Raw genomic sequence first — 57,671 nt, 5'->3', positions numbered from 1 at the left:
ATCGACGACAGCAGCAAGTCTTTCACGGCGGACGAAATCGTGCAGCAGGTCGGGATCATGCGCAGCCGCGGCAATGCGAATGGCCACATCCATTTCAGCATCGCCGCCCTGATGCAAAACCGCAAAGGCGTGAGCGACCAGCTGAAAGCTGCCAGCTACCAGGGACCGGCGCTGGTGCCGCCATCCCCCTGGCTGGGCAGCGAAGCGCCGCCGGCGCCGACGGTGGCAGTCAAGCGCCATGCCAGCGGGCTGTCGGTTACCCTTGGCAACGCCGCGCGCGCCAGCCATCTGGCGATCTGGGCGCGCTATGGCGAGGAGTGGCGCTTCAATGTGGTGCCGGCTGGCCGCAGCGAGGTGGTACTGACCGACGACAACGGCGTGCCCGCCCGCAGCGTGGTGGTGTCGGCCGTGGACCGCTTAGGCAACGAAAGCCCCCGGGTTTCCGCTGCCTTATAACTTTTTGGAATGAGTGCGGAACACGCTTTCATGTCAAGATGACAGCGTTTCAACGTACACTCGACAGATCATGGGCAAACCTGACACCGATCGTACCTTAGGGCTGGGAATCGATGCCGGCGGCACCGAAACACGCTGGGCGTTGTCCGACCCGGCAGGCGAGATCGTGGCCGAAGGCACAGTGGCCGGACTGTCTGCCCTGATGATGGCCAGGCCGGCCGGCCGCGCGCTGGTCCACACTACCTTCAGCCAGCTGGCGAAAGAAGTGCTGGAAGCCGGCGAGCCGCTGCGCATTTGCGCCGGTCTGACCGGTTTCGGCGGCGATGGCAACGTGCTGCTGGACTGGCTCTCGACCCTGTTCGGCATACGCCTGGACGCCATCACCCTGTGCAACGATATCGAAGTCGCCTATCTCGACGCTTTCGAGCCCGGCCAGGGATACCTGGTCTATGCCGGCACCGGCTCGATTGCCGCCTTCATCGATGAACAGGGCGAATTCCACCGCGCCGGCGGCCGCGGCGTCACGCTGGACGATGCCGGCGGCGGATTCTGGATCGCGCGCGAAGCGATGCGCCGCATCTGGCGCGGCGAGGACGAGCAGCCCGGCATCTGGGAGGATTCACCGATGGCACATGCGGTGTTCGACCATGTTGGCGGCAGCGACTGGAGCTTCTCGCGCAACTTCATGTACTCCCGGGAGCGCGGCGAGATTGGCAAGCTGGCGCTGGCCGTCGCCATGAGTGCCGGCGCCGATCCTGCCGCCCGCCATATCCTGCTGCAAGCCGGACGTGAACTGGCGCGCCTGGCGCTGGCGCTGGTGACGCGCTTCGGCGAGCGGCCGATTGTCTTGTCCGGCCGCGCCGCCGAACTGCATCCCCTGATTTTCGAAGCCATGCGCGCCGACCTGCCGCCCCAGTTCAATTTGCAAAAACGCAGCGCCAGGCCGCATCATGCGGCCGCCAGGATGGCCGCCCGGCCCCGCAACTAAAAGACGAGATCGATGAAAAAACTGCTGCTTGCTTCCCTGATCGCCCTGCTGACCGGCTGCGCCACGCAACTGCCGAATATCGACCATTCGCTGACGTCCAAAGGGCAGAGCAGCCGCGTGCGTTTCGTGGTGCTGCACTACACCGTATCGGACCTGCCGCTGTCGATCAAGCTGCTGACCGAGAAAGAGGTAAGCGCCCACTATCTTGTAACCGACGAGAATGAGCCGCGCGTCTACGCCCTGGTCGACGAAAACCGCGCCGCATGGCACGCTGGCCTGAGCAGCTGGAAGACCTATACTGCGCTGAACTACAACTCGATCGGCATCGAAATCGTCAATCCCGGCTTCAAGGACATGCCCGATGGCCGCCACTGGTACGCCTTCAGCGACCGCCAGATCGACCAGCTGGTCGCCCTGCTCAAGCAGATCAAGGAGCGCCACCAGGTCGCGCCGGAGAACTTCCTCGGCCACGCCGACGTCGCACCGCAGCGCAAGCAGGACCCGGGCCCGATGTTCCCCTGGAAGCGCCTGGCCGACGAAGGCCTGATCGCCTGGCCGGATGCCAATGCGGTCGCCGCAGCACGCCCGCAATACGAAGCCCAACTGCCGGATATCGCCTGGTTCCAGCAAAAATTGGCGCAGCACGGCTACGCCACCCCGCAAACCGGGGTGCTGGACCCGGAAACCCACAACGTGCTGGTGACCTTCCAGGCCAAGTACCGCAACAGCAAATGGGACGGCGTGCCCGACGCCGAATCCGCCGCCATCCTCGACGTGCTGACCGCGCCCAAGCCAAAACCGTAAGGCGGTTTGCACGAGCGCCGGCTTTCCCCTATCCTGCCAAAATGCCGCGGGGAGGACTTGCGGCGCTGAGGAAGAGGAACCAGGACCATGCGGCTGCGCCACATCGAAGTTTTCCACGCCATCATGCAGGTCGGCACCATCAGTGGCGCCGCCCAGGTGCTGCATATTTCGCAGCCGGCCGTGACCAAGGTCCTGCAGCACGCCGAACTGCAACTGGGCATGCCGCTGTTCGAACGCGTGCGCGGCAAGCTGTATCCGAAGCCGGAAGCGCACCGCCTGTTCGCCGAAACCGAAAAGCTGCACCGCGACCTGCAAGGCATCCGGCGCCTGGCCGCCAGCCTGAAAGGGCGCGCCGTTGAAACCGTGCGGCTGGTCTCGACCCCGACCATCGCCATCAGCGTGCTGCCGCAAGCGATGAGCGAATGGCGCAAGGAATTCCCGGATACGCGATGCGAACTGGCTACCCACCACACGTCCGAGATCGTCAACACCTTGCGGCTGGGCGAAGCCGACATGGCGCTGTCGCTGCAGGACCCGCGCCACCCCGGCATCATCGCCGAGCCGATTGCGCAGGGGGCGATGACGGTGATCGCACCGGCCGGCACCTGGCGCAGCGACGAAGCGGGCCTGCCGCTGACGGCGCAAGGCCTGACCGGTGAACTGATCGGCCACGCCGACAACGATCCGCTGGGCGAAATGATTGTTGCTTCCTGCGAAGCGCAGGGCATCCATCCCAACTTCCGCACCACGGTGCAGACTTACCAGATTGCCCGCTCGCTGGTGGAAGCCGGCGCCGGGCTGGCTGTGGTCGATCCGTTCACGGCGGCATCGGCCGACTCGGCCAGGGTACAGAAGCGCCAGTGGGCGCCGGCCATTCCGATCCAGCTCTTCCTGCTGACGAACAGCCACGCCCCCCTGTCGCACGGCGCGCGCCAACTGGCCGATTCCATCGCCAGCATGGCGCGCGCCTGTCTCGAACAAGGACAGTAATGGGCAACACCATGCGCAGCGAAGACGTTGCCGGCAGCCCCGACTTCCGCCACCTGGCCACCATCGGCGGAATCGCGGTGGACCTGCGTTATGCCGGGGCGGATAACTTTGTCGGTCGCGACCTGTATTCGCCGCTGGACTGCGCCTGGCTGCATCGCGATGCAGCCGCGGCCATCGAGAGCGCGGTGGGCTACCTGGCACAGCGCGCGCCCGGCTTCAAAGTGCTGTTGCTGGACGCCCTGCGCCCGCACCGCGTGCAGGAACAGTTGTGGGATGCGCTGGCCGGCACCAGCCTGCAGATGTACCTTGCGCCGCCGGAGCGCGGTTCCATTCACTCGTTTGGGATGGCGGTCGACGTCACCATCCTCGATCCCAGCGGGCAGGAGCTCGACATGGGTACGGGCTTCGACGACATGACAGAATTGTCCCACCCTGCACTCGAGGCGCGGCACCTCGCCAGCGGCGAGTTGACTGCCGCGCAAATCGCCAACCGCCAGCTGCTGCGCGACGCCATGTTCCAGGCAGGCTTTGCGGGGATCAACAGCGAATGGTGGCATTTCGACTGCGGCGACCGCGTACTGGTGCGCCGCGATTACACGAAAGTCCTTTAAGGAGACGGCAGCCATGCATCAGCCCTGGTCTACCCCACGAGCAATCCTGACCGGCGGCGCGCTGGGCGGTTTGCTGGACATCCTGTTCGCCATCAGCTTCGCCGGCTATAACGGCCTGCCGCCGGAGCGCCTGTTGCAAGTTGTCGCCAGCGGCGCGCTGGGTAAAGCGGCCTTCAGCGGTGGTGCGGCTGCCGCGGTGTTCGGCCTGGCCTGCCATTTCGCCCTGAGTTTCGTGTGGATGGCGCTCTTCTTCTTCGCCGCGCGCCGCATTCCCGCGCTGGCACGCAAGCCGCTGCTGGCAGCAGTCGGCTACGGTTTGCTGGTGTTCTTCACCATGCGGCTGGTGGTGCTGCCCTTGTCGGCGTTCCCGCGCCCGGTGACGTTTAACGCCTTCTCATGGGGCATGGACATCCTGTCGCATATTTTCCTGTTCAGCCTTCCGATCGTGTGGGCGACGCGCAAGGTGCTGCGCGCTTCATAGAAGGAACCCGGACAGCTTCCAGTCCGCAAAGCCATGGCGGACGAAGACCAGCGCGATCCTGTCATTGCGGACGATGTAGCGATTGACGCCATCGCGCTCGGTCACCCATTTCGGCCTGTCTTCGCCGGAGGGCGGCGCCTCGTCGTGTTCGCGTTCGCCACGGTCCTCATGCCGGCCACCACGCTTCTTCGCAAATTCGCCATGCTCCAGCACGAACATCACCGCCTCCGGCCGCACCAGCGCATCCACTACGACGCCGCCCAGCAGGCGCCCGAAGCCGGTAAGGGCGTCGTCGCCCGGCTTGCCGGCCATGTCGTCCTTCATGTTCTCCCGCAGCGCCGGAAAATCGACGTGGCTGTTGAACGCCTCCACGTCATGAACCCGCACCGCTTCCTTCATCTGGTGCACAACGAGCAGCGGCGACCAATACCAATAAGCGGCTACCGCGACAACGACCGCCAATGCCGCTGTCGATATGCTTTTACTTTGCCTTGCCATCATCCCCCCAGCGCCAGCGCGGCGGCTCACCCGTGAGGTAGCAAACCAGGATGAAGATCGAGGTGGCCACGGTGGTCAGCGCCAGGAAGCCCAAAGGCGAGTGCGCAGGATTCAACAACAGGGCGCCGCCCACCATCGCCAGCAGGTAGGCAACCAGTACCAGCCAACCTTGCCAGGTGACAGGCACACCCCATCCCCAGCCATAGCGTTTGGCGGGGAACCAATACTGTTTTACTTCACCCATCTTCAACTCCTCAATGTGTGCTTGGCATTGCAGGTACCGCTTCCGGAGCGGAATTGCGCGAAACCCAATCGATCATGCCGTCCGCCAGTGCGCGGCCGTTGCCGTTGCCGGCGCGCTCGTGGTTGACCATAACGACCACGACGCATTGCTGGCCGTTGGCGTCGGGGACGTAGCCCGCGACAGCCACCACGTTCTTGATCGAACCCGTTTTGACGCGTGCGTGCATAGCAGCCGGGCTTTCCTTCAGGCGGCGCCTCATGGTGCCGTCGATTGCCGCAATCGGAAGGCTGGTGAGGAACTCCGGCGCCCACAGCGATTTCTGCGCCGCCTTCAGCAAGCCGGCCATCTGTTCCGGGCTGGCGCGCTCGATGCGCGAAAGGCCGGAACCGTTTTCGAACACCATGCCGGCATCGTCGACGCCGTGGGCGCGCAGCCAGTTGCGAATCACCATTTCCGAGCGGGCATTGGTGCTCATCGGTACTGGCGCTGCTTCCGCGCCGCCCGGGATTTCCATCGGCGCCGTATCAGGCAGGGGACGGCTGCCCAGCACCGGGTCGGCCTGCAGGCTGCCCAGGCTCAGGAAGATGGTGCGGGCCAGGCCGTTGTCGGAGAGCTTGTTGGTATCGCGCACCATCTCGGGCAGGGAGCGGCTCACATGCTCGGCCAGCAGCGTCGAGGCAGCGCTATTGAGGGCGCGCGCCTGCTCGGCGGAGGCTTCGAACGCCTGGCCGCTGAATTGGCCGCCCAGGCGCTCCCAGATCGCGCGGAACAGGCGCTCTGCGTAATCGGTGCGGTCCATCACGTTGATCACGTTGGCCTTGCTGCAGTTGCGCGGGAACGTCCCTTTCAGCACCATGCTCAGCTGCGAGCCATTGCGCACATACTCGGGAATCTTCCAGCCGTCTTCCCATTTTGCGCAGTCGCGGTCGACCAGCATCAGCTCCGAACGCACGCGCACATTGTCCAGTTCCGGCAGCACGCTCACCTTGATCGATTTCGCATCAGAGGTGATGTCAAGCGTCTGCAGGTTCATGTTCAGCAGCAGCGCATCGGGAATCAGGTTGTAGTAAGCCTCGGGCGATTCGTCGAACGGCGGCGCGCCGGCATCGGCACGCGCGGGCTGCCACAGCTGGCGGTCCAGTACCAGGTTGCCCTCGATCCTGCGGATGCCCCTGGTGCGCAATTTTTCCAGCATGTGCGTGAAAGCGTCGGCAGTGAAATCGCCATCGGCGCCGCCGCGCAGCACCAGGTCGCCGTGCAGCACGCCGCCTGCCACTTCGCCGGTGGTGCGCAATTCGGTGCGGCCGCGGAATTGCGGGCCCAGCACGTCCAGTCCCACCATGGTGGTGAACAGCTTCATGGTCGAAGCGGGATTGAAGGTGCGCGTTGCTTCATTCGAGACCAGCACCTGGTCGCCGCGCAGCACCACCGCCCCGATCGCGCTTTCCGGGATGCCCTTCTCTGCCGCCAGGCGAGCGATCGGCTCCGGCAGGGCCGCATGGGCGGCAGTGCCGATGGCGGCAAACAGTGAGGCGAGAAGCAGGCGGCGCATCGTTGGATCCTTAACCGAAAAACACGTAGGCTACAGCAATCGCGGTCAATACCCCCGCGAGATCCGCGATCAGGCCGGCGGAAATCGCATAGCGCGTCTTGCGGATGCCGACCGAGCCGAAATACAGCGCCACGATATAGAAGGTAGTATCCGCTGAACCCTGGAAGATGCAAGCCAGGCGGCCGACGAAGGAATCCGGGCCGTAAGTTTTCATCGCGTCGATCATCATGGCGCGTGAGCCGGAACCGCTGAAAGGCTTCATCAGTGCCGTCGGCAGCGAAGGCACGAAATCCGTACGCAGGCCCAGCGCACTGAAGACCCAGTTGAAGCCATCCATTACCAGCCCGAACACACCGGCATTGCGCAGCACGCTGATCGCCACCAGCATGCCGACCAGGTAAGGAATCACCGTCAGCGACGTCTGGATGCCGCCTTTTGCGCCCTCGATAAAGGCGTCATACACATTCACCTTCTTGAGCAGGGCGCCGATGATGAAGGCGGCAATAATCGACATCAGGATCAGGTTGGACGCCACTTTCGACACCACCTCGATCTGGTCGCGCGTCAGGAAGGCGGTGAAATACCAGATCAGGCCCGCAATGGCCGCGGTCATGCCGCCGATCCAGGCCAGCAGCACCGGGTCGAACAGGTTCAGCCGCTGGCGGATGCCGACGGCAATAATGCCGGTGATGGTTGCCGCATACGTCGCGATCATGCAGGGAATGAAGATGTCCGAGGGATCGGCCGCGCCGAGGATGGCGCGCTGCGCCATGATCGCCAGCGGGATCAGGGTCAGGCCCGAGGTGTGCAGCACCAGGAACATGATCTGGGCGTTGCTGGCGGTGTCCTTGTTCGGGTTCAGCGTCTGCAGGCTTTCCATCGCCTTCAGGCCGAACGGAGTCGCTGCATTGTCGAGGCCCAGCAGGTTGGCCGAGAAATTCATCACCATGTGGCCGGTAGCCGGATGGTCCTTCGGCACTTCCGGAAAAATGCGCGAGAAAAAAGGCGAGATGATCTTTGCCAGCCAGCCGATGGCGCCGGCCTTTTCACCAATGTTCATGATCCCCAGCCACAGCGTCATCACGCCGGCCAGCGGCAGGGCGATGTCCATCACACCCAGTTTGGCGGACTCGAACGTGCCGTCGATGATCTTCTTGAAGATCTCCGTATCGCCCATGAACAGCCATTGGATGATGGCGGCGGCGAAGCCGACGAGGAAAAACCCGGACCAGATGTAATTAAGGGACATGGATGTACTTCTTGTAGTGGAATGACCGATTTTGCAGCGAAAGTATAGGGCCAGCAGATGAAAGTATGCGCTGCGCTCATGTAAAAAAGTTATAAGCTGGCGTATCGCCACGCACTGGCTTATGCTCCGCCGCATGATAAAACTTCGCGTTCTCGCCGCAGCTCTCGTCCTTGCCACCGCCGCTCCGGCGGCGCTGGCCGCCGACAAAGTCCTGCACGCCTTCCTGTCGACGGGGGAAACCGGCCTCGATCCCGCTGTTGCCTCCGACCTCGCCAGTTTGAGCCTGCTGGAAAACCTGTTCGAGCCGATGCTGCGCTACGACTACGAGGCGCGGCCGGTGAAGCTGGCGCCAAGCAGCCTGCGTGAAATGCCCAGCAGCGATGCCAGCGGCAAGGTCTGGACCTTCCACCTGAAGCCCGGCATGTTCTTCAGCGACGATCCAGCATTTAACGGGAAAAAGCGCGAAGTTACGGCGACGGATTACAAATTTGCCATTGAGCGACTGCTCGATCCCGCGCTGAAATCGCCCTGGTCTTTCATGTTCGAGGGCAAACTGGCCGAGCTGCGCGCGCTCGATAAATACACCCTGCGCCTGACGCTGAAGGAACCGGATCCGAGCCTGCTGTTCTACCTCGCCCTGCCTGCCACCGGCGCGGTGGCGAAAGAAGTGACCAATGCCTACGGCAGCCAGGTCGGCAACCACCCGGTCGGCAGCGGCCCCTTCGTCATCGAGGAATGGAAGCGCAGCGACAAAATCACGCTGGCCGCCAACAAGGGCTACCACCAGGTCTGGCAAGGCAGGCACCTGCCCATCGTCGACAAGGTCGAAGTCAAGATCATGGAGGAGTACCAGTCGCGCGTGCTGGGCTTCCTGAATGGCGAATTCGATTACATCGAACAGGTGCCGGAGTCGATGCGCGATATGGTGCTGGACCCATCCGCGCCGAAACCGGTGCTGAAAAACGACCTGGCCAAGCGCGGCATGGTGCTGTCCCCATTCCCCGTGCTGCAGACCTATTACATGTGGATGAACATGGACGACCCGGTGATCGGCGGCTACAGCAAGGAGAAGGTCGCCCTGCGCCGCGCCATAGCGCTGGGTTATAACAGCCCCGAAGACATCGCCCTGCTGAAGAAGGGCTTGGCCATCCCGGCACAAAGCCCGCTGCCGCCCAATGTGCTGGGCTACGACCCGGCCTACCGCAGCCCGGTCAGCTACAATCCGAAACTGGCCAGGGCCCTGCTGGACCGCTTCGGCTACAAGGTCGGCAAGGACGGTTTCCGCAACCTGCCCGATGGCCGGCCGCTGGCGCTGGTGATGCACAGCGAACCGACCATGGTGGGCCGCCTGCGCGACGAACTATGGCGCAAGAACCTGAATGCCCTCGGCATCCGGGTCAGCTTCAAGACCGACAAGAAGACCGAGATCATCAAGGCCAGCCGCCTGGGCAAGGTGCAGATGTTTGAAACCAACTGGGTGGCCGATTTCCCGGATGGCGACAACTTCTTCCAGCTGCTGTGGGGACCGAACAGCGGCCGAGCCAACTACGCCCGCTTCAACCTGCCGGATTACAACAGCCGCTATGAGAAAGCCCGCAAGCTCAGCGATGGCCCGGAGCGCAACGCCCTGTATCGCGAGCTGAACCAGCTGATCCACGCGTATAACCCTTGGGTGCTGTTGATCCACCCGATTTCGGCCGATATCCAGCAACCGTGGCTTAAAAACTACAACCGGCATCCGGTCGAACTGACCAATTGGCGCTACCTGGACATTGAAGCAAAAAGCAATGTGACCATGGCATTACATTAAGTTATGGACGCAATAGTAATTTTCATTGGATGACAAGATTTCCATAGCGCTACTCTGCAAAAAACACCTGTTCGGGAGAGGCTAGTGAAGATTAAGAAGCTGGCGCAACTCGTTGCGTTGATCGGGGTAGTCAGTCCAGCAATGGCACAGGAAGCCACGCAGCCAATGCAGCGTGTCGAGATTACGGGTTCCAGCATCAAACGCGTTGCGGCGGAAGGCGCCCTGCCGGTCCAGGTCATCACCTTCGACGCCATCCAGAAAGCCGGCATCACCAGCACCGAAGACCTGCTGCGCAGCATTTCCGCCAACGGCACCGGCGCTGACAACATGACGTCGGGTAACAACGTATTCGGCGCCGATGCCGACCGCGTATCCGGCGGCGCTTCTTTCGCCTCCCTGCGGGGCCTGGGCCCGAACGCCACGCTGGTGCTGCTGAACGGCCGCCGCGTGGGCAACCACGGCGCCTCCGGCAAAGCCGTCGACCTGAACTCGATCCCACTGGGCGCCATCCAGCGCGTGGAAATCCTGAAGGACGGCGCTTCCGCGATCTATGGTACCGATGCGATTGGCGGCGTGGTCAACTTCATCCTGCGGACCGATTACACCGGCGTCGAAGCGAGCGTGAGCTATAACGCCACCGAAGCCGGCGGCGGCATGCAGCGCCGCTACTCCCTGCTGGGCGGCATCGGCAACCTGCGCGAACAGGGCTGGAATGTGATGGCCAGCGTCACGCACGATGTCGACGACAAGCTGTCGTCCAGGCAGCGCGATTTCGCCAACGGCTTCCAGCCGGAGCGCGGCTTGTCGCCGGACACCACCGGCACGCCGTATGCCAATGTACTGACCGGCGCCGGTACGGCGTTGGGTACCGGCTTCAAGGTCGCGGGCGACAATACCACCTACCTGCAAGCCAGCCCGTTGAGCTTCCAGGGCAAATGCGACAGCATTCCCGGCATGTCGCAGTACCAGACCGGCCTGTGGAAAGACGTTACGGCACCGACCCGCACCAGGTATTCCTGCGCCTACGACTATGGTGCGGACTATGTGATCAGCTTCCCGGTCGAACGTACCAACGCCGTGTCGCGCGCGACTTTCCAGTTGAGTCCCGATCACAAGCTGTTCGCGGAACTGCTGGGTTCACGCACCAAAGCCACGGCCGAACTGACGCCGGTGCAGATTTCAACGCGGCTGGACAATGGTTCTGCCTATCCGGTCAATGGTCCGTACTACCTGGACATGAGCCAGTTCATCCCGGCCTACGACACGACCAAGCCGATCATCTACAAATGGCGCTCGACTCCATGGGGCAAGCGCACCCAGCAGAATGTCACCGAAAACCTGCGCGGCCTGGTCGGTCTGGAAGGCCTTCTGGCCGGAAAATACGACTACAAAGTCGGCCTGTCGCGCGCCCAGAGCAGCACCAGGACCGACCTGATCGACGGCTACGGCTGGACCAGCCAGATCTACTCGGCCCTCGGCAGCGGCAAGATCAACCCCTGGCTGCTGCCTGGACAGAGCCAGACTGACGAAGCCATGAGCCTGATCGAATCGACCAAGTTCCGTGGCCGCCTGCAGCATGGCAAGACCACCATGACCCAGCTCGACGGCTCGATCTCGGGCGAGGTGTTCCAGCTTCCGGCGGGCGCCGTGATGATGGCGGCCGGCTTCGACCTGCGCAAGGAGAGTTATGAGTTTGCGCAGGATGTGGATGCAGGCAAGCTGCTGCTCGCGCCAGGCAACGCCAACCAGGACAGGGTCAGCCGCAATGTAAAGGCCGTGTACGCGGAAATGATTATCCCGGTCGTCAAAGACCTGGAAGTGCAGCTGGCCGTGCGGCGCGACCATTACTCGGTGTTCGGTTCCACCACCAATCCGAAGATATCGTTCCGTTGGCAGCCCTCGCAGAACCTGATGTTCCGCGGCTCCGCCTCGGAAGGCTTCCTGGCGCCGAGCTTTACCCAGCTCTACTCCGGCCGCCTGCTGGGCGAGTTGCCCAATGGCGTGATCGACCAGGAAGGCTGCGCCCAGCATCCAGGCGATCCGGCCTTCTGCGCGATTCCACGGCTGAACTATTTCTCCGGCGGAAATCCGCGCCTGAAGCCGGAAACCTCCAAGCAAGGCACGCTTGGCATGGTGGTGGCACCGTTCACCGGCTTCACCGCCTCGCTCGACTACTGGGCGATCAATGTCACGGACCGCATCCTGAACCGCACGCCGCAAGTCGTGCTGAAAAACTGGCAATACCTGAACGACTACATCATCCGCAACCCGCAGACCGGCGCGATCGATCACGTGGAAGCGGGCTGGATCAATGCCGCCGGCCTGAAAACACGCGGCCTCGACCTGGGCTTACGCTACGACGCCAAGTTCGGCGGCTACAAGACCAGCGCCACCCTCGACGGCACCTGGATGCAGTCGTTCAAGTTCGCCGAATTCGAAGGCCAGCCCTTCGTCGAGCAAGTGGGCCAGTTCGCTACCCGCGACGTCTACCTGCGCTGGAAGCACAACGCCGGCCTGACGGTTTCGCGCGGCGACTGGAGCGTCCTGTTCAACAACAAGTTCGGATCGCACTACGCCGACCAGCTGCCGAACGGCGGCAAAGGCACGCCGCCGGCCGGCTTCGACCCGCAGGTCAGGCACTACAGCATCTTCGGTATTTCCGGCACGTACACCGGCTTCAAGAACACCACGATCACAGCCGGCATCCAGAACCTGTTCGACACCGACCCGCCCTTCACCGCCCACAATGTGGACGAAGTGGTGGGTGCCGGCTGGGACCCGCGCGTGGCGGACGGCCGTGGCCGCTCCTTCGCACTCAACGCGAAATACAAGTTCTACTGATGTGATTACCCGGCGCAGTTTTGGCCGCATCGTGGCGGCCGCCCTGGCCGCTGCCGCACTCCCCGCAGTGTCGGCAGCGGCCGGCAGCCATCCTGTTTCCCGAAAGCAAACCATGAAGAAAGCGGCACTGGTCAAGCCACCGCGTCTGACCGCCGGCGATACCGTAGGCCTGGTCGCCCCCGGCGGCCATACCGACGCCCCGGCGATCGCCAGGGCCATCAAGAATATCCAATCGCTGGGTTTCCACGTCAAGCTGGGCCGCAATCTCGAGGCTGTGTACGGCAACTATGGCGGCCTCCCCCAGCAGCGGCTGGACGACCTGCATGCCATGTTTGCCGATCCGGACGTGAACGCCATCTGGGCGATTCGCGGCGGTTCCGGCTGCCTCCAGTTACTCGAGCACCTCGACTACGAGCTGATTCGCCGCAATCCCAAGGTCCTGATCGGCTATTCCGACATCACGGCGCTGCACCTGGCAATCCAGAAGAAAGTCGGGCTGGTGACTTTCCACGGTCCGGTAGCCTCTTCCACCTTCTCAGACTATACGACGACCCAATTGTTGAATGTGCTGATGCACCCGGAAGACGAATACACCATCCCGATGGCGCTGGAAAACAGCCGCAAGGCAGAGGAAGAACCGCACTACGCGCTGCGCACCGTGGTGCCCGGCGTATGCGAAGGCCCGCTAACTGGCGGCAACCTGTGCCTGGTCAGTGCCCTGGTCGGCACCGAATACGCCAGCAATTACCAAGGCGGCATCCTGTTCCTGGAAGAAGTGAACGAAGCCCCGTACCGGATCGACCGCATGCTGATGCAGCTCCAGCTCAGCCAGAAGTTCGACAAGGCCGCCGGCGTCATGCTCGGCATTTGTGAAAACTGCGGCCCGCAGGACAGCGATATATCCCTGACGCTGGATGAGACCACCGACCAGCACCTCAAGCCACTAAAAGTGCCAGCGGTCACCGGCTACAGCTTCGGCCATATCCGCAACCAGTTCACACTCCCAATGGGCATCCGCGCCCGGCTCGACACCGACCGCCAAACCCTCACCCTGCTCGAACCCGCTGTCTCCTAGCCCCACAGCAGAGCCCGTGTCACACCTTGGGGTCACACCCCAAGTGTGACACAGGCTCGTCCACAGACTTCGGCGTAGAATGGGGCGATGCGCATACTCAAGCACAGGGCGGTGGCTTTTGTGCTGGCGCATCCCCTGGACTTCGCCCTCCGGTGCCTGAAGGGTTTCCGGGCCAACCAGGGGTTGCTGCTGGCCGGCGCCGTGGCCTACTACTCGCTGCTGTCCATCGTCCCGCTGCTGATGCTGGTGGTGGTGGCGCTTTCCCACATCATTCCGCAGCAGGAACTGCTGCAAATCATCGGCCGCTACCTTGAATGGCTGATTCCCGGCCAGTCGCAGGCCGTGGTGGCTGAGGTCGGCCATTTCCTCGACCATCGGGAACTGGTGGGCTGGGCGCTGGTGCTGGTGATGCTGTTCTTTAGCTCCCTGGCTTTTTCGGTGCTGGAAAATGCCATGTGCTTCATCTTCCTGCACCGCGCCAAGGTGCGCCGCCGCCACTACCTGGTATCGGCCGTCCTGCCTTACTGCTATATCCTGTTCCTCGGCATCGGTGCGCTGGTGATGACCCTCGTCGCAGGCAGCCTGCAAGTCATCGGCGAGGAAACTGTGCACCTGTTCGGCTACGAATGGTCGCTGCATGGCTTGTCCGGCGTGCTGCTTTACCTGCTGGGCCTGGCCGGCGAGGTGCTTATGCTGAGCTCCATCTACCTGGTGATGCCGGTGGGCCGCCTGTCGCTCTCGCATGCGCTGATTGGCGGCGCGACCGCCACCGCATTGTGGGAAATTGCGCGCCATGTGCTGGTCTGGTACTTCACCACCCTGTCGCAGGTGAACCTGGTGTATGGCTCGATGACCACCGCGATCGTCGTCATGTTCAGCCTGGAGATTGGCGCCACCCTGCTGCTGTTCGGCGCCCAGGTCATTTCGGAGTTCGAACGGGTCGGGCGCGGGGAGCAGACCAAGGCCCCGCACCGCCTGCAAACCAAGACTGCCTGCTAGGCCGGCAAGGTAATCGTGAAGCGCGCCCCGCCCAGTGCTGAGCTGCCAACTACCAGGGTGCCGCCGTGCAGCTGTACCGCCTTGCGCGCGATGGATAACCCTAAACCAAAGCCGCCCGTATTGCGGTCGCGGCTGCGGTCGAGGCGGTAAAAGGGCTCGAAAATGCGTTCGCGCTCGGCGTGCGGGATGCCGGGCCCGTCGTCCTCGACCACCACCTGCACCACGCTGCCCATCCTGGCCGCCCCCAAGCGCACCGAGCGCGTGCCGTACTTGAGCGCATTGCGCAGCAGGTTGCCGACCGCGCGTTCCAGCAGGCGCTGGTCGCCGCTGAACTGTCCCAGCGACGTACCCAGCGCCATTTCCAGCGCCATGCCCTCGGATGGCGGCAGGGTTTCGCTGCAGTGGGCCAGCGCCGAGCCGAGGTCAAACGCGCGGCGCTGCAGGTGCGGTTCAGCATCCAGGCGGGTCATGCCAAGCAGTTCGTTGACCAGCTCTTTCAGTTCGCGCAAGTCGCCTTCCATGGCGTTGATGCGCTTGTCCAGGGCCGGGTTCTCCGCCGCATCGCGCAGCAGTTCCAGTGCGAATTCCAGGCGTGCGATCGGAGTGCGGATCTCGTGCCCCACCGAATGCAGCAGGTTGCGCTGCGAATCGAGCAGCCGTTCGATGCGGTCGGCCATGTGGTTGATACGCTCGGCCAGCGGGTAGATGCTGTCCTTGGGCTCCATATGCGCGCGCGCCCCCAGTTCTCCGCCGCCGAAGCGGTCGGCCACGTCGGACAGCTGCTGCAGCCCCTGCCAGTGCGCGCGCGACCATGCCGCGATCGGGATCAGCAGCACCAGGGCCACGATCAGGTAGCGTACCGCCTCCATCGACAGCGCAAAGCCGATATCGATCGGCAGGTCCTGCGCCACCAGCGCTTCCTCGTTACTGCCGATATAGCGCTCGCCCACCAGGTCGACACGCCGGTAGAAGGCCTTGCGGCTGATATCCAGCACCACGTCGCCGCGCTCGAAGCCGGCCGCGTCGATGCCGGTGAGCTGCCGCCGCACGTCGCCCAGCGGCACCAGTTCGAAACGTACGCCGGAAACTTCGCGCACCTTGTTCAGGCGGTCCAGCCACTGGTCGGCCGGCGCCTGGTCGATGTACTGCTCGAGGAGGAAGATCTGGGCCGCGGCCTGGCGCCGCGCAATCGAGTCCAGCGGGTCGCCGAACAGGCGATTGATCGCGAAATAGACGATGAATGCCGCCGCACTGATGGACAGCATCACCAGTATGAAAAAACGGAAGAACAGGCGATTCATCAAGGCGCATTGTATAAGAAACAAGGGCCTGCAGCGAATTGGCGTACAAATTTCCGACAAAAAGCGTACAGCTCAGGGCGGATTTCCAGCGCCGACTTATCTAAGATCACACCATCGCCAGGAGAATCCCGCCATGAACCTGATCATTCGCTGCCTGCCCTTATTGGGCGCCCTGTGCCTCGCCGCCTGCGGTGGTGGTGGTGGTCCGTCCTCGCGAACCCTGGCTGCTGCACCGGTCGTCGCCGATGGTCCCATGGCGTTTGAACAGTTGGCAAACCTTGGGCATTCCGCCCTGCAGAATCCGGAGACTTTCGTGGTGCGCGACAACGACAGCCTGGAAAAGCTGTGGAGCCGCGCTTACCAGAACACGACTACAGCGCCCGCAGTGCCCACGGTCGACTTCAGCCGCAAGATGGTGCTGGCCGTGACCCCGGGCTATGTCGCCGCCTGCACCAGTTTTGCAATCGAGAAGGTGACAATGAGCGGCGGCGTGATGCTGGTCAATTACAAGACTACTCCGCCGCTTCCGACAATGATGTGCATCGCCGCCGTTTTCTCGCCTGTCTCGATCATTGTTGTAGATCGCCTCGATACAACAGTGAAATTCATCGGGAGCTGAGCGTTTTAGCGGCTTGGGCCAGTATTGCATTTAAAATGTGCGGCTATCCCAACCGTAGGTAGCCTTATATGCGACAGTACCTGTTCCTCGCCATTGCCAGCGCCTGCAGCACCGTAGCTGCACAGACGCCGGCCACCAACCCGATGCCGGACGGCAGCCGGGATATGTTTATTGGTATTGGCGCCCAGTCAGTCCCCCGCTACGACGGTTCGAGCGATAACCGCACCCTGGCCATGCCGGTGCTGCAGGTCCAGTGGAGCAACGGCATTTTCGTCTCTGGCACCGCCCTGGGCTGGCACCTGTCGCAGTCGCCTTCGATGGAATTCGGCCCGATGCTGGCGCTGTCGCCGCGCCGCGACCAAGGTGGCGTCTCCTTCAGTTTCAGCGGCGTCAGCGAAGGCTCCAGCACACGCATGGCCTATACCAGCCTGCGCCCCGGCGAATTCAGTGAGCGTGAGGAGCTCGACCCTAACCGGCTGCGCAATATGGACGTGGTCAAGCGCCGCATCCTGGCCGGCGGCTTCTTCAACTATTACCTGTCGCCCAAGCTGCGCCTGACCAATACCCTGACTTATGGCAGCGGAAAGGAGCGTAATGGCGCGCGCCTGCACACCTCCTTGCAGTACATGATGGTCGATGTGGCGCCCCACCATACCGTCGTGCTGTCGGCCGGCGTTTCCGTGGCCAACCGTGCCTACAGCGAAACCTGGTTCGGCGTGACCGAGGAAGAAGCCGAGCGCGCCGGCACGCGTGGCTATTACCGTCCTGGCGCCGGTGTGCAGGACGTGCGCGCCGGCGTGCGCTGGAATTGGGCGCTGAGCCCAAGCTGGATGCTGACCTCCGGCGCTACGGTCAACCGCCTGGCCGGTGATGCAAAAGACAGCCCGCTGGTCGAGCGGGCTGCCAATTATTCCGTTTCAACTGCCCTGGCTTACCGATTCTGATGAAAACCCTGACCTTGCTCCGCACCACGCTGCCGGCTGTATGCCTGGCGGTGGTGTCCTGCGCCGCCCAGGCGCAGGAGGAGTGGGTCAGCTATCGCGACGCCTATAAGCAGATGGTGGTGTTCGCCAAATACGGCAAGCCGAAGAACTTCCTGCAGATCCATTACGAAGTCAGGCCGCGCGATCCTTCGTCGTCGCTGGAAGGCTTGCACCTGACGCTGACCGGCAAGAATACCCAGCTTAACCTGCCGCTCGACGCCACCGGGCGCGCCGTGTTCCCGCTGCTGAAGGCTGCTTATGACGATAACGCCGTGCTGGCGCTGAACCGCCGTATGGCCGGCTACCGCTTTGCCCCGCGCGTCACGATCATTGCGCGCAACGATGGCATTTACGAATCGGCCGACCTGCAGGCGGCGTGCGAGCAGGCGCTGGCTTACCAGCGCTACATCGATGCCTCATATGGTTCGAAGAAGTGCGGCGGCGTGCGGTTTGTGTTCGGCAATCGCGCGGATGCGCTGGTGCAGGCGAAGTATGGACCGCGGGAAGCGCCGCTGCCCGTGGTGGACGGGCCGGCCTTTGACGGCGAAACGCTCGGTACTTACCGCACCGCGACTTACCGCTTCGCCGACTGGTCGGCGCAGGGCCAGGTCGTCAGCCAGAATACGCCGCTGGCGATTGCCCCGCTGTTTGAATAGGCTGCTTTAATTCCAGGCCGACGGCGAGAACAGGTACCCTTCGCCCCAGACGGTCTTGATTTTCTCACCATCCGTATCGTCGAACTTGCGGCGCAGTTTCGAAATCGAGTTATCGATCGAGCGGTCCAGCCCATCGAATTCAATGCCGCGCATGGTCTTCAGCAGCGCATCGCGCGACAGCACCGTGCCGGCCGATTCCGCCAGCACCAGCAGCAGCTTGTACTCGGTGTTCGAAAGCGGGCAAGGCTGGCCGCGCCAGGTGACCGAACGGTCGCTGGTGGCAATGCTTAATTGGCCAAAGGCCAGTTGGTCCACTTCCGACTTGCCCTGGCGGCGGCGCAGCAACGCGCGCAGGCGCGCCAGCAGCACGCGCGGCTGTACCGGCTTGTTGATGAAATCATCGGCGCCCTGTTCCAGCAGCGACACCTCGTCGTAGGAGTCCTCGCGCGCGGTCATGATCAGGATCGGCACGTCGCTGATGTCGCGGATCTGCTGGCTGACCTTCATGCCGTCCATGCCGGGCAACATCAGGTCCAGCACCACGACGTCGGGATTGGCTGCCTTGAAGCGCGGCAGGGCCTCATCACCGCGCGGCACCACGTCGACCTTGAACTCGTAGCCCGCCAGGTACTCGGTGACCAGCTCGGCCAGGCGCTCATCGTCTTCCACCAACATCACTTGAACCATGTCTTTCTCCTTATGGCGGACATTTTATAAGAGCTACAAGCACATGGCATATATGCACTTGAAATCCGACAAAGCGATACATTTTGTGAAGCGGCTCCTGGCTGAGCTCCTGGCCGGGGGCCCGCTGCCTTACAGCGCGCGGGCGATCAGCAGTTTCTGGATGTCGCTGGTACCTTCGTAGATCTGGCACACGCGCACGTCGCGGTAGATGCGTTCCACCGGGAAGTCCGCGGTGTAGCCGTAGCCGCCGTGGATCTGGATCGCGTCGGAGCAGACCCGTTCCGCCATCTCGGAGGCGAACAGCTTGGCCATCGCCGCCTCTTTCAGGCAGGGCTGGCCAGCGTCCTTCAACGAGGCGGCGTGCCAGATCAGCTGGCGCGCCGCTTCCAGCTGCATCGCCATTTCCGACAGCTTGAACTGCACCGACTGGTGCTCGAAGATCGGCTTGCCGAAGGATTCGCGCTCGCGCGCGTACTTCAGGGCCGCTTCAAACGCGGAACGCGCCATGCCAACCGATTGCGAGGCGATGCCGATACGGCCGCCTTCCAGGCCGGACAGGGCGATCTTGTAGCCCTGGCCCGCTTCGCCGATCATGTTCGCTGCCGGTACGCGGCAGTTTTCGAACAGGATCTGGGCGGTGTCGGACGAGTGCTGGCCCATCTTGTGTTCGATGCCGGCCACGATATAGCCCGCGGTGTTGGTCGGCACCCAGAACGCGCTGATGCCCTTCTTGCCGGCTGCCTTGTCGGTCACGGCAAACACGATCGCCACGTCGGCATGCTTGCCGGAAGTGATGAACTGCTTGGTGCCGTTGATGATGTAGTCGTCGCCATCGCGGGTTGCGGTGGTGCGCAGGGCGGCGGCATCGCTGCCGGTGTGCGGCTCGGTCAGGGCGAAGGCGCCCAGCATCTCGCCTTGCGCCAGTGGGCGCAGCCACTGCTGCTTCTGCTGCTCGTTGGCGTACATCATGCCGATGCTGCACACCGGGCAGTTGTTCACGGAGATCACAGTCGATGTGCCGCCATCGCCGGCCGCGATTTCTTCCAGTACCAGGGCCAGCGACACGTAATCGAGGCCCGCACCGCCCAGTTCTTCCGGCACGGCGACGCCGAAGGCGCCCAGCGCCGCCAGCTCCTTCAGCTCTTCTTTCGGGAAGTGGTGTTCCTTGTCCCAGCGTGCTGCGTTGGGCGCCAGGCGCTCCTGCGAAAACGCGCGCAGCGCGTCGCGGATCATTTCGTGTTGTTCGTTGAGGATCATGTTTTAGTTTTACCAGCCAATAGGTGAACCGTCATAGTCTCGGTAGACGGCTTGTTCGGACGCTGGCAGTTCGGCCAGCACCTTGCGCAGTCCGCGCACGCTTTCTTCAACCGCCAGCGCGGCGCCGGCGCCGCCCATATCGGTGCGCACCCAGCCCGGGTGCAAGGCCACGCAAGTGGCGCCCTGCGGGCCGAACTGGTGTGCGGTGTCGACCAGCACGGAGTTCAGCGCGGCCTTGCTGGCGCGGTACAGCGAGCCGGTGGAACCCTGGCGCTCGCTGAGGGAACCCATGCGCGACGACATCACCGCCAGCTTGCCGCGTCCCGCGCACACCAGCGGCGCGATGATCGGCAGCAGCCGCATTGCCGACAGCACGTTGATGTGCATGACGGAGTCGAAATCCGCCTGCATCGGAAAGCCGTCGCTGCGCGGGCCATACACGCCGGCGTTCAGGATGGCGACGTCCAGCTCTTCGCCATCCAGTTTCCAGCCCATGCCGGCCACGGCTTCCAGGTTTGTTACATCCAGCTTATGGGCTTCGGCACCCATTTCGGCCAGCATGGCGACATCTTCCTTGCTGCGGGCCGTGGCGATCACGCGCCAGCCGTCGGCCAGGTACTGGCGAACCAGTTCCAGGCCGATGCCGCGCGAGGCGCCGATAACGAGTGCCAGCGCCATCCTGCTTACACCAGCTCGATGCCCATGGCGGTGGCCTCGCCGCCGCCGATGCACAGCGCTGCCACGCCCTTCTTGCCGCCCTTGGCTTTCAGTGCGCCGATCAGGGTGGTGATGATGCGCGCGCCGGTGGCGCCGATCGGGTGGCCCAGGGCGCAGGCGCCGCCGTGCACGTTGACCTTGCTGTGCGGGATGTCCAGGTCGTGCATCGCTGCCATTGGCACGGCGGCGAAGGCTTCATTGATCTCGAACAGGTCAACGTCGCTGACTTTCCAGCCGGTCTTGGCCAGCAGCTTCTGGATCGCGCCCACTGGAGCGGTGGTGAACTGTTCCGGCACAAGGGAGTTGGTGGCGTGGCCGGTGACCTTGGCGATCACGTTGGCGCCCAGCTTCTTGGCGGTGGATTCGCGCATCATGACCAGTGCGGCAGCGCCGTCGTTGATCGAGGAAGACGATGCGGCGGTGATGGTGCCGTCTTTGGCAAAGGCCGGCTTCAGCGCCGGGATCTTTTCGATCCTGGCTTTCAGCGGGCCTTCATCCTTGTCGATCACCACGTCGCCGGCGCGGCCGGATACGGTCACCGGCGTGATTTCCCAGTTGAAGGCGCCGGATGCCTGCGCTGCCTGCGCGCGCTTGACGGATTCGATGGCGAAGTTGTCCTGCGCTTCGCGGGTGAACTTGTAGGCAGCGGAGCACTGTTCGGCGAAGGTGCCCATGGAACGGCCGGCGCCGGTCTTGGCGTCGCGCGTGTAGGCGTCTTCCAGGCCGTCGTACATCATGTGGTCGAACATCATGCCGTGGCCGATGCGGTAGCCGCCGCGTGCCTTGGGAACCAGGTAAGGGGCGTTGGTCATGGACTCCATGCCGCCGGCCACGATCACTTCCGCGCTGCCGGCCGCCAGGGCGTCGTAGGCGAAGATCGCCGCCTGCATGGCGGAGCCGCACATCTTGGACAGGGTCACGGCGCCGGCGGATACCGGCAGGCCGGCCTTGATCGAAGCCTGGCGTGCAGGAGCCTGGCCCTGGCCCGCCATCAGGCAGTTGCCGAAGTAGACGTGTTCGACAGCTTCCGGCTTGATGCCTGCGCGTTCGACGGCGGCCTTGATGGCTACCGCGCCCAGGTCATTGGCGCTCAGGCTGGCGAAGTCGCTCTGGAAGGCACCCATTGGGGTACGGGCTGCGCCAACGATTACGATTGGGTCATTCATTTTCAAAGGTCTCCAAAAGGGAAGGTGTTGCTTGCTTCGCCGCCTCGGGCAGCGAATCTCGGTTGCGGAAACGGACGTGCTGGGGATACGGGAACACGTCCTCAATGACGCCACTGGCGATCAGCTCTTTTTTCCTGGCCCACCAGTGGGGCGAGAGCAGTTCGGCGTGGTGCTTCATAAAGTATTTTCGGATGTTCGCGTTCCCCAGCAAGAATTTGTCGAACTGCTCGGGGAACACGTCGTGCTTTCCGATGGGGTACCACGGCTCGGCGGACATTTCATCCTCCTCGTTGCGCGGCGCCGGAATCACACGGAAGTTGCAGTCCGTGAGGTATTCAATTTCATCGTAGTCGTAGAAAACGACACGCTTATGACGGGTGACGCCGAAATTCTTGTATAGCATGTCGCCCGGGAAGATATTGGCGGCCACCAGGTCCTTGATGGCGTTGCCGTATTCGACGATGCCGTGCTCCAGCGCCGCTTCGTCGCCCACCTCATCGGCGTGCGACAGGAACATGTTCAGCGGCACCATGCGGCGTTCGATGTACAGGTGCTTGATCACCAGCTGGTCGCCTTCTTCCTCGATCAGCGAAGGGGCGAAGTGCTTCAGCTCCATCACCAGCTCTTCGCTGAAGCGGTTGCGCGGGAAGGCGACGTTGGAGTATTCCAGCGTGTCTGCCATGCGGCCCACCCGGTCGTGGTGTTTCACCAGCAGGTATTTGCCTTTGATCTGCTCGCGCGTGGTTTCCTTCGGCGCCGGGTAGAAGTCCTTGATCACCTTGAATACGTAGGGGAAGGACGGCAGCGCGAACACCAGCATCACCAGGCCGCGGATGCCGGGCGCAATCGCGAACAGGTCGGACGAGTGCTTCAGGTGCTGCAGGTAGTCGCGGTAGAAGGCATTCTTGCCTTGCTTCTGCAGGCCAAGGATGGTGTAGATCTCGCTGCGCGGCTTCAGCGGCAGCAGGTTGCGCAGGAACTGCACGTAGGCCGATGGCACTTCCATATCGACCAGGAAGTAGGCGCGCGTGAAGGAGAACAGCAGCACGATATCCTGCTGCTCCGTCAGCACCGCATCCAGCACCAGTTGCCTGTTCTTGTTGTGCAGGATCGGCACCACGAAAGGCAACTCGCGGCTGCCGTTGATGGCGCGCCCTACGATGTAGGCGCCCTTGTTGCGGAAGAACAGGCTGGAAAGGACCTGGATCTGCGCATTCGGCTCCGGTTCGCCGAACAGGTCGGACAGCCGTTCTTCCACCAGCGCCACGTCGCGCGACAGGTTGGCGAACGGTGTGTTGAGCTGGAAGTTGGTGACGATGCGCTTGAGCGTGAAGGTCAGGCCATCCTGGCCCGGGTAATACACGCGGTAGGTGGGCGCAACTTCTTCGGTATCGATGTACTCGGTCGACACCACCGGGCGCACGAAAATGAACTCGTTGTGGAAGTAGGAGCGGTGCAGGATATTGCAGCACACGGAATTGAAAAAGGTCTCCGCCAACTCCGGCTGCTTGTGGCCGGACAGCATGCCGATGTAGTGCAGCTTGAGTTCGCGCCACACTTCATCGGTCAGCTCGGACGGATCGTACTCGTCCTCCAGCATCTGCACGCATTCCTGCACGCGCTTGTCGTAAAAGTCGATCCGTTCGCGCGCCGCGACCTGGGCCACCGCCCAGTCGCCCTGCTCGAAATGCCGCTTGGCCGCCTGCGCCGCCTGGCGGAACAGGCGGTAGTGCTTGTCGAACCCCTCGCGGATGGTGCGCGCGATGTCGAACGCGATCTGCGACGACAGCAGCTTGGGGAAGGCGGCGTGGATCATGGCGGCCTTGCGGCGATGTTCGCTTACTTGGTTTCGGCGAACAGTTCGCGGCCGATCAGCATGCGGCGGATCTCGCTGGTGCCGGCGCCGATTTCGTACAGCTTGGCGTCGCGCCACAGGCGGCCAACGCTGTACTCGTTGATGTAGCCGTTGCCGCCCAGGGTCTGGATTGCTTCGCCAGCCATCCAGGTTGCCTTCTCGGCCGAGTACAGGATGGCGCCGGCGGCGTCCTTGCGCAGTGCACGCACTTGCTCCGGCGAAGTGGCGCGGTCGCAGGCCTGGCCGACGGCGTAGACGTAAGCGCGGCAAGCCATCATGGTGGAGTACATATCCGCCAGCTTGCCCTGCATCAGCTGGAATTCGCCGATCGGCTGGCCGAACTGCTTGCGGTCGTGGATGTAAGGGACCACGGCGTCCATGCAGGCCGACATGATGCCCAGCGGGCCGCCGGAGAGCACGGTGCGCTCGAAGTCCAGGCCGGACATCAGCACGTTGACGCCCTTGCCCAGGCCGCCCAGCACGTTCTCGGCCGGCACTTCGCAGTCTTCAAACACCAGCTCGCCGGTGTGGGAGCCGCGCATGCCCAGCTTGTCCAGCTTCTGGGCGATGGAGAAGCCCTTGAAGCCCTTCTCGATCAGGAAGGCGGTCATGCCGCGCGGGCCGGCTTCGATGTCATTCTTGGCGTATACCACCAGGGTGTCGGCGTCCGGGCCGTTGGTGATCCACATCTTGGTGCCGTTCAGGACCCAGCGGTCGCCCTTGAAGTCGGCGCGCAGCTTCATCGACACCACGTCGGAACCGGCGTTCGGCTCGGACATGGCCAGCGCACCCACGTGCTCGCCGGAGATCAGCTTCGGCAGGTATTTCTTCTTCTGTTCTTCGGTGCCGTTACGCTTGATCTGGTTGACGCACAGGTTGGAGTGCGCACCGTACGACAGGCCGACCGAGGCGGAAGCGCGGGAAATCTCTTCCATCGCGATGATGTGGGCCAGGTAGCCCATATTGGCGCCGCCGTATTCTTCGGAGACGGTAATGCCCAGCAGGCCCAGCTCACCCATCTTGCGCCACAGGTCCATCGGGAACTGGTCGGTGCGGTCGATTTCAGCGGCGCGCGGGGCGATCTCGGCGGCGGCGAACTGCTGTACCGCTTCGCGCAGGGCGGCGATGTCTTCGCCGTGGTCAAAGGTCAGGCCTGGCAGATGGAGCATGTCTTCCTCTATTGGTGTTGGGTATTGAAGCGCAAATGATACGCCTGACTTACGTTAACGTAAACGTCAACTCAGCCGGCCGTAGTTTGCTTTTCGGCAAGTGCAGCCAGCAGGCGCCTGCACTCTTCCTCGTGGGTGGCGATCTCCTGCAGCGACATATCGATGTCTTCGCGCTGTTGTTCCAGCGTCTCACGGTGCTGCGACAGCACGCCCAGGAAGCGGTTCATCTGGGCTTCAGTATCTTTTGGCGACTCATACATGTCGACCAGGCTCTTGATTTCGCTCAGCGACAGGCCGATGCGCTTGCCGCGCAGGGTCAGCTTGAGGCGGGTGCGGTCGCGCGGCGTATACACGCGGTTGCGGCCGCCGGCGCCTTCGCGCGACGGCGCCAGGAGGCCCTGGTCTTCATAGAAACGGATGGCGCGCGGGGTGATGTCGAACTCGCGGGCCAGTTCGGTGATGGTGTAGGTCGGCATGGCTTACAATGGATCTTCCGTTTACGTAACGTCAATCTATTGTACGCCATGAACCCGCTCGAATCCCAGCTTGACTACCCATTTGGCGACACCCTGCCGGACAGTGGCACGGTGCTCGAAGTCGCGCCTGGCGTGGCGTGGATGCGGCTGCCTTTGCCGTTCGCCCTCGACCATATCAACCTGTGGCTGCTGCGCGAAGAAGGCGGCTGGAGCGCGGTTGATTGCGGCGTGGCGCTCGATGCCAGCAAGCAGGCCTGGAATGCCGTGCTGGCCGGGCCGCTGGCGGGCCAGCCCTTGCAGCGTGTAGTGGCTACTCACTGTCATCCTGACCACGTCGGGCTGGCGGACTGGCTGTGCCAGCGCTTCGGCGTTTCGCTCTGGATGACGACCGGCGAATATGCCTTCGCGCGCATGATGTCGGCGGCCCTGCCGGGTGTGGACGGCCCTTCTGCCGTGCCGCACTTCGAGCGCCACGGGCTGGCCGACCCCGACATGCTGGAAAAGATGCGTTCGCGGAAGAGCTATTACCCATCGCTCGTGCCCTCGGTACCGGCTTCCTATGTCCGGCTGCTGGACGGCCAGTCGATCCCGGCCGGTGGCTGCAGCTGGCGCGTGATTACGGGTTCTGGCCACTCGCCGGAGCACGCGGCGCTGTATTGCGAACAGCTCAATGTGCTGATTTCCGGCGACATGGTCCTGCCGCGCATCTCCACCAACGTTTCGGTATTTGCCGTCGAGCCGGAAGGCAACCCGTTGCAGCAATACCTCGACTCGCTCGAGCGATTTGCCAGCCTGCCGGACGATGTGCTGGTCCTGCCATCGCACGGCCGCCCGTTCCGCGGCCTGCACACCCGCATCAAGCAGTTGCGCGATCACCATGAAGCCCGCCTGGCCGAGGTGCTCGCCGCCTGTAGCGGCCAGCCGTGTTCTGCCGCTGAGATAGTACCAATCATGTTCCGTCGGCCACTCGATGCCCACCAGCTCAGCTTCGCATTGGGCGAGGCGCTGGCCCATCTTCACAAGCTGTGGCGTGATGGTATCGTGCGCCGGGATACCGGGAATGACGGCATCATCAAATTCATCAAGGCGCATAAAGTTACCGGCGGTCTTTAATACCAGCCGACCGGTCGGCAACCAAGACAGCCTCTAGGTTTGTGGTCGAAAATCAACTTTATTTCTAAAGTTGTAACCGATTGCTTGTCGTCCTGACAAGTAGATTCTGCTGTTTTTTGCCATTTCTGCCAAAAGAAATTTGGGCTAGCAGAGCGGGAAATCGGACAGTCTGTAGCGTCAATTGTTAATTGTTGTTATCTACAATTGTCACAATTGGTCTGATAATTCTAGAGACTGACATTCATGTTGTGACATGAAATAGTGCAACTATGAATTCTTCAAACGAACGTGAAAGCTTTAGCCAGCGTCTCCAGCAGGCTTTGAAAAATGCCCACTACTCCCCGGACAGCCCAACTCGTCTGGCAAGAGAGTTCAACATCAGGTTTGAGGGCAGGCCGATTACGGTCCACGCGGCCCGAAAATGGCTGGTTGGCGAGGCAATTCCGACCCAGGAAAAGCTGCGCATGATTGCGCAGTGGCTCGGCGTTCCTGCTGAATGGCTGCGCTTTGGCGGTGCCGAAATCGAGCACCATAATGGCGACACGAACGGTAGCAGCCTGGCGCGTTTCGAGTCGGCTGACGTCAAATTGATCGCCGATTTGCAACGGCTGGACGACCACCACAAGCAAATTGCGCGCGAATTTATTCGCATGCTGGTAAGGGTCAACTACCAAAAGTAACAGAACGACACTATTTGTCCTGCGCAAAACAGCCCAAATAGCTTTCAAAAGTAGGTCCGAGTTTCACTTAGCGCGCCGGCTCCCGGCGCGCCTCCCCGAAGTGCCAGGATGATGTTTTCGGCACTGCCGGCATGGCGTCCTGCCATGTCACAAACGACCATACCAGTTTGTAACGAGCTTGATACATCAGCTCGCAAAGGCGCATGTTTTCAGGGATTCATGCCATTCCAGCGAGGGGCCAGATTGTGACATAGGCCGAATAAGTCGATGACGCGCGCCACGGTGTGGTCCACCATATCATCGATGCTTTGCGGCTGGTGGTAAAAACTTGGCAATGGCGGAAAGATAATGCCGCCCATTTCCGTCACGGCGGTCATATTGCGCAAATGCGCGAGGTTGAAGGGCGTCTCGCGCACCATCAGTATCAGGCGGCGGCGTTCCTTCAGCATCACATCGGCGGCGCGGGCAATCAAGTTGTCCGACAGGCCATGCGCGACGGAGGCCAGGGTTTTCATTGAGCAGGGGGCAATCACCATGCCGTCGGCCTGGAACGAGCCGCTGGCGATGGAGGCGCCGATATTGTTCTGCTTGTGGACGACATGGGCCAGCGCTTCGACTTCCTTGCGCTGCAAGCCAGTTTCCTGGTGGAGGGTGAGGACCGCGGCGTCGGAGATGACCAAATGCGTCTCGACGCCTTCAATATTGCGCAGGTGCTGCAGCAGCCTCACGCCGTACACGGCGCCGGTAGCGCCGGTGATGGCAATGACCAGCCGCTGCGGGCGATCAGCCATTGTTGTCCAGCAGGGCCTTCAGTTCGCCGGATTCATACATCTCGGACATGATGTCGGAGCCACCGATGAATTCGCCGCGCACATACAGTTGCGGGATGGTTGGCCAGTTCGAGTATTCCTTGATGCCCTGGCGCACTTCCGGATCGTCCAGCACGTTGACGGTGGCGATGTTCTCAACGCCGCAAGCTTTCAGGATCTGGATGGCACGGCCGGAGAAGCCGCACTGTGGGAACTGGGCGGTGCCCTTCATGAACAGCACGACAGGGGTGTTGCTCACGGTTTCTTTGATCCAGGTTTGTACGTCGCTCATTGCATTCTCACTGCTAAGGATTGGAATCCCGTCATTTTACCGCGAAACCGCGCTTGGCCTGTTGACGCAGGTCATGTCTCAATTCGGTGCCAAATTCAGTGCCAGGTCTGTCATTTGGACAGATACCGCTACCCATTGATCCATCTCAATACGTAAAAAGGGGCTAAATCGCGTATTGAGAAAGATCAAATGATGGCGCTAGCTGTCCGATTGACAGACCTGGCACCGACTTCTTGGCACCGACTTCTTAGCGGCGAAATTCTTAGCTGCGCAGCTTGGCGAAGGCGGCGGCCATCGAGCCTTGCTGGACCGGCTCGCGCGATTGCTGCTTCTGCTGCTGGCCCATGGCGCGGCGGTCGTTGCGGTCGCCGCGCTGTTCCGGGCGCGAGCCGGCAGCCGGGGCGCTGTCCGACAGGCGCATGGTGAGGGCGATACGCTTGCGCTTGGCGTCCACTTCCAGCACTTTGACCTTCACCACCTGGCCGGCTTTCACCACCGTGTGCGGGTCTTTGACGAAGGTGTTCGACAGGGCCGAGATGTGAACCAGGCCGTCCTGGTGCACGCCGATGTCGACGAAGGCGCCGAAGGCGGCGACGTTGGTCACCACGCCTTCCAGGATCATGTCCACGCGCAGGTCGCTGATCTCTTCCACGCCTTCCTTGAAGGTGGCGGTGGTGAATTCAGGGCGCGGGTCGCGGCCCGGCTTTTCCAGTTCCCTGATGATGTCGGTCACGGTCGGCACGCCGAACTTGTCGTCGGCGTACTTGGCGGGCGACAGGGCTTTCAGCAGCTTGCTTTCGCCGATCACGCCGCGTACGTCTTTCTGGATGTCGGCCAGGATCTTCTCGACCACCGGGTAGGACTCGGGGTGCACCGCCGATGCGTCCAGCGGGTTCTCGCCGCCCATCACGCGCAGGAAGCCTGCTGCCTGTTCGAAGGTCTTGTCGCCCAGGCGCGGCACGTTCTTCAGCGCGGTACGGGAGGCGAAGGCGCCTTTCATGTCGCGGTAGCTGACGATGCTCTGCGCTACGCTGGTCGACAGCCCGGAGACGCGTGCCAGCAGCGGTGCGGAGGCGGTATTGACATCGACGCCGACGGCGTTCACGCAGTCTTCCACCACCGCGTCCAGCGAGCGCGCCAGCTGGGTCTGCGATACGTCGTGCTGGTATTGGCCGACGCCGATCGATTTCGGGTCGATCTTCACCAGCTCGGCCAGCGGGTCTTGCAGGCGACGTGCGATCGATACCGCGCCGCGCAGCGATACGTCCAGCTCCGGCAGTTCGCGCGAGGCGTACTCGGAGGCCGAGTACACCGATGCGCCGGCTTCCGACACCACGATCTTGGTCAGCTTCAGCTCCGGGCATTGCTTGATCAGGTCCTGCGCCAGCTTGTCGGTTTCGCGCGAGGCGGTGCCGTTGCCGATCGAGACCAGCGACACATTGTGCTTGGCGGCCAGCTGCGACAGGGTGTGCAGCGCGCCGTGCCAGTCGTTGCGCGGCTGGTGTGGATAAATGGTGGCGGTATCCACCACCTTGCCGGTGGCGTCGACCACGGCAACTTTCACGCCGGTGCGCAGGCCAGGGTCCAGGCCCATGGTGGCGCGCGGGCCGGCCGGCGCTGCCAGCAGCAGGGCTTTCAAATTGGTCGCGAAGACGTTGATCGCGTCCAGCTCGGCTTTTTCACGCAGTGCGCCCATCAGTTCGGTTTCCAGGTGCATGAAGGATTTCACGCGCCAGGTCCAGCGCACGGTGTCGGCCAGCCATTTGTCGGCCGGGCGGCCGGCTTGTTTGATGCCGAAACGGGCCGAAATGCGGCTTTCGCAAGGGTTATGCGGCGCGTCCCACTTCGGTTTTTCCTCTTCCGTGTCGAGGCGCAGCGTGACGTCCAGCATGCCTTCCCGGCGTCCGCGCAACAGTGCCAGGGCGCGGTGCGACGGCACGGCGGCCAGCGGTTCGGAATAATCGAAGTAATCGGCGAACTTTTCGCCTTCCTCTTGCTTTCCGTCAACAACTTTGGATTCAACTACGCCATGATCTTGCACATATTCGCGCAGCGATTGCAGCAGGGTGGCGTCTTCCGCGAAGCGCTCCATCAGGATCTGGCGGGCGCCGTCCAGGGCGGCTTTGGCGTCGGCCACGCCAGGATTCTTGCCGTCGGCGGATTCGAAGGCTTCGCGCAGGTAGCCGCCAGCCAGCTCGTCAGGGTTCAGGCTCGGGTCGGCCAGCAGGGTGTCGGCCAGCGGGGCCAGGCCGGCTTCGATGGCGATCTGGGCCTTGGTGCGGCGTTTTTGCTTGTATGGCAGGTAAAGGTCCTCGAGACGGGTCTTGTCCTCTGCGTGCATGACCGCATCTAGCAGCTCCGGCGTCATCTTGCCTTGTTCGGTAATCGAATTGACGATCGCTTCGCGGCGGTCTTCCAGCTCGCGCAGGTAGCGCAGGCGCTCTTCCAGCAAACGCAGCTGGATGTCGTCCAGGCCACCGGTCGCTTCCTTACGGTAGCGGGCGATAAACGGGACGGTGGCGCCTTCGTCCAGCAGGGCGATGGCGGCGGCGACCTGGGCCGGCTTGGCGGCCAGTTCGAGGGCGAGGCGTTGTTCGATAGAAGGCAGCATGACGGTGTTTCCAAACGGTGAAGGCCGAAATCATACAACGCCCGCATGGCCAACGGGCGCCGGAATAGATTATTATTAATTAGTTAATGTTGTCCGTCTAACTTGTAGTTGCACTAAGTTAGGATTTTCACAAACACGAAACTGTGGAAGGCGGATAATATTGCATGTTGCTGTTTTTGAACCGCTGATTTAAAAGAATGCGCCCAATGGATATTACCCGCGACGAAGCCCGCGAAACTCCAGTCGCACCGGCCCCTGCATCTGCTCCGGTACCAGCCGCTCCGCCCAACCAGCTTCCCTATGCTGTGGCGACGTGGTTGCAGAGGGTGGATGCAGCCGCGCATCCCAAGCCCAAACTGGCCCCGGTCGACATCGACCCGAAACAGACCAACTACAAACTGATTTACGTGCTGGCGCCGACCAGCGGCGGGCGCCATGTTGCGCTCTGCCTGTACAAGGCGCGCCTGAAGCCGAACGGCGACGTGGCTGCGGCCACTCCGGTCAGCGAAGTGTTCTCCCTGCTCTCCGCCCCGCCGGCCTTCCTGGCGCCGGGCGATGAAGACCTGGTGCGCTTCTTTGTGGCGATGCGCAGCGGCCCCAATTCCCAGACTGGCAGCGCGACTGAGCCGCGCGGCAAGATCGGCGCGGCCCTGCTGCAGATGCTGTCCGAGCATGACAAGTTGCTGTGGGCGAATTCCTGGTCCGACGTCGGCAATGGCCTGGTCTATCCAATGAAGGCGGGCGACATGCGCAATGCCAGCCTGGCCTGGCGCGAAGAAGGCAAGGGTTTGCGCCTGGGCTGGCAAGTCGATGTGCAGGAAGGCACGAAACACCATGGCGCCGACCAGATCGACTACATGCTGCCGACCGAACCGCCGTGGTATATCGACAACCTCTCGACCGGCGTGCTGCAGCTGAACCAGGGCGGCACCACGATTCCGCTGGCTGAGCTGCAAGCCCTGGTGGCGCAGGCGCCGCTGCTGATGCCGAACGATAAGATGCGTGTGTCGCAACTGCTGCTGGCGCATGGCCTGCAGCAGCTGATGCCGCTGCCGCAGCCTTTGCCGCAGCGCGTGCGCACCGACGTCAAGCCGCGTCCGATCCTGGTGCTCGATTCGGCGCAACTGGCCGATGGCACCCTGCAGCGCTGGAACGACTATGCCGTGCTGTCGTATGACTATGATGGCGAACGCGTCTCCTTCGACCCTTCGCAGCGGGTGGTGCGCCAGCGCGGTGAAGTCACCGAGATCATCCAGCGTAACGAAGCTGCCGAAGCGGCTGCGCTGGACACCCTGACCCAGCTTGGTTTCAAGAAACCTACCGCTTTGCCGCTGTCGAGCGTGCGTGGCGGCCTGCTGCTGGCCAACCAGGCGGACTGGATCCGCTTCGCCGAGTTCGGTATCGATGAGTTGCTGGCTGCCGGCTGGCGCGTCGAGAAGTCGCCCAAGTATCGCTACGATATGGTGACGGTCGACGACTGGTATGCCGAGGTCGAGGAAGAAGCGTCTGACAATGGCAACGCCTGGTTCGACCTGGAGCTGGGCATCACCGTCAATGGCGAGCGCGTGCCGCTGTTGCCGGTGCTGGTGCAGATGATCCGCAACTTCCCGAACGACTTCGGCCCGAAGGCGCTGGCCGTGCACGGCGAATCGGACCAGATGCTGGCCGCGCTGCCGGACGGCACCCGCGTGGCCCTGCCCTGGAACCGCCTGCGCCCTATCCTGGCGACGATCGGCGAACTGTACTTCAGCGAAAAGATTCGCCACTCGGTGCGCATGTCCTCGCTGGACGCGGCGCGCCTCGACGAACTGGCGCGCAATGTCGACTTCCAGTGGACCGGCGGCGAAGCGCTGCGCGAAATGGGCCGCAAGCTCAACCAGTTCTCCTCGGTGCAGCGCGTGCCGACCCCGGCCAGCCTGCGAGCCACGCTGCGCGACTACCAGACCGACGGCTTGAGCTGGATGCAATTCCTGCGCGAGTACAACTTCGGCGGCATCCTGGCTGACGATATGGGCCTCGGCAAGACCGTGCAAACCATCGCCCACATCCTGGTGGAGAAGGAAGCCGGCCGCCTCGACCATCCAGCCCTGGTGATTGCGCCTACCAGCCTGATGAACAACTGGCAGGATGAAGCGGCCCGCTTCGCGCCAAGCCTGAAAGTGCTGCTGTTGCAGGGCAAGGATCGCGCCGAACTGTTCGACGAGATCCCGAAAGCCGACCTGGTGCTGACCACCTACGCCCTGCTGCCGCGCGATGAAGAAAAGCTGCGCGAGCACGATTTCCACCTGGTGATCCTGGACGAGTCGCACTACATCAAGAACACCCGCTCCAAGGCGGCGCAGAGCGCCGGCCTGCTGCGTGCACGCCACCGCCTGTGCCTGTCCGGCACGCCGCTGGAAAACCACCTGGGCGAGCTGTGGTCGCAATTCCACTTCCTGCTGCCTGGCCTGCTGGGCGACGAGAAGACCTTCAACAGCAATTTCCGCCACCCGATCGAGCGCCAGGACGACCCGCAGCGCCGCATGCTGCTGAATCGCCGCATCAAGCCGTTCCTGGTGCGCCGTACCAAGGACGGCGTGGCGAAAGAACTGCCGCCGAAGACCGAGATGGTGCGCAAGGTGGAGCTGTCGGGCGCCCAGCGCGACCTGTACGAAACCGTGCGTCTTGCGATGGACCAGAAAGTGCGCGAGGAAATCGACCGCAAGGGCGTAGCGCGCTCGCAGATCGTGATCCTGGAAGCGCTGCTCAAACTGCGCCAGGTCTGCTGCGACCCGCGCCTGGTGAAGAGCACCAAGAAGGCCGCGACTACCGGCTCGGCCAAGCTGGTCGACCTGATGCAGATGGTGGAAGACCTGCTGGAAGAGAAGCGCAAGATCCTGGTGTTCTCGCAATTCACTTCGATGCTGGAGCTGATCGAGGAAGAGCTGGAAGCGCGCGATATTCCGTACGCGATCCTGACCGGCGAAACCCGCGATCGCGGCGCCCAGGTAGCGGCCTTCCAGCAAGGCGCGGTGCCGATCTTCCTGATCTCGCTGAAGGCCGGCGGCGTGGGCCTGAACCTGACTGCGGCCGACACCGTGATCCATTACGATCCATGGTGGAATCCTGCTGCCGAAAACCAGGCCACCGACCGCGCCTGGCGGATCGGCCAGGACAAGCCGGTGTTTGTCTACAAGCTGATCGCCAAAGGTACGCTGGAAGAGAAGATCCAGCTGCTGCAACAGAAGAAATCGGACCTGGCGCAATCCGTGCTGGCCGAAGGCGAATCGCAGAAGATGGCCTTGACCCAGGAAGATTTGCAACAGATCTTCGCACCGTTACAGGATTGATCCCATGCTGAGTGCTGAACACTATCGCCAGATTCTCGACCACAGCAGCGACGTACACTGGATGCTGGACTGCGATAGTGGCCAGCTGCTGTACGTCAGCCCTGCCGCGGAAAAGCTGTTCGGCTACATGCCGGAACGGGCGCAGCAGGTGGCTGCCGACTTGATGGGCGAGTTGCCGCAGCGGCTCGAAGCCTATTCTTCCGGCGACACCACGCGCCGCCACACCGTGCGCGATGCTGAAATGGCCGGCCGTGATGGCGTGATGATCCCGGTGGAAATCGAATCGACCCTGGTGCCCGATGTCGACAGCGGCGTGCTGCGCCTGGTCGGTACCGTGCGCGATATCCGCGACCGCGTCGAGCGCGAAAAGCAGCAGAAGAAATTCGCGTCGATGGTGTCGCACGAATTCCGCACGCCATTGTCGACCATCGACGGCGCCATCCAGCGCCTGGAAATGACCTCGGCCAATGCCGATGAAAACACCAAGAAGCGCTATCGCAAGATTCAAACCTCGGTCGACCGCTTGCTTGAATTGATCAACGAGTACCTGAGCCCGGAGCGTATGGCCAGCATCGGCCGCAAGCGCCAGGCCGACGAAGTGTCGCCGGAAGCCTTGCTGGAAACCGCCGCCGAAGCCGCGCGCCAGCGCCGCAGCGAGATCACCGTGCGCGCGGAAGGCTTGCCGCAATGGATGCGTTGCGACCCGCAAGGCATGCGTTTGTGTCTCGATATACTTTTAGATAACGCCCTCAAGTACACAAATGACAACGTTGCGATAGAATTGCAGGGTAGGAAAGCCAGCGAAGGCGGGGTTGAACTCCTCGTCATCGATCGCGGCGCGCACGTTCCGGATGATGAGCTAGGCAAACTCTTCGACAAGGGTTACCGAGGCAAGGCCGCCGCAGGGCATGCCGGTTCCGGCCTCGGCCTGTATATGGCCAGGAATGTTATAGAGGTCCACGGCGGCACACTGTCTGTGGAAAATTTGCCTGAAAGCGGCAAGAAATTTCGGATTTGGCTCCCTATTGCTGCTTAAGCCTTGCGCAGCCCGGGACCAACCGTGATAATTCTTCGACGCAAGCCCTAAACCCCGGCTTGCGACTGAATGGAAAATGGCGCATCAATGACGCAAATACTGATTGTGGAAGACAACCTGGAATACGCCGAGGAGATGGCGGATTTCCTGGCTGAGCTTGGCCATGTAGTTCACACCACCAATAATGCCCAGGAAATGTGGTCCGCCCTCAGCCAGGGCACCGTGGGCGTTGTCGTGCTCGACCTGGGCTTGCCGGACGAGGATGGTTTCAACGTCATCCCGCGCATGCGCCAGCTCTACCCGCAAATCGGCCTGCTGGTGCTGACCGGCCGTGTGGCATTCGATTCCCGCATCATGGGCCTGCGCCTGGGCGCCGACCATTATCTGACCAAGCCGATCAAATTCCCGGAACTGGCGGCCCATATCGAGGCGCTCGATCGCCGTGTCGGCCCGCAGGAAGCCATCCCGGTTCCCAGCAAGTGGACCCTGAAAGTGTCGGCGCGCCAGCTGGAACTGCAGGGCCAGGCCATCACCCTGACCGAGAAAGAGTGCAATTTCCTGCACCTGCTGACCATTAACACCCGTCCAGTGCCGCGCCAGGTGATCGTCGCCGGCATCGGCGGCGATGATCCGGATGCCGGGCGCCGCGTCGACATGCTGGTGTATCGTTTACGCAAAAAAGCGCGTAGCGGCCTGGGCCAGGATTTACCCCTGCGTTCGGCCTATGGCGAGGGTTATAGCCTGTCCGCCAGCTTCAATCTCTCCTAATAGGGACAGAGTCACGCGAACTGGGTAGAATCGGGGTTTCCCGATCCTGCCCTTTTTGCTTTTATGGCCCGCCTGCCTCGCCTCGTCGTTCCCAACCAGCCTCATTACATCATCCAGCGTGGCCTGAACGGCCAGGAAGTGTTCCTCGATGATGAAGATTTCAGCAGTTTTATCGCCTGGATGCGCGCTGCCGCCCGCCAATACAAGGTGGCGGTACACGCTTACACCCTTTTGCCAGGTGAACTGCACCTGTTAGCCTCGCCCAGCGATGAAGATGGCCTGGGCGGCATGATGCAGTGGATCGGGCGCCACTATGTCCCTTATTTCAACCAAAAGTACTCCCGTGCCGGCACATTATGGCAGGGGCGCTATAAAACCTCGGTGCTCGAAGCCGAGCGCTACTTCGTTTCCTGCTCTAAATACATTGAATTCGCCGCGGTGCGGGCGCGTCTGGCCGAGGGGCCGGAACATTACCAGTGGTCGAGCTATCCGCACCATGCCGGCATTCGCCAGGACGGGGCGGTCAACGACCATCCGCTCTACTGGGCACTGGGCAACACGCCATTCCAGCGCGAGGCGGCCTATATAGAACTGGCGGCGCAGGGGCTGGCGGGCGCGGAAACGCGGGCGATCGAGAGCGCAGCGCTGAAAGGCTGGCCATTGGGCAGCGACAAATGGAAGGCAGAGCTGGAGCGGCGCATGAAACGGCAGGTATTGCCGGCAAAACGCGGACGCCCGCAGAAAAGCGCAGACTCTGTCCCTGATTAAAATTCCCAGAGACTGATGCTGAATTAATCTGACTCCGACCCTAATTGTTTTTGTTGCGCGATTTTGTGCATTGCACTACTCTGGATTTTCGTGAGTAAAAATTCAGCGGAGAAATGCATGGAAGCGCAAGGTTTGTACAACCCAGCCAACGAACATGACGCCTGTGGCGTCGGTTTCGTCGCCCACATCAAAGGCAACAAGAGCCACTCGATCGTCGAACAGGGTCTGCTGATCCTGAAGAACCTGGACCACAGGGGCGCGGTCGGCGCGGACAAACTGATGGGCGACGGCGCCGGCATCCTGATCCAGATTCCCGACCAGTTCTACCGCGATGAAATGGCCAAGCAAGGCGTGGAACTGCCGCCGCCTGGCGAATACGGCGTCGGCATGGTGTTCCTGCCGAAGGAAAATGCCTCCCGCATCGCCTGCGAACAGGAAATCGAACGCGCCGTGCGCATCGAAGGCCAGGTTGTGCTGGGCTGGCGCAATGTGCCGATCGACTCGGAAATGCCGATGTCGCCGCGCGTGCGCGAAAAAGAGCCGGTCATCCGCCAGATCTTCATCGGCCGCGGCCAGGACGTGATGGTGACCGATGCGCTGGAACGCAAGCTGTACGTGATCCGCAAATCGTCCGGCCACGCGATCCAGGCGCTGAAGCTGATCCACGGCAAGGAATTCTTCGTGCCGTCGTTGTCGGCCCGTACCGTCGTGTACAAAGGCCTGCTGCTGGCTGACCAGGTCGGCGTGTACTACAAGGACCTGCAGGATCCGCGCTGCATCTCGGCGCTGGCGCTGGTGCACCAGCGCTTCTCGACCAACACCTTCCCTGAGTGGCCGCTGGCCCACCCATACCGCCTGATCGCGCACAACGGCGAGATCAACACCGTCAAGGGCAACTTCAACTGGATGCGCGCTCGCGAAGGCGTGATGAAATCGGCGGTGCTGGGTGAAGACCTGCAGAAGCTGTTCCCGCTGATTTACGAAGGCCAGTCCGACACCGCCTGCTTCGACAACGCGCTGGAATTGCTGCTGATGGCGGGCTACCCGCTGGCACAAGCAATGATGATGATGATTCCGGAAGCGTGGGAAAACCACACGCTGATGGACGACAACCGCAAGGCCTTCTACGAATACTACGCGTCGATGATGGAACCATGGGACGGCCCTGCCGCCATGGCCTTCACCGACGGCCGCTATATCGGCGGCACCCTGGACAGGAACGGATTGCGGCCTGCGCGTTATATCGTGACCGACGACGACCTGGTGGTGATGGCGTCCGAATCGGGCGTGCTGCCGATTCCTGAGTCGAAGATCATCCAGAAATGGCGCCTGCAACCAGGCAAGATGTTCCTGATCGACCTGGAAGCCGGCCGCATCATCGACGACAAGGAGCTGAAAGACACCTACGCCAACGCCAAGCCATACAAGGCATGGATCAACGCGGTGCGCATCAAGCTGGGCGAGCTGAAAATGAGCGAAAGCCAGACCGCAGCCAACGTGGCCAAGTACGGCCCGGCCGCCGGCGAGAAGCCATCGGCATCGCTGCTGGACCGCCAGCAGGTGTTCGGCTATACGCAGGAAGACATGCGCTTCATCCTGGCGCCAATGGCGATCAATGGCGAAGAAGCTGTCGGCTCGATGGGCAACGATTCGCCGCTGGCCGTCACTTCCAACAAACTGAAGCCGTTGTACAACTACTTCAAGCAGCTGTTCGCCCAGGTGACCAACCCGCCGATCGACCCGATCCGCGAAGCGATGGTGATGTCGCTGGTGTCCTTCATCGGCCCGAAACCGAACCTGCTCGATACCAACAACGTCAATCCGCCGATGCGCCTGGAAGTGGCGCAGCCGGTGCTGGGCTTCGACGACATCGCGCGCCTGCGCACCATCAGCCAGCACACCGGCGGCAAGTTCAAGTCCTATGAGCTGAGCATCTGCTACCCGCTGGCCTGGGGCAAGGAAGGCGTGGAAGCGTCGCTGGCATCGCTGTGCGCGGAAGCAGTCGACGCGGTGAAATCCGGCCACAACATCCTGATCATCTCCGACCGCACCGTCGGCCCGGACCGCGTGGCGATCCCGGCCCTGCTGGCAACGTCCACCATCCACCTGCACCTGGTGAGCAAAGGCCTGCGCGCCTCCACCGGCCTGGTGGTGGAAACCGGCTCCGCCCGCGAAACCCACCATTTCGCCCTGCTGGCGGGCTACGGCGCCGAAGCCGTCCACCCTTACCTGGCGATGGAGTCGCTGGCCGAACTGGCGCACTCTCTGCCAGGCGACCTGACTCCGGAAAACGCCATCTACAACTACACCAAGGCCGTTGGCAAAGGCTTGATGAAGGTGATGTCGAAGATGGGCATCTCCACCTACATGTCCTACTGCGGAGCGCAGATCTTCGAAGCCGTTGGCCTGAACCGCCAGCTGGTCGACAAATACTTCCGCGGCACCCAGTCGAACGTGGAAGGCATCGGCCTGTTCGAGGTGGCCGAAGAAGGCTTGCGCCTGCACAAGCTGGCCTTCGGCAACGACCCGGTGCTGGCCGACGCGCTGGACGCGGGCGGCGAATACGCCTACCGCGTGCGCGGCGAAGACCACCTGTGGACGCCGGATGCTATCGCCAAGCTGCAGCACTCGACCCGTTCCAACAATTACTCGACCTATAAAGAGTACGCCCAGCTGATCAACGACCAGACCAGGCGCCACCTGACGCTGCGCGGCCTGTTCGAGTTCAAGATCGACCCGGCCAAGGCGATCCCGCTGGACGAAGTGGAACCGGCCAAGGAAATCGTCAAGCGCTTCGCTACCGGCGCCATGTCGCTGGGTTCGATCTCGACCGAGGCGCACGCCACCCTGGCCATCGCCATGAACCGCATCGGCGGCAAGTCCAACACCGGTGAAGGCGGCGAAGACCCGCGCCGTTACAGCAACGAGCTGAAAGGCATCCCGATCAAGGTCGGCGCGACCCTGGCTTCCGAACTGGGCAAGGAGCAGGTGGAAGCGGATATCCCGCTGCAGGAAGGCGACTCGCTGCGTTCGCGCATCAAGCAGGTGGCATCCGGCCGCTTCGGTGTGACCGCGGAGTACCTGAATTCCGCCGACCAGATCCAGATCAAGATGGCGCAGGGCGCCAAGCCGGGCGAAGGCGGCCAACTGCCGGGCCACAAGGTGTCCGAATACATCGCGCAGCTGCGCTTCTCGGTACCGGGCGTGGGCCTGATCTCGCCGCCGCCGCACCACGACATTTATTCGATTGAAGACCTGGCGCAGCTGATCCACGATTTGAAGAACGCCAATCCGCGCGCTTCGATCTCGGTCAAGCTGGTGTCGGAAGTCGGTATCGGTACCGTCGCTGCCGGCGTGTCGAAAGCCAAGGCCGACCACATCGTGGTGGCCGGCCATGACGGCGGCACCGGCGCCTCGCCGCTGTCCTCCGTCAAGCATGCGGGTACGCCTTGGGAACTGGGCCTGTCCGAAACCCAGCAAACCCTGGTGCTGAACGGCCTGCGCAGCCGTGTGCGAGTGCAGGCCGACGGCCAGATGCGTACCGGCCGCGACGTGGTGATCGCCGCCCTGCTGGGCGCCGACGAGGTAGGCTTCGCTACCGCACCGCTGGTGGTGGAAGGCTGCATCATGATGCGCAAGTGCCACCTGAATACCTGCCCTGTCGGCGTTGCGACGCAGGATCCGGAATTGCGCAAGAAGTTCCAGGGTAAGCCGGAACACGTGGTGAACTACTTCTTCTTCGTCGCTGAAGAAGCGCGCCAGCTGATGGCGCAACTGGGCATCCGCACCTTCCAGGAACTGATCGGCCGGGCCGACCTGCTGGACAAGTCGAAAGCCATCACCCACTGGAAAGCACAGGGCCTGGACTTCAGCAATGTGTTCTTCCAGCCGAAAGTGGACGACGGCATGACCATCTTCCACAGCGAACAGCAGGACCATGGCCTGGACAAGGCGCTGGACCTGAAACTGATCGCGCAAGCCCGGCCGGCGCTGGAGAAAGGCGAGCGCGTCTCCTTCATCTCGCCGGTGAAGAACGTCAACCGCACTGTCGGCACCATGCTGTCGGGCGAAGTGGCCCTGAAGTACGGCCATGCCGGCCTGCCGGACGACACCATCCACATCCAGCTGCAAGGCACCGCGGGCCAGTCGGCTGCGGCCTTCCTGGCAGCCGGCATCACCATCGACCTGGTGGGCGAAGGCAACGACTACGTCGGCAAAGGCCTGTCGGGCGGCCGCATCATCGTGCGCCCGAACACCGAGTTCCGCGGCTGGGCTGTGAATAACATCATTGTCGGCAACACCGTCATGTACGGCGCCGTTGCCGGCGAAGCCTTCTTCAACGGCGTGGCCGGCGAGCGCTTCGCCGTGCGTAACTCCGGCGCCACCGCGATCGTGGAAGGCCTGGGCGACCACGGTTGCGAATACATGACCGGCGGTACCGTGGTGGTGTTGGGCGCCACCGGCCGCAACTTCGCGGCGGGCATGTCGGGCGGTATTGCCTATGTGTACGACCCGGACGGCGAATTCCACAGCAAGTGCAATATGTCCATGGTGAGCCTGGAAGAAGTGAAGGCGGCCGCCGACCAGCAGGTCGACAAGGCCACCTGGCACAGCCAGCATCGCAATGGCGAACCGGAGGCCGATGAAACCATCCTCAAACGCTTGATTGAGCGCCACTTCAAACACACCGGCAGCACGCGCGCGCGCCTGTTGCTCGACAACTGGAACGAGAGCCGTGCCAAGTTCGTCAAAGTGTTCCCGAGCGAGTACAAACGCGCCCTGGTGGAAATGGCAGACAACGCCGCGATCGAAGCGGAAACTCAAGCAATCGCTGCGTAAGAGAGGATCAGAAAAATGGGTAAGATCACCGGTTTCATGGAATTCCAGCGCCAGGAAGAAAGCTACCTGGCACCCGAGGCTCGCCTCAAGAACTACAAGGAGTTCGTCATCCACCTGAGCCACGACCAGGCCAAGGTGCAGGGCGCACGCTGCATGGACTGCGGCATCCCCTTCTGTAATTCGGGCTGCCCGGTCAACAACATCATCCCGGACTGGAATGACCTGGTTTATCGCGGCCACTACCGTGAAGCGCTGAATACGCTGCATTCGACCAACAACTTCCCCGAGTTCACGGGCCGCATCTGCCCCGCGCCTTGCGAAAGCGCCTGTACCCTGGGCATCCACGAGCTGCCGGTCGGGATCAAGTCGATCGAACACAAGATCATCGACGAAGGCTGGGAGCACGGCTGGGTCGTGCCGCAGCCGGCCGAAGTCAAAACCGGCAAGAAAGTTGCCGTAGTCGGCTCCGGTCCTGCAGGCTTGGCCGCCGCGCAGCAGTTGGCGCGCGTCGGCCACGACGTCACCGTGTTCGAGAAGGCCGACCGCATCGGCGGCCTGCTGCGCTACGGCATTCCTGACTTCAAGATGGAGAAGGTCCACATCGACCGCCGCGTCGAGCAGATGGAAGCGGAAGGCGTGAAGTTCCGCACCTCGGTCCTGATCGGCAAGGATTTCCCGGCGAGTGTCGCCAACGGCTCCAAGGAAACCATCTTCCCTGAAGACCTGGAAAAAGACTTTGATGCAGTGGTGATGGCCGGCGGCGCTGAAGCACCGCGCGACCTGCCGGTGCCGGGCCGCGAGCTGAAAGGCGTGCATTTCGCGATGGACTTCCTGCCGCAGCAGAACAAGGTCAATGCCGGCGACAAGGTCAAGGACCAGATCAAGGCCACCGGCAAGCACGTGGTCGTGATCGGCGGCGGCGATACCGGTTCCGACTGCGTCGGCACCTCGAACCGCCATGGTGCCGCCAGCGTCACCCAGTTCGAACTGATGCCAATGCCGCCGGAGCAGGAAAACAAGCCGATGGTATGGCCTTACTGGCCGACCAAGCTGCGCACCTCTTCCTCGCATGAAGAGGGCTGCGAGCGTGACTGGGCTGTCGCCACCAAGCGCCTGGAAGGCAAGAACGGCAAGGTCGAAAAGCTGGTCGCCTGCCGCGTCGAATGGAAAGACGGCAAGATGACCGAAGTGCCGAACTCGGAATTCGAAATGAAGGCCGACCTGGTGCTGCTGGCCATGGGCTTCGTTTCGCCGGTGGCCCAGGTGCTGGATGCCTTCGGCATCGACAAGGATGCACGCGGCAATGCGCGCGCCCAGACCGAAGGCGACAACAGCTACAAGACCAGCAAGCCAGGCGTATTCGCAGCAGGCGACATGCGCCGCGGCCAGTCGCTGGTGGTGTGGGCGATCCGTGAAGGCCGCCAGTGCGCCCGCGCTGTCGACGAGTACCTGATGGGCAGTTCGGTCCTGCCGCGTTAATCCCTTCCCAAAAGTCAAGCGTGCCTGCGCGCACGCTTGACCTTTCTTAAGCAGTTGTCATACAACTACGGCCCCGTTCCACCCGATACTGCGGCGTTTCCGTCGCACGAATTACTTTTTGGAAATCTTTTTGCGCAATTTCAGGTATTGTTATAGGATGTCTGACGACATGGGTTGTTTGAACTAAGTTTCTGACATGTCACTTCCTCTTTAACAATTTCTGGAGATATCTAGGCTATGAAGAAAAGCTTCATTTGCGGCGCCCTGATGTTGATCTATTCCGCCAGCTCACTTGCGGCCGATTGGCCAAGTGGCTATTCCAAGTGCTCCGACCAGGGCGGCACCTGTAGAGTTGGCAGCAGCAGCCGCTCGGTTTCTTACGGCATCAAAGACAAGTGGGTCATCAAGACCCTCGTGGGCGACATCAAGTGCGACACCGGCACGTTTGGCAGCGATCCTTACCCCGGCGTGACCAAGAAGTGCGCCATCGGAGCGCTGGCCGGCACTGACCCGACGCCGACGCCAACGCCGACCCCAACTCCAACCCCAACCCCGGCGCCATCCGCCAACGCCACCAAGGAGGCCGCGCCTTCCACCGGCTGGGCAGGACAAGGCAGCGGCACGACGGGCGGCGCCGCAGCGCCTTCCTCGGCTATCTACCTGGTCAACACCGGTTCGCAACTGGTCGCCGCGCTCAAGGCGCAAGGCGATAATCCGAAGATCATCAAGCTGCAGGGCACCATCAATATGGCTGCCGCGGACAACGGCGGCCCGTTCAAGAGCGCTACCGATGAAGGCTTGCGCCTGCAAATCAAACCTGGCAGCAACACCACCCTGATCGGCGTAGGCAGCGATGCACGCCTGGTCAATGGCAACATCGTGCTGAGTGGCGTGCAGAACGTCATCATCCGCAACCTGACGATCCAGAATCCATGCTCGCTCTACCCTGTCTGGGATCCGAACGATGGCAGCAGCGGCAACTGGAATTCGGAGTATGACGGCATCACCGTCTCCGGCTCCCGCAACGTCTGGGTCGACCACAACGTCTTTACCGACGGCTCGATAACGGACGACAAGCTGCCGGTCGAAAACGGCAAGGTCAAGCAGTGCCACGACGGTGCGCTGGATGTGAAGAATGGCTCGGACTACGTGACCGTATCGAACAACCGCTTCGAACTGCACCAGAAGAACAACCTGATTGGCTCTTCCGACAGCCGCACTACGGACGATGGCCACCTGACTGTCACCTTCCACAACAACCACTTCCTGAACGTGGCGGAACGAGGTCCTCGCGTACGGTTCGGCAAGGTGCACTTGTATAACAACTACTTCGAAGGCTCGCGTTCGCACGCCGTCTACCCGAACCACTACAGCATTGGCGTCGCCTACAAGGCCAAGATCATCTCGCAGCACAACGCCTTCGATATCGCTGGCGCTTCGAGCTGCCCGAATGTCGTGACCAACCCAGGTTCGTCCAGCAAGACCGGCGCGATTACCGATGCGGGCTCGCTGCTGAATGGCGCCGCGCTCGACGTAGCCGGCAAATGCAGCTTCAGCAACCAGGTCGGCTGGAGCGTGCCGTACTCGGTGACGCCGATGAATGCATCGGCCGTGAAGGCATCAGTATTGGGTAATGCAGGGACCGGCAAGATCACGGTGAACTGATTCCCGCCCTGGTCAAGCGCACAGTCCTGTGCGCTTGACCGGATTGGCCGCATTCACATCCCTCTTTCCAGCAGGGCAAGCTGCTCGTACCGGCCAGGCTTCAGGCGATAGAGCTGGGCCGGCCGGTGCGCGGCGCCGCTCGAGTAAGCACCTTCGACCGGTTCCAGCATGTCCATTTCGCCGATCTTGCGCCGGAAGCTGACCTTGTTGATCGATTCGCCCATCAGCGATTCATACACGCGCTGCAGCTGCGGCAGCGTGAATGTGTCGCCTGCCAGGTAGCAGGGCAGGGACGAATACTGGCTCTTGCTGCGCAAACGGGCGACTGCCGCACGGATAATTTCCAGGTGATCGAACGGCAGCTTCAAGGGCTTGTCGACACTGGCGAGCCGCATGTCCGGATGCGCGCCATCGCCAATGAGCCCGGGCGGAACCAATGCATAATAAACAATCGATACCGACCAGCCGCGCGGGTCGCGCGCTGGGCCTGAAAAGGTGGCCAGCTGCTCCAGGTAGGGCGGCGTTATTCCTGTTTTCTCTCTCAGGACCCGCAAAGCGGCATCCTGCGCATCGCCATCTTCGCGGGGATGGATGTAGCCTCCCGGCAGCGCGGCTACGCCCTGGAAAGGTTCGTGGCTGCGGTTAAGCAGCGCCACTTTCAGCACATCGTCCTGCAGGGCCAGCAGGACAACGTCGACGGTGCAGATCACTTGTTGCATTGCCGGTATCTTGGGAGGTCTTAGTATGAAGATTATACTAAGCAGACACTTAGTTGCAAAACTATCCTAAGTGACTTAGACTGTCTTCATAGGCTTTGCAAAGGCAATTCGTATGAATGAATACAGCATCATCCCCATCCGGCCCCTCACTGGCGACATTTCGGCAAAGCTGTTTGCGGCACCCGTACTTTCGGCATTGCCAAAGTCTGTTCCAACCGTCGCGTTCCGCGCCCCCGATCCTGCCGACGAAGAGCGCTGGCGCTGGCACAGGATCGGCGGCCAGGCTTACCGCATCGCCCAGCCGGTCACCTTTACGCCTTACGCTTCGGCGCAGCCATGTTCCGCACGTTGCCGCTTCTGTTCGGAGACCCTGGTCGAAACAGGCGCCGCGCGTCCATCCAGCGGATTGCGGCCTGGCCCGGACTACTTCGCCGGCCTGGAAAGCGCGCTCCATGAACTGCGAGGTTTGCCTCTTTCATATTCATTGTCCGGGCTGGAAACCACCGACGATGCAGGCTGGATGGGTGCGATGCTCGACGTTCTTGCGCGGCATGCGGCCGTTTCTCCAGTGCTGAACCGCGTGCTGTACTCGAACGGCGCGGGCTTGGCCGTACCCTCGCAAGGCGAAGCACTGCTGCAACGGCTGGCAGGCTTCGGCCTGGATTGGGTGGAGCTGTCACGGCACCACTTTGATGAAGCGGCCAACCAGTCGATCATGCGCTTCAGGCATGGCATCGAAGTCCAGTACCAGCAGCCTTTTGAAGCGATGGTGCGCAGCCTGGCGGACAGCGTGAATGTGAAGCTGGTTTGCATCGTGCAGCAGGGCGGGGTGTCGCGGGTGGACGACATCATGCGCTATCTGGCGTGGGCCCATGGATTGGGTATCCGCTCTGTCATCTTCCGCGAATTCTCGAAACTGGACGACGGCTACAGGGCCAATGTCACGGCGCGCTACATCGGTGCGGCGCGCGTGTCGATGAATGCCCTGCTGGCGCAATGCCTTGCCGCGCCGGTATTCGCCGGCGATTTCGCCTTCGAACAGGTTACCGAAGGCTATTACTTCTGGAACCTGCGCGGCAGGTTCAGGGATATGCAGGTTACGTTCGAGGCGTCCGACTATTCGCAGATGCACCGGCAGCACGATTCCGGGAACGTCTACAAGCTGGTATTCCATGCCAACGGCAATTTGTGCGGCGACTGGAATCCGGAGCGTCATGTGCTGTTTGCAGCAAGCCGGCAGGAGCAGGCCAATGGATGACAACAGCTGGCTCCTGCTGCGCGAGCGTGACCAGGCATTCGACCTGCCGCCCGACTTGGCGGCGCGCGATGCCTTCGGCGCGCGCGATTGCGGCTGGGTCGAACAGATGCGGCCCTTTATCCGGCACTTTTCACCTGCGGCCGGGCTGGTGGTCGATCCGTTCAACGGCTTTGGCACAACCCTGGTCGCCGCTTCGCTCGAGGGACGGCGCGGCATCGGTATCGAGCTGGAGCAAGCGCGCGCTGCTATCGCGACGGAGCGCTTGCAGCGGCTCGGTGCGCGCAACCAGCTTGTACTATCCGGCGACCTGGTCGAATTGGCCGCATCCCTGCCCCAGGCTGACCTCATATTGACGAATGTCCCCTATTTCGGCTGCCGCTGGCAATGCAGCGATGACGCGGCGGCGCAGTTGTATAGCGCGCGCAGCTATGCGGATTTCCTCGGCATGTTCTATCGCGTGCTGAAGGCGCTGAAGCCGGCGTTGCGCGATGGCGGGCACCTGGTCGTGATGGCGGAAAATTTGCGTATCGGCGCCCATTTCGTGCCGATGGCATGGGATATTGGACGCATGCTGGCGGAGCATTTCACTCTCGTTGACGAGCGCATCCTGCTCTACCCACGTCCAGCGCAAGCACTGCCGCCAATGGCGGTGCAGAGCAACCGCTCCCACGAGTACGCGCTGATTGCCCGTAAGGAGCCCAGGCCGATCGATCTGCAAGACAGCCTGCGCTGCCTGCACGAATTGGCGGCGGACTTTCCCGAGGCGATAGTCTATGGCGGCTTTGCGCGCTGGCTGGCGCTGGAAGAGGAGGCTGGCTTGCCGTCCGATGTCGACCTGCTGGTGCCGGATAACCCCGAGCGGCTGGCTGGTATGGCGCGCTGGTTTGAGGCGCACGGTTTCCAGGTCACGCGCTGGGGCCAACCCATGGGTTGGGAGGCAGCGCCGGCGGCGCTGAACGGCGCTCACTATTTCCGTGCCCAACGGCTTCGGGCCAATGGCGGCTTATGCGTGTTCGATGTCTGCTTTGAAGACGCCATTATTGCATTTGACGTTGCCGCCGGCCAGGCGAGACGGATCGACGGACTCTCGGTCCTGCCCACGGCCAGGCCGCAGTCCACATAGGAATGGCGTAGAAGCAGCTATAGTTCGCGAGCCTGGCGGGGCATGAGTGGTAAGTGATGACTCCAACCCGTGGCCATGGCTTCGGCCAGTGCCTGGAAGTCCGTGTTCTTGCTGATGTCGTTCCGGACCCTGCAGAATTCCTGGTCCCGATTGAATAGCGATGCGGCGAGCCGGCGGCCTGCGACCGTAATGCCGGTGGTTTTGTCCAAACGGATTTCGGTAAACTTTGCAAATGCCTGCGGCAGGTCCTGGCTGGACTCTTTCAGGCATGCCGCAAGATGCCATGCGTCTTCCAGCGCCTGGCATGCGCCTTGGCCAGATGTTGGAAGAGAAGCATGTGCCGCATCGCCTATCGCTATAACGTTGTCCCTATGCCAGGTCCCGATGGGGTCGTGGTCGTGGACGTAAATCTTGTTCATCCGCTCAAGCGGGGTGTGTTCAATCATTGCCTGGATCGGGGCAGGCCAGCCAGCGAAGGCGGAGGCCAGTTCATCCTTGTAATGGGCCGGCACCTTTGGCGAGATCTCGGTGCAAGCGACACCGCCAGCCCAGTACGCCTTATTTCCTGCGACAGCAACTATGCCGAAGCGCTCTCCCACGCCCCAGTAATCCGAGACTTCAATCCTGTCGAAGTAATCTCCTTCAAGCTCGCAAACCCCAACCCAATTGATAAATCCCTGGTAGACGGGGGTGTTATTACCATGCACGTAGCGCCTTGCAGGGGAAGCCATACGACCATCGGCGCCAATAATGACGTCGGCCGTTATCGCCTGGCCATTCTGGAACTGGACTTCCGCTTGCCCTGCGCTTCGCGGCCTGATGCTTATGACCGTTTTCCCGAATTCCACGAAGCCGCCCAAGGATGCCAGCTTCGATTCGAGGATGCCCTGGAAGTCGCTCCGCAGTATTGAAAGGCTGGGATAGCCCATCTGCTTGTTGATCAGTTCGATATCTATCGAACCCAGGAATTCGCCGCTACGGGAAAGCCGCCGCATGCTTGCCGGGGAGCCCGCGACCGACTTGACGGCGTCCAGCACGCCGAGCTGCTCGAGAACGAAGCACGCGTTGGGCCAGGCGACTATGCCGGCGCCTATGTTCGATGAGGCAGCATGCCGCTCATAGATGGAAACGTCAAAGCCCATCTGCTTAAGAAGAATGGCGGAGCTGACGCCCGCAACGCCACCACCCAGGATCGCTATTTTCAACGGATTGATCTCACTGTGACTGGCGCTTGGCGCTGGGAACCCACCGCAACTGGGCGATGGTTTGCCTGCGCAGCAAGCAGTTGCGCGTACAGGTTTTTCTGGTAGCTTTTCGAATCTTCTGCCGTGCGGTCGAAATTAACGCGACGACCCTGGTAAGGCAGGCCGTCCACCAAAAGTCGTGCGCCACCATGCGATTTCGCCATACTTCAGAACTTCGCTGCGATGCTCATGCCGATACTGCGCGGCGCCAAACGGTAGCCCTGCACGATCGAGGCGACCTGCGGGTGCTGGATGACCTTGTCTTCGTCGAAGGCATTCTTGATGAAGGCAGTCAGCTGGTAGCGGTCAATCGAGATGCCCGTGCTGAAGTTGGCGGTGTGGTACCCAGGGCGCTCGTAATCGGTCTGCTCGGGATTGAGCGAGCCTTTACTTGGGCCGACCCACTGCACGCCGCCCATCACGAACGCACTGCGGCCGCCGGCGGTCGAAAAATTGTATTGCGCGGTGACGGTGCCATTGTACTTCGGCACGCCCTGCACTTGCGCGCCTTTGACTGCGCCGACGACGCCATTGGCGATGCCGTCGTCGTTCGACAGTTCGGCTTTCACATAGCCGCCGGCCGCACCCAGGGTCAGGCCGGCCATCGGTTTGGCCTTGACGTCGAACTCGAAACCTTTGCTGGTGGCGTTGCCGGCGTTGGCGTTGTATGAGTAGGCGCAGGTCGGCAGGTAGACGCCTTGCTGGATGTTCTTCCACTTCACGTAGAACACGTCGGCATTGACGGCAACGCGGCCCTGCATGAAGCGCGACTTGCTGCCGACCTCATAGCTCCACAGGCTGTCGGAGGCGTAGGTCGGCGGGCCGGCGGTCAGGCCGTTCTCCTCCAGGTCCGGGCCGCACGTGGTGGGCGGCACGAATACATTGGAGCCGCCCAGGCGGAAGCCTTTGGCAACGGAGCCGTAGATGGTGTGGTCAGGCGTGGCTTCCCAGGTCACCGCGTATTTCGGCGTGAAGGCGTGCGACGACAGCTTGGTGGTGCTGTTGTTGCCGGCGCCGGCCAGGTACAGGCTGTTGCGCTGTGCCAGCGCAGACTCGCCCTTCAGGTAGCGCGCGCCGATGGTGGCGTGCAGCGTGGGCGAGAAATAGTAATTCGCTTCGCCGAAGATCGAATTCTGCTTTTCGCGGTAGTGGAATTCGCCGGCGAATGAATTGTCGTTCGGGAAAGCGCCGGGATAGGCGCCCGGCAGCAGGTCCGGATCTGCGCTGGAGAAGCCGAACTGGGTGAAGGTGTCGTTGATGCCGAAGATCGGGTCATTCTCATTCAGGTTGGTGTGCTGGTTCGAGAAGTAGTAGCCCACCAGCCAGGTCACAGGCGAACCGCCGGCTGCAAAAGGCTTGGAGGCCAGGCGGAATTCCTGCGAGATCTGACGCACCGCATTATTCAGGTAGACCGCCGACGGCAGGCCGGCAATCGCTTCGATCAGCTGCGGCGGAGCATTGCCGCCATCGGCGGTCGAGGTCAGGAAGGTCGACAGCGAATAGCTGTTGTAGGCCGAGCCGTTCTGCGTGCGGTCGAACTTGCGCAGGAAATAGCTGGTGCTGGAAGTCAGGTCGGCCGCGCCCAGGTCCCAGTTGACCGCCAGGTTCGGCGTCAGCAATTTGTCGATGGAAGGCTCGCGCACCTGCTTCTGCGCCTGGTATGGCGGACGGTCCAGGTTGAAGGCGGCGATATCCTTGGCGTCCACGCGCTGGTAATAGATCGATGGCGTAATGCTCAGGTCGCGCGTCGGCGCCCATTTCAGGGCTACGCGCAGTTCCTGGTCCTTGATCTTGTTGATGTCGCTGGCCAGCACCTTGCCGTCGCCGTCCACCTGGTCGATGAAGCCGCCCGAGCGCTGGGCTTGGGCGCCGATGCGCAGCGCCAGTTCATTGTCGACCAGCGGGAAGTTGCCGACCACGCTGCTGGAATAGCTTGGGCTGCCGCCTTTGGTGGAGGAGGCTTCGGCATAGGCCGTGGCTTCGCGCTCTTTCAGGTCCGGCTCGTTCGGCACGAACTTGATGGTGCCGCCCATGGAGCTGGCGCCGTACAGCGTGGCTTGCGGGCCGCGCAGCACTTCGACCCGGTCGATGTCGAAGAACTTCGGTTCCACCGTGCCCATGGTATACAGGTTACCCACCGTCAGCGACACGTCGCCAAGGTAGATGCCGACGGTGGCCTGGCCGGCCGCCGAGCTGATGCCGCGGATTTCGATATTGGAAGTGCCGGGCCCGGCGCCGCCGTTGCCGGTGGCGGCCGTGAAGGAAATATTCGGCACGGCCCGTGTCAGGTCGGTGAAATCGTCGACCTGCTGCGACAGCAGCGAGGCGCCGCTGATGGCGGAAATACTCATCGCCACCTTGTTCGGATCTTCCTTGCGCTTTTGCGCAGTGACAGTGACAACTTCGATCTTGTCGCTTTCCGCCAAGGCTTGGACCGAAATAGCTGCCAGGGAGCAAGCGAGGACCGTCCGACGAATTTTCATGCCTTTTTTCCTATGAATGAGCCAAAGTTATTAAAATAGCAGGAATTTGCTGCCTTGCAGCACTGAACTCCAATCAACAAGCGTTTCAATTTGTAAATTGCTGACTTTGCGGTTATTAGTGTTGTAAAATTTACCTCTTTAGCTGTACCACCCAGGCCGCTACGGGGCTCCAAGCAGAGAGAACCGTTTCTGAATTACAATGTGGCCTCAAGAACAAAGAGCGACATATCAGTGTCAAATTTAGTCGAAATCCGTGACTTACACTTCAGCTATGGGAAGCGGGCGATCCTGTCCGGTCTCCATATGGACTTCCCGCGCGGGAAAGTGGTGGCTGTCATGGGTGGTTCCGGCAGCGGTAAAACCACCGTCCTGCGCCTGGTAGGCGGCCAGATCCGCCCGCAAAAAGGTGCCGTCAGCGTGGAAGGCCAGGTCGTTCACAAGTTGAAGACCAGGGACTTGTATGTGCTGCGGCGCAAAATGGGCATGCTGTTCCAGCATGGCGCGCTGTTCACCGACCTGAGCGTGTATGAAAACGTGGCCTTCCCGCTGCGCGAACATACCGACCTGCCGGAAGAACTGATCCGCGACCTGGTGCTGATGAAACTGCACTCGGTGGGCCTGCGCAATGCAGCCAAGCTGAAGCCGGGCGAAATTTCCGGCGGCATGGCGCGCCGGGTAGCGTTGGCGCGCTCGATCGCGCTGGATCCGCAACTGATCATGTATGACGAGCCGTTCGCCGGCCTCGACCCGATCTCGATGGGTGTGACCGCCAACCTGATCCGCAACCTGAACGATGCGCTCGGCTCGACCACGATCCTGGTTTCGCACGACGTGAAAGAGTCGTTCATGATCGCCGACTATGTCTATTTCCTGTCGCAGGGCAAGATCGTTGCCCACGGCACCCCGGCAGATATGATGGTTTCGACTGACCCTTACGTGAAGCAATTCGTGCACGCGGAAGCGGATGGCCCAGTGCCGTTCCACTATCCGGGCAAATCGCTGGCCGAAGACCTCGGCCTGGGAGCACGCAAATGATGCGCCGTTTCCTGCTCAGCGTAGGTGGCGGCGCGCGCGATTACGTGGAAAGCATCGGCCTTTCCTTCCGTACCCTGTTCGTCATGCTGGGGCTGTCGCCCGGCCTGCTGCGCCGTCCGCGCCTGCTGGTCGAACAGCTGCATGTGATCGGTAACTACTCCCTGCTGATCATTATCCTGTCCGGCCTGTTTGTTGGCATGGTGCTGGGCCTGCAGGGTTACTACACTCTCAACAAGTACGGCGCCTCCGAATCGCTGGGCCTGCTGGTGGCGTTGGGCCTGACCCGCGAACTGGGCCCGGTCATCACGGCCCTGCTGTTCGCCGGCCGCGCCGGTACTTCGCTGACCGCGGAGATCGGCCTGATGAAAGCGGGCGAACAGCTGTCCGCCATGGAAATGATGGCCGTGAACCCGATCCAGCGCGTGCTGGCGCCGCGTTTCTGGGCGGGCGTCATTTCGGTGCCGCTGCTGACCGGCATGTTCAGTGCGGTCGGTATCCTCGGCGGCTACCTGATCGGCGTTGGGCTGATCGGTGTCGACGAAGGCGCGTTCTGGTCGCAGATGCAGGGCGGCGTCGACGTGTGGAAAGATGTATTCAATGGATTCGTGAAAAGTGTGGTGTTCGGCGTAGCCATCACTTATATCGCGCTGTACCAAGGCTATGAAGCCCAGCCTACCCCGGAAGACGTATCCGGCGCGACAACGCGCACTGTGGTCATCTCTTCCCTGATGATCTGGTGGCTCGACTTCATGCTGACGGCGCTGATGTTCAGTAAGTAAAAACCGGTGTCAGGACTTGACACCGCTGACTAAGGATTTGATATGCAACGTAAATCTCTCGACGTTTGGGTTGGCCTGTTCATCGTGATGGGCGCTGCTGCGCTGATGTTCCTGGCGCTGAAAGCCGGTAACCTTGGCTCCATGACCATGGGCAAGACCTACCAGGTGACCGCCCGCTTCGACAATATCGGTTCGCTGCGCCCGCAGGCTGCGGTAAAGGCATCCGGTGTGGTGGTGGGCCGTGTGGCCTCGGTTGGCTTTGACGACAAGGTGTACAAGGCAGTCGTTACCCTGGATATGGAAGAAGGCTTCAAGTTCCCTAAAGACAGCTCGGCCAAGATCCTGACTGCCGGCCTGCTGGGCGAGCAGTACATCGGTATCGAAGCCGGTGGCGACGACAAGAACCTGGCAGCGGGCGACCGCATTGCCCGCACCCAGTCGGCCACCGTGCTGGAAGACTTGATCAACCAGTTCATCTATAGCAAGGCAGCTGAAGGAAAGGACTCCCAATGAGCAAATTCCGTACACTTGCCCTGAGCCTGGCGGTGGCAGGCGCGCTGAGCGGCTGCGCCGGCACCAATCCACGCGACCCGTATGAAGGCTTCAACCGCGCCGTCTTCAACTTCAACGACAAGGTTGATGAATATGCGCTGAAGCCGACCGCCACCGTCTACAAGAACGTGACCCCGGGCTTCTTCCAGACCGGCGTGAGCAACTTCTTCGGTAACCTGGGCGACGTCTGGACTGCCGCCAACAACTTGCTGCAAGGCAAGGTCGGCGATGGCATGTCGGACTTGATGCGCGTGGCGATGAACTCGACCTTCGGCCTGCTGGGCGTGCTCGATATTGCGTCCGAAGCAGGTTTGCAAAAACATAAAGAAGATTTTGGCCAGACCCTGGGTTCCTGGGGCGTGCCGTCCGGCCCTTACCTGATGCTGCCGCTGCTGGGTCCGTCGACCGTGCGCGACACTGCCGCCCTGCCGGCGGATATCACTGCCGACCCATGGCAATACAAAGATCCTGTCAACGTGCGCAACGTCGGCACCGTTCTTCGCGTTGTGGACCAGCGTGCAGCCCTGCTGGACGCTTCCACGCTGCTTGAAGATGCCGCCCTCGACCGCTACGAGTTCATCCGTGACGGTTGGATGCAGCGCCGTAACAGCCAGGTTTACGATGGGGAAGACGGTCCAAAGGACAAGCAGAAGCAGCCTGAAGTGGAGGACGAGGCCCCAAAGCAGCCTCAGGCTATAATGCCGGAACCGGCTGAAAGCAAACCCAGCCTGTGATCCGGAACACAACCCTACATAGGTAAAGAACAATGAATCTGATCAAACAACTGATCGCGGTCGCAACGGTAGCGTTCGCCACCAGCGCATTTGCCGCTACTGCTCCAGCCAACGAAGCGCCGGACGTACTGATCAAGCGCATCAGCTCCGAAGTGCTGGAAACTGCCAAGTCCGACAAGGACATCCAGGCTGGCAACCAGAAGAAAGTCATGGACCTGGTGGAAACCAAGATCCTGCCTTACGTCGACTTCCAGCGCATGACTTCGCTGGCAGCCGGCCGCTACTGGCGCGAAGCGACCCCGGAACAGCAAAAGCAGCTGGCCGCTGAATTCCGCACCCTGCTGATCTTCACTTACTCGGGCGCGCTGTCCCAGGTGAAAGACCAGACCGTCGACTTCAAGCCTATGCGTTCGTCCCCAGGCGACACCGAAGTGGAAGTGCGCTCCCAGGTGAACCAGGCACGCGGCGAGCCGATCCAGCTGAACTACCGCGTCGCCAAAACCGATGCCGGCTGGAAGATCTATGACATCAACGTGCTGGGCGCGTGGCTGGTAGAAGCCTACAAAGGCACTTTCTCTTCGGAAATCTCGAAAGGCGGCATCGACGGCCTGATCAAGACCCTGTCCGAAAAGAACAAGAAGCTCGCTTCCAAGCCGCTGAAGACTGCAGGTAAATAATGCCTGATACCACTGTTTCCAACCAGCTTGCGCTGAAGTCGCTGACCGTGGCCAACGCCACGGAAGCGCTGGCGCAGGGCCTGGCTGCGCTGCGCGCCGGCCAGACCGTGTTCGACCTGAGCCAGGTGGAAGCCGTGGATTCCGCTGCCGTGTCAGTCATGCTGGCATGGCAGCGCGCTGCCGCTCAGAACGGCATCAAGCTGGAACTGCGCAACCTGCCAGGACAGCTCCAGAGCTTGACCAAGCTCTACGGCGTGTGCACGCTCGTGTCGCCCGCCGACCTGCATCATCATTGACCCCCGCCCCACTCCCGCCCGCATGACCTAGAGGTATCAGGGGCCAACAGGCTGCGCCTGTCGGCACCCGGCACCTGAAATTGTTGACTCGGCGAGCCCGAGCCAAATTTCCCCTATAATTGACCGTCTACCGCGCCTGTTGCGCGCGCGCCTTTGCAACGGTCATCGTTGTCCCAGTTATCTATACAAGTAAGCATGACAGCAATCGAAATCAGCAACGTCCAGAAGCGCTACAAGGCGCTGCAGGCGCTTGGCGGCGTGTCCCTGAAAATCGAAGAAGGCGAGTTCTTTGGCTTGCTCGGTCCGAACGGCGCGGGCAAGACCACTTTGATCTCCATCATTGCCGGCCTGATCCGCGCCGACGCCGGCGGAGTGAGGATTCACGGCCATGACGTGGTGTCGGATTTCCGCGCCGCGCGCAAGAAGCTGGGCGTGGTGCCGCAGGAGCTGGTGTTCGATCCCTTCTTTACCGTGCGTGAAACGCTGCGCCTGCAGTCCGGCTACTTCGGCCTCGGCAACAACGACAAGTGGATCGACGAGGTGATGGAAGAGCTGGGCCTGGCCAACAAGGCCGACACCAATATGCGCGCCCTGTCCGGCGGCATGAAACGCCGCGTGCTGGTGGCGCAGGCGCTGGTGCACAAGCCGCCGGTCATCGTGCTGGACGAGCCGACCGCCGGCGTCGACGTCGAGTTGCGCCAGACGCTGTGGAAGTTCATCTCGCGCCTGAATCGCGAAGGCCACACCATCGTGCTGACCACGCACTACCTGGAAGAAGCGCAAGCCATGTGCAAGCGCGTCGCCATGCTCAAGCTGGGCAAGGTGGTGGCGCTGGACACCATGTCGCAGCTGATCCGCCGCATCTCCGGCTCGCAGCTGGTGCTGCACCTGCCGCACAACAGCTTGCCGGAAGAGCTGCAGCCGCTGCTGAACCATCCGCCGGAAGACAACAAGTACAGCCTGCGCATCAACGATTACGCGGAAGTGGAAGGCATCCTCGCGCGCCTGCGCCAGGGCGGCATCAGCATCGACGAGATGCAGCTGCAGCAGGCCGACCTTGAAGACATCTTCCTGCAAATCATGGACGAGAACATCGTATGATCACCACCGGCTTCCGCACCCTGGTCTACAAAGAGACGCTGCGCTTCTACAAGGTCGCGACGCAGACGATTGCCGCGCCGATCCTGACCGCCATGCTGTACCTGCTGATCTTCGGCCATGTGCTGTCGGGCCGCATCGAGGTCTATCCGGGCGTGACCTACACCGCCTTCCTGATCCCGGGCCTGGTGATGATGAGCGTGCTGCAGAATTCCTTCGCCAACTCGTCGTCGTCGCTGATCCAGTCCAAGATTACCGGCAACCTGGTGTTCGTGCTGCTCACGCCCCTGTCGCACTGGGAGATCTTCTCCGCCTATGTGCTGGCCTCGATGGTGCGCGGCATCACCGTCGGTTTCGGCGTGTTCGCGATTACCGCCTGGTTCACGCACCTGAGCTTCACGGCGCCGCTGTGGATCCTGGTGTTCGCCCTGCTCGGCGCGGCCATCCTCGGCACCATGGGCCTGATCGCCGGCATCTGGGCCGAGAAGTTCGACCAGCTGGCCGCCTTCCAGAATTTCCTGATCGTGCCGCTGACCTTCCTGGCCGGCGTGTTCTATTCGATCCATTCGCTGCCGCCGTTCTGGCTGGCCATATCGCATGCGAACCCGTTCTTCTACATGATCGACGGCTTCCGCTATGGCTTCTTCGGGCAGTCCGACGTGAACCCCTGGATCAGCGTCGCCATCGTCTCCGCCTTCCTGGTGGTGCTGGCGCTGCTCGCCATCAAACTTCTGCGCAGCGGCTATCGCCTGCGCCACTGATTTATTGAGGAATTCAAAGTGACCACAACTCCAGAAGCA

At 62.0% G+C, this 57,671-nt stretch carries 51 protein-coding genes (2 of these 51 cut by a window edge); 33 read left to right on the top strand and 18 right to left on the bottom strand.

Going from position 1 to position 57,671, the window contains the following annotated elements; genetic code table 11:
- From ASD07_RS29080 to ASD07_RS29055, 6 genes are all read left to right on the top strand, one after another.
- Positions 1-456, top strand: partial view of a glycoside hydrolase family 10 protein gene (locus ASD07_RS29080; RefSeq protein ID WP_055939130.1) — the final stretch only. It extends 1,227 nt beyond the left edge of the window; 456 of the gene's 1,683 nt are visible here — the last part of the coding sequence; its start codon lies off the left edge, out of view; the stop codon is at positions 454-456.
- A 70-nt stretch (positions 457-526) separates the two neighbouring features.
- Positions 527-1,444 carry an N-acetylglucosamine kinase gene (locus tag ASD07_RS29075; RefSeq protein WP_055939127.1) on the top strand — a complete coding sequence of 306 codons (918 nt, stop codon included), beginning with the start codon at positions 527-529 and terminating at the stop codon, positions 1,442-1,444.
- A 12-nt stretch (positions 1,445-1,456) separates the two neighbouring features.
- Positions 1,457-2,248, top strand: a complete 792-nt coding sequence (locus tag ASD07_RS29070; RefSeq protein ID WP_055939125.1) for an N-acetylmuramoyl-L-alanine amidase — start codon at positions 1,457-1,459, stop codon at positions 2,246-2,248.
- Positions 2,249-2,335: 87 nt separating this feature from the next.
- Positions 2,336-3,238, top strand: a complete 903-nt coding sequence (locus tag ASD07_RS29065) for a LysR family transcriptional regulator (protein ID WP_055939123.1) — start codon at positions 2,336-2,338, stop codon at positions 3,236-3,238.
- Positions 3,238-3,849, top strand: coding sequence for a M15 family metallopeptidase (locus ASD07_RS29060; protein ID WP_055939120.1), 612 nt, complete (start codon positions 3,238-3,240; stop codon positions 3,847-3,849). The genes ASD07_RS29065 and ASD07_RS29060 overlap by 1 nt, the downstream gene beginning before the upstream one ends.
- A 13-nt stretch (positions 3,850-3,862) precedes the next feature.
- Positions 3,863-4,330 carry a hypothetical protein gene (locus ASD07_RS29055; protein ID WP_055939117.1) on the top strand — a complete coding sequence of 156 codons (468 nt, stop codon included), beginning with the start codon at positions 3,863-3,865 and terminating at the stop codon, positions 4,328-4,330.
- Here the strand turns inward: ASD07_RS29055 and ASD07_RS29050 are convergent.
- From ASD07_RS29050 to ASD07_RS29035, 4 genes are read right to left on the bottom strand one after another with little or no spacing between them, the layout of a single operon-like run.
- Entirely contained in the window at positions 4,325-4,828 is a 504-nt protein-coding gene (locus tag ASD07_RS29050) for a DUF2939 domain-containing protein (RefSeq protein WP_162246609.1), read from the bottom strand. The genes ASD07_RS29055 and ASD07_RS29050 overlap by 6 nt on opposite strands.
- Positions 4,812-5,072 (bottom strand): hypothetical protein, encoded by a 261-nt coding sequence (locus tag ASD07_RS29045; protein WP_055939112.1) that lies wholly within the window; start codon positions 5,070-5,072, stop codon positions 4,812-4,814. Before ASD07_RS29045 ends, ASD07_RS29050 begins: the two co-directional genes overlap by 17 nt.
- Before the next feature lie 10 nt (positions 5,073-5,082).
- Entirely contained in the window at positions 5,083-6,624 is a 1,542-nt protein-coding gene (gene dacB, locus ASD07_RS29040; protein ID WP_055939109.1) for a D-alanyl-D-alanine carboxypeptidase/D-alanyl-D-alanine-endopeptidase, read from the bottom strand.
- Between the two features lie 10 nt (positions 6,625-6,634).
- On the bottom strand, positions 6,635-7,873 hold the full coding sequence (locus tag ASD07_RS29035; protein WP_055939104.1) for a nucleoside recognition domain-containing protein: 1,239 nt from the start codon (positions 7,871-7,873) through the stop codon (positions 6,635-6,637).
- A gap of 133 nt (positions 7,874-8,006) precedes the next feature.
- On the opposite strand from ASD07_RS29035, the gene ASD07_RS29030 reads away from it, so the two are divergent.
- The 4 genes from ASD07_RS29030 (at position 8,007) to ASD07_RS29015 (ending at position 14,598) form a co-directional block, all read left to right on the top strand.
- Entirely contained in the window at positions 8,007-9,683 is a 1,677-nt protein-coding gene (locus ASD07_RS29030) for an ABC transporter substrate-binding protein (protein ID WP_055939595.1), read from the top strand.
- 84 nt (positions 9,684-9,767) lie between these two features.
- Complete coding sequence (locus tag ASD07_RS29025) at positions 9,768-12,524, top strand: TonB-dependent receptor (protein WP_055939101.1); 2,757 nt, start codon at positions 9,768-9,770, stop codon at positions 12,522-12,524.
- Between the two features lies 1 nt (position 12,525).
- Positions 12,526-13,599, top strand: coding sequence for an LD-carboxypeptidase (locus ASD07_RS29020; protein WP_055939097.1), 1,074 nt, complete (start codon positions 12,526-12,528; stop codon positions 13,597-13,599).
- An 87-nt stretch (positions 13,600-13,686) separates the two neighbouring features.
- The gene (locus ASD07_RS29015; RefSeq protein WP_055939094.1) at positions 13,687-14,598 is read left to right on the top strand and encodes a YihY/virulence factor BrkB family protein; all 912 of its coding nucleotides are present in this window, start codon (positions 13,687-13,689) and stop codon (positions 14,596-14,598) included.
- Here ASD07_RS29015 and ASD07_RS29010 read toward each other — a convergent pair.
- On the bottom strand, positions 14,595-15,899 hold the full coding sequence (locus tag ASD07_RS29010; RefSeq protein WP_055939090.1) for an ATP-binding protein: 1,305 nt from the start codon (positions 15,897-15,899) through the stop codon (positions 14,595-14,597). The two genes, ASD07_RS29015 and ASD07_RS29010, sit on opposite strands and share 4 nt — an antisense overlap.
- 133 nt (positions 15,900-16,032) lie before the next feature.
- Between ASD07_RS29010 and ASD07_RS29005 the strand changes: the two genes are divergently transcribed.
- The 3 genes from ASD07_RS29005 to ASD07_RS28995 all read left to right on the top strand — a co-directional run bounded on the left by ASD07_RS29005 (position 16,033) and on the right by ASD07_RS28995 (position 18,157).
- Positions 16,033-16,518, top strand: coding sequence for a hypothetical protein (locus ASD07_RS29005; protein ID WP_055939087.1), 486 nt, complete (start codon positions 16,033-16,035; stop codon positions 16,516-16,518).
- 68 nt (positions 16,519-16,586) lie between these two features.
- Positions 16,587-17,462 (top strand): MipA/OmpV family protein, encoded by an 876-nt coding sequence (locus ASD07_RS29000; protein ID WP_055939083.1) that lies wholly within the window; start codon positions 16,587-16,589, stop codon positions 17,460-17,462.
- Complete coding sequence (locus tag ASD07_RS28995) at positions 17,462-18,157, top strand: hypothetical protein (RefSeq protein ID WP_082507629.1); 696 nt, start codon at positions 17,462-17,464, stop codon at positions 18,155-18,157. Before ASD07_RS29000 ends, ASD07_RS28995 begins: the two co-directional genes overlap by 1 nt.
- 6 nt (positions 18,158-18,163) lie before the next feature.
- Here ASD07_RS28995 and ASD07_RS28990 read toward each other — a convergent pair whose 3' ends face one another.
- The 7 genes from ASD07_RS28990 to ASD07_RS28960 form a co-directional block, all read right to left on the bottom strand.
- Entirely contained in the window at positions 18,164-18,844 is a 681-nt protein-coding gene (locus ASD07_RS28990) for a response regulator (protein WP_055939080.1), read from the bottom strand.
- Between the two features lie 129 nt (positions 18,845-18,973).
- Positions 18,974-20,101 carry an acyl-CoA dehydrogenase family protein gene (locus ASD07_RS28985; protein WP_055939077.1) on the bottom strand — a complete coding sequence of 376 codons (1,128 nt, stop codon included), beginning with the start codon at positions 20,099-20,101 and terminating at the stop codon, positions 18,974-18,976.
- A 9-nt stretch (positions 20,102-20,110) separates the two neighbouring features.
- Positions 20,111-20,779 (bottom strand): SDR family oxidoreductase, encoded by a 669-nt coding sequence (locus ASD07_RS28980; protein WP_055939075.1) that lies wholly within the window; start codon positions 20,777-20,779, stop codon positions 20,111-20,113.
- A 5-nt stretch (positions 20,780-20,784) separates the two neighbouring features.
- Positions 20,785-21,984: an acetyl-CoA C-acyltransferase gene (locus ASD07_RS28975; RefSeq protein ID WP_055939072.1), complete on the bottom strand. Its 1,200-nt coding sequence runs from the start codon at positions 21,982-21,984 to the stop codon at positions 20,785-20,787.
- On the bottom strand, positions 21,977-23,800 hold the full coding sequence (gene aceK / locus ASD07_RS28970) for a bifunctional isocitrate dehydrogenase kinase/phosphatase (protein WP_055939069.1): 1,824 nt from the start codon (positions 23,798-23,800) through the stop codon (positions 21,977-21,979). Before aceK ends, ASD07_RS28975 begins: the two co-directional genes overlap by 8 nt.
- Before the next feature lie 23 nt (positions 23,801-23,823).
- Positions 23,824-25,008 (bottom strand): isovaleryl-CoA dehydrogenase, encoded by a 1,185-nt coding sequence (locus ASD07_RS28965; RefSeq protein ID WP_055939067.1) that lies wholly within the window; start codon positions 25,006-25,008, stop codon positions 23,824-23,826.
- 71 nt (positions 25,009-25,079) lie between these two features.
- The gene (locus ASD07_RS28960) at positions 25,080-25,484 is read right to left on the bottom strand and encodes a MerR family DNA-binding transcriptional regulator (RefSeq protein WP_055939064.1); all 405 of its coding nucleotides are present in this window, start codon (positions 25,482-25,484) and stop codon (positions 25,080-25,082) included.
- Between the two features lie 48 nt (positions 25,485-25,532).
- Here ASD07_RS28960 and ASD07_RS28955 point away from each other — a divergent pair, with 48 nt between their 5' ends.
- A complete protein-coding gene (locus tag ASD07_RS28955; protein ID WP_055939061.1) occupies positions 25,533-26,597 on the top strand; it encodes an MBL fold metallo-hydrolase in 1,065 nt (354 codons plus the stop codon).
- Between the two features lie 269 nt (positions 26,598-26,866).
- A complete protein-coding gene (locus tag ASD07_RS28950; protein WP_055939058.1) occupies positions 26,867-27,277 on the top strand; it encodes a hypothetical protein in 411 nt (136 codons plus the stop codon).
- A gap of 209 nt (positions 27,278-27,486) precedes the next feature.
- Here ASD07_RS28950 and ASD07_RS28945 read toward each other — a convergent pair whose 3' ends face one another.
- From ASD07_RS28945 to ASD07_RS28935, 3 genes are all read right to left on the bottom strand, one after another.
- Positions 27,487-28,068, bottom strand: a complete 582-nt coding sequence (locus ASD07_RS28945) for a UbiX family flavin prenyltransferase (RefSeq protein ID WP_055939055.1) — start codon at positions 28,066-28,068, stop codon at positions 27,487-27,489.
- Positions 28,061-28,378, bottom strand: coding sequence for a Grx4 family monothiol glutaredoxin (gene grxD, locus ASD07_RS28940; RefSeq protein ID WP_028103513.1), 318 nt, complete (start codon positions 28,376-28,378; stop codon positions 28,061-28,063). The genes ASD07_RS28945 and grxD overlap by 8 nt, the downstream gene beginning before the upstream one ends.
- A gap of 262 nt (positions 28,379-28,640) precedes the next feature.
- A complete protein-coding gene (locus tag ASD07_RS28935) occupies positions 28,641-30,989 on the bottom strand; it encodes a Tex family protein (RefSeq protein WP_055939052.1) in 2,349 nt (782 codons plus the stop codon).
- 206 nt (positions 30,990-31,195) lie between these two features.
- Between ASD07_RS28935 and ASD07_RS28930 the strand changes: the two genes are divergently transcribed.
- From ASD07_RS28930 to ASD07_RS28900, 7 genes are all read left to right on the top strand, one after another.
- On the top strand, positions 31,196-34,318 hold the full coding sequence (locus ASD07_RS28930) for a DEAD/DEAH box helicase (RefSeq protein ID WP_055939049.1): 3,123 nt from the start codon (positions 31,196-31,198) through the stop codon (positions 34,316-34,318).
- Between the two features lie 4 nt (positions 34,319-34,322).
- Positions 34,323-35,354 (top strand): PAS domain-containing sensor histidine kinase, encoded by a 1,032-nt coding sequence (locus ASD07_RS28925; RefSeq protein WP_055939046.1) that lies wholly within the window; start codon positions 34,323-34,325, stop codon positions 35,352-35,354.
- Between the two features lie 87 nt (positions 35,355-35,441).
- Positions 35,442-36,122 carry a response regulator transcription factor gene (locus tag ASD07_RS28920; protein WP_055939590.1) on the top strand — a complete coding sequence of 227 codons (681 nt, stop codon included), beginning with the start codon at positions 35,442-35,444 and terminating at the stop codon, positions 36,120-36,122.
- Between the two features lie 63 nt (positions 36,123-36,185).
- Positions 36,186-36,890, top strand: coding sequence for a transposase (locus ASD07_RS28915; RefSeq protein ID WP_055939043.1), 705 nt, complete (start codon positions 36,186-36,188; stop codon positions 36,888-36,890).
- A 117-nt stretch (positions 36,891-37,007) separates the two neighbouring features.
- Positions 37,008-41,729, top strand: coding sequence for a glutamate synthase-related protein (locus ASD07_RS28910; protein ID WP_055939040.1), 4,722 nt, complete (start codon positions 37,008-37,010; stop codon positions 41,727-41,729).
- 15 nt (positions 41,730-41,744) lie between these two features.
- Positions 41,745-43,208: a glutamate synthase subunit beta gene (locus ASD07_RS28905; protein WP_055939037.1), complete on the top strand. Its 1,464-nt coding sequence runs from the start codon at positions 41,745-41,747 to the stop codon at positions 43,206-43,208.
- A 237-nt stretch (positions 43,209-43,445) separates the two neighbouring features.
- Positions 43,446-44,873, top strand: coding sequence for a polysaccharide lyase family 1 protein (locus ASD07_RS28900; RefSeq protein WP_055939033.1), 1,428 nt, complete (start codon positions 43,446-43,448; stop codon positions 44,871-44,873).
- Between the two features lie 53 nt (positions 44,874-44,926).
- Here the strand turns inward: ASD07_RS28900 and ASD07_RS28895 are convergent, their stop codons facing one another.
- The gene (locus ASD07_RS28895; RefSeq protein ID WP_055939030.1) at positions 44,927-45,592 is read right to left on the bottom strand and encodes an NUDIX domain-containing protein; all 666 of its coding nucleotides are present in this window, start codon (positions 45,590-45,592) and stop codon (positions 44,927-44,929) included.
- 112 nt (positions 45,593-45,704) lie between these two features.
- Here ASD07_RS28895 and ASD07_RS31970 point away from each other — a divergent pair, with 112 nt between their 5' ends.
- Both ASD07_RS31970 and ASD07_RS32125 read left to right on the top strand, forming a co-directional pair.
- On the top strand, positions 45,705-46,850 hold the full coding sequence (locus ASD07_RS31970; protein WP_055939028.1) for a hypothetical protein: 1,146 nt from the start codon (positions 45,705-45,707) through the stop codon (positions 46,848-46,850).
- Positions 46,843-47,973, top strand: a complete 1,131-nt coding sequence (locus ASD07_RS32125; RefSeq protein WP_055939026.1) for a DNA methyltransferase — start codon at positions 46,843-46,845, stop codon at positions 47,971-47,973. Before ASD07_RS31970 ends, ASD07_RS32125 begins: the two co-directional genes overlap by 8 nt.
- Before the next feature lie 17 nt (positions 47,974-47,990).
- On the opposite strand, the gene ASD07_RS28880 is transcribed toward ASD07_RS32125, so the two are convergent.
- Positions 47,991-49,178: an FAD-dependent monooxygenase gene (locus tag ASD07_RS28880; RefSeq protein ID WP_055939023.1), complete on the bottom strand. Its 1,188-nt coding sequence runs from the start codon at positions 49,176-49,178 to the stop codon at positions 47,991-47,993.
- A 206-nt stretch (positions 49,179-49,384) separates the two neighbouring features.
- A complete protein-coding gene (locus ASD07_RS28875; RefSeq protein WP_055939020.1) occupies positions 49,385-51,700 on the bottom strand; it encodes a TonB-dependent receptor in 2,316 nt (771 codons plus the stop codon).
- A gap of 231 nt (positions 51,701-51,931) precedes the next feature.
- Between ASD07_RS28875 and ASD07_RS28870 the strand changes: the two genes are divergently transcribed.
- From ASD07_RS28870 to ASD07_RS28830, 9 genes are all read left to right on the top strand, one after another.
- Positions 51,932-52,735 carry an ABC transporter ATP-binding protein gene (locus ASD07_RS28870; RefSeq protein ID WP_055939017.1) on the top strand — a complete coding sequence of 268 codons (804 nt, stop codon included), beginning with the start codon at positions 51,932-51,934 and terminating at the stop codon, positions 52,733-52,735.
- Complete coding sequence (gene mlaE, locus ASD07_RS28865) at positions 52,732-53,514, top strand: lipid asymmetry maintenance ABC transporter permease subunit MlaE (RefSeq protein WP_055939015.1); 783 nt, start codon at positions 52,732-52,734, stop codon at positions 53,512-53,514. Before ASD07_RS28870 ends, mlaE begins: the two co-directional genes overlap by 4 nt.
- 42 nt (positions 53,515-53,556) lie before the next feature.
- Positions 53,557-54,027 carry an outer membrane lipid asymmetry maintenance protein MlaD gene (gene mlaD / locus ASD07_RS28860; RefSeq protein WP_055939012.1) on the top strand — a complete coding sequence of 157 codons (471 nt, stop codon included), beginning with the start codon at positions 53,557-53,559 and terminating at the stop codon, positions 54,025-54,027.
- Positions 54,024-54,800 (top strand): VacJ family lipoprotein, encoded by a 777-nt coding sequence (locus ASD07_RS28855; protein ID WP_055939010.1) that lies wholly within the window; start codon positions 54,024-54,026, stop codon positions 54,798-54,800. Before mlaD ends, ASD07_RS28855 begins: the two co-directional genes overlap by 4 nt.
- 32 nt (positions 54,801-54,832) lie before the next feature.
- Positions 54,833-55,477: a phospholipid-binding protein MlaC gene (locus tag ASD07_RS28850; protein ID WP_055939008.1), complete on the top strand. Its 645-nt coding sequence runs from the start codon at positions 54,833-54,835 to the stop codon at positions 55,475-55,477.
- Complete coding sequence (locus tag ASD07_RS28845; RefSeq protein ID WP_055939004.1) at positions 55,477-55,773, top strand: lipid asymmetry maintenance protein MlaB; 297 nt, start codon at positions 55,477-55,479, stop codon at positions 55,771-55,773. Before ASD07_RS28850 ends, ASD07_RS28845 begins: the two co-directional genes overlap by 1 nt.
- 195 nt (positions 55,774-55,968) lie before the next feature.
- On the top strand, positions 55,969-56,874 hold the full coding sequence (locus ASD07_RS28840; protein WP_055939001.1) for an ABC transporter ATP-binding protein: 906 nt from the start codon (positions 55,969-55,971) through the stop codon (positions 56,872-56,874).
- Entirely contained in the window at positions 56,871-57,632 is a 762-nt protein-coding gene (locus tag ASD07_RS28835; RefSeq protein ID WP_055938987.1) for an ABC transporter permease, read from the top strand. Before ASD07_RS28840 ends, ASD07_RS28835 begins: the two co-directional genes overlap by 4 nt.
- 18 nt (positions 57,633-57,650) lie before the next feature.
- Positions 57,651-57,671, top strand: partial view of a BolA family protein gene (locus ASD07_RS28830; protein ID WP_055938984.1) — the 5' portion only. 216 nt of this gene lie beyond the right edge of the window; the window shows 21 of its 237 coding nt (coding positions 1-21); the start codon lies at positions 57,651-57,653; its stop codon lies off the right edge, out of view.

Source organism: Duganella sp. Root336D2, from assembly GCF_001425005.1.
GTDB lineage: Bacteria > Pseudomonadota > Gammaproteobacteria > Burkholderiales > Burkholderiaceae_D > Rugamonas.
This window is presented reverse-complemented; position numbering and strand designations above follow the sequence as displayed.

Bases quoted from the DNA above. Each gene is read 5' to 3' on its own strand.
- ASD07_RS29075 (WP_055939127.1), top strand. From the start codon at position 527: ATGGGCAAACCTGACACCGATCGTACCTTAGGGCTGGGAATCGATGCC.
- ASD07_RS29070 (WP_055939125.1), top strand. From the start codon at position 1,457: ATGAAAAAACTGCTGCTTGCTTCCCTGATCGCCCTGCTGACCGGCTGC.
- ASD07_RS29065 (WP_055939123.1), top strand. From the start codon at position 2,336: ATGCGGCTGCGCCACATCGAAGTTTTCCACGCCATCATGCAGGTCGGC.
- ASD07_RS29060 (WP_055939120.1), top strand. From the start codon at position 3,238: ATGGGCAACACCATGCGCAGCGAAGACGTTGCCGGCAGCCCCGACTTC.
- ASD07_RS29055 (WP_055939117.1), top strand. From the start codon at position 3,863: ATGCATCAGCCCTGGTCTACCCCACGAGCAATCCTGACCGGCGGCGCG.
- ASD07_RS29050 (WP_162246609.1), bottom strand. From the start codon at position 4,828: ATGGCAAGGCAAAGTAAAAGCATATCGACAGCGGCATTGGCGGTCGTT.
- ASD07_RS29045 (WP_055939112.1), bottom strand. From the start codon at position 5,072: ATGGGTGAAGTAAAACAGTATTGGTTCCCCGCCAAACGCTATGGCTGG.
- dacB (WP_055939109.1), bottom strand. From the start codon at position 6,624: ATGCGCCGCCTGCTTCTCGCCTCACTGTTTGCCGCCATCGGCACTGCC.
- ASD07_RS29035 (WP_055939104.1), bottom strand. From the start codon at position 7,873: ATGTCCCTTAATTACATCTGGTCCGGGTTTTTCCTCGTCGGCTTCGCC.
- ASD07_RS29030 (WP_055939595.1), top strand. From the start codon at position 8,007: ATGATAAAACTTCGCGTTCTCGCCGCAGCTCTCGTCCTTGCCACCGCC.
- ASD07_RS29015 (WP_055939094.1), top strand. From the start codon at position 13,687: ATGCGCATACTCAAGCACAGGGCGGTGGCTTTTGTGCTGGCGCATCCC.
- ASD07_RS29010 (WP_055939090.1), bottom strand. From the start codon at position 15,899: ATGAATCGCCTGTTCTTCCGTTTTTTCATACTGGTGATGCTGTCCATC.
- ASD07_RS29005 (WP_055939087.1), top strand. From the start codon at position 16,033: ATGAACCTGATCATTCGCTGCCTGCCCTTATTGGGCGCCCTGTGCCTC.
- ASD07_RS29000 (WP_055939083.1), top strand. From the start codon at position 16,587: ATGCGACAGTACCTGTTCCTCGCCATTGCCAGCGCCTGCAGCACCGTA.
- ASD07_RS28995 (WP_082507629.1), top strand. From the start codon at position 17,462: ATGAAAACCCTGACCTTGCTCCGCACCACGCTGCCGGCTGTATGCCTG.
- ASD07_RS28990 (WP_055939080.1), bottom strand. From the start codon at position 18,844: ATGGTTCAAGTGATGTTGGTGGAAGACGATGAGCGCCTGGCCGAGCTG.
- ASD07_RS28985 (WP_055939077.1), bottom strand. From the start codon at position 20,101: ATGATCCTCAACGAACAACACGAAATGATCCGCGACGCGCTGCGCGCG.
- ASD07_RS28980 (WP_055939075.1), bottom strand. From the start codon at position 20,779: ATGGCGCTGGCACTCGTTATCGGCGCCTCGCGCGGCATCGGCCTGGAA.
- ASD07_RS28975 (WP_055939072.1), bottom strand. From the start codon at position 21,984: ATGAATGACCCAATCGTAATCGTTGGCGCAGCCCGTACCCCAATGGGT.
- aceK (WP_055939069.1), bottom strand. From the start codon at position 23,800: ATGATCCACGCCGCCTTCCCCAAGCTGCTGTCGTCGCAGATCGCGTTC.
- ASD07_RS28965 (WP_055939067.1), bottom strand. From the start codon at position 25,008: ATGCTCCATCTGCCAGGCCTGACCTTTGACCACGGCGAAGACATCGCC.
- ASD07_RS28960 (WP_055939064.1), bottom strand. From the start codon at position 25,484: ATGCCGACCTACACCATCACCGAACTGGCCCGCGAGTTCGACATCACC.
- ASD07_RS28955 (WP_055939061.1), top strand. From the start codon at position 25,533: ATGAACCCGCTCGAATCCCAGCTTGACTACCCATTTGGCGACACCCTG.
- ASD07_RS28950 (WP_055939058.1), top strand. From the start codon at position 26,867: ATGAATTCTTCAAACGAACGTGAAAGCTTTAGCCAGCGTCTCCAGCAG.
- ASD07_RS28945 (WP_055939055.1), bottom strand. From the start codon at position 28,068: ATGGCTGATCGCCCGCAGCGGCTGGTCATTGCCATCACCGGCGCTACC.
- grxD (WP_028103513.1), bottom strand. From the start codon at position 28,378: ATGAGCGACGTACAAACCTGGATCAAAGAAACCGTGAGCAACACCCCT.
- ASD07_RS28935 (WP_055939052.1), bottom strand. From the start codon at position 30,989: ATGCTGCCTTCTATCGAACAACGCCTCGCCCTCGAACTGGCCGCCAAG.
- ASD07_RS28930 (WP_055939049.1), top strand. From the start codon at position 31,196: ATGGATATTACCCGCGACGAAGCCCGCGAAACTCCAGTCGCACCGGCC.
- ASD07_RS28925 (WP_055939046.1), top strand. From the start codon at position 34,323: ATGCTGAGTGCTGAACACTATCGCCAGATTCTCGACCACAGCAGCGAC.
- ASD07_RS28920 (WP_055939590.1), top strand. From the start codon at position 35,442: ATGACGCAAATACTGATTGTGGAAGACAACCTGGAATACGCCGAGGAG.
- ASD07_RS28915 (WP_055939043.1), top strand. From the start codon at position 36,186: ATGGCCCGCCTGCCTCGCCTCGTCGTTCCCAACCAGCCTCATTACATC.
- ASD07_RS28910 (WP_055939040.1), top strand. From the start codon at position 37,008: ATGGAAGCGCAAGGTTTGTACAACCCAGCCAACGAACATGACGCCTGT.
- ASD07_RS28905 (WP_055939037.1), top strand. From the start codon at position 41,745: ATGGGTAAGATCACCGGTTTCATGGAATTCCAGCGCCAGGAAGAAAGC.
- ASD07_RS28900 (WP_055939033.1), top strand. From the start codon at position 43,446: ATGAAGAAAAGCTTCATTTGCGGCGCCCTGATGTTGATCTATTCCGCC.
- ASD07_RS28895 (WP_055939030.1), bottom strand. From the start codon at position 45,592: ATGCAACAAGTGATCTGCACCGTCGACGTTGTCCTGCTGGCCCTGCAG.
- ASD07_RS31970 (WP_055939028.1), top strand. From the start codon at position 45,705: ATGAATGAATACAGCATCATCCCCATCCGGCCCCTCACTGGCGACATT.
- ASD07_RS32125 (WP_055939026.1), top strand. From the start codon at position 46,843: ATGGATGACAACAGCTGGCTCCTGCTGCGCGAGCGTGACCAGGCATTC.
- ASD07_RS28875 (WP_055939020.1), bottom strand. From the start codon at position 51,700: ATGAAAATTCGTCGGACGGTCCTCGCTTGCTCCCTGGCAGCTATTTCG.
- mlaE (WP_055939015.1), top strand. From the start codon at position 52,732: ATGATGCGCCGTTTCCTGCTCAGCGTAGGTGGCGGCGCGCGCGATTAC.
- mlaD (WP_055939012.1), top strand. From the start codon at position 53,557: ATGCAACGTAAATCTCTCGACGTTTGGGTTGGCCTGTTCATCGTGATG.
- ASD07_RS28855 (WP_055939010.1), top strand. From the start codon at position 54,024: ATGAGCAAATTCCGTACACTTGCCCTGAGCCTGGCGGTGGCAGGCGCG.
- ASD07_RS28850 (WP_055939008.1), top strand. From the start codon at position 54,833: ATGAATCTGATCAAACAACTGATCGCGGTCGCAACGGTAGCGTTCGCC.
- ASD07_RS28845 (WP_055939004.1), top strand. From the start codon at position 55,477: ATGCCTGATACCACTGTTTCCAACCAGCTTGCGCTGAAGTCGCTGACC.
- ASD07_RS28840 (WP_055939001.1), top strand. From the start codon at position 55,969: ATGACAGCAATCGAAATCAGCAACGTCCAGAAGCGCTACAAGGCGCTG.
- ASD07_RS28835 (WP_055938987.1), top strand. From the start codon at position 56,871: ATGATCACCACCGGCTTCCGCACCCTGGTCTACAAAGAGACGCTGCGC.